The sequence below is a fragment of the Algoriphagus aestuariicola genome, assembly GCF_017254835.1.
Taxonomy (GTDB): Bacteria; Bacteroidota; Bacteroidia; order Cytophagales; family Cyclobacteriaceae; genus Algoriphagus; species Algoriphagus aestuariicola.
Map to the genome: position 1 here is coordinate 688,342 of NZ_JAFKCW010000003.1, position 57,671 is coordinate 746,012.

At 47.6% G+C, this 57,671-nt stretch carries 49 protein-coding genes and 3 tRNA genes (2 of these 52 only partly in view); 18 read left to right on the plus strand and 34 right to left on the minus strand.

Annotated features, from left to right (window positions below):
• The 9 genes from J0A67_RS15690 to J0A67_RS15730 all read right to left on the minus strand — a co-directional run.
• Window positions 1-483, minus strand: the beginning of a protein-coding gene (locus tag J0A67_RS15690) for a DUF4221 family protein (protein ID WP_206570311.1). 627 nt of this gene lie to the left of the window's left edge; only the first 483 of its 1,110 coding nucleotides appear in the window; the start codon lies at window positions 481-483; its stop codon lies off the left edge, out of view.
• A 16-nt stretch (window positions 484-499) separates the two neighbouring features.
• Entirely contained in the window at window positions 500-1,639 is a 1,140-nt protein-coding gene (locus J0A67_RS15695; RefSeq protein WP_206570312.1) for a DUF4221 family protein, read from the minus strand.
• Window positions 1,640-1,650: 11 nt separating this feature from the next.
• Entirely contained in the window at window positions 1,651-2,775 is a 1,125-nt protein-coding gene (locus J0A67_RS15700; RefSeq protein WP_206570313.1) for a DUF4221 family protein, read from the minus strand.
• A gap of 230 nt (window positions 2,776-3,005) precedes the next feature.
• Entirely contained in the window at window positions 3,006-4,376 is a 1,371-nt protein-coding gene (locus J0A67_RS15705) for an alkaline phosphatase family protein (RefSeq protein WP_206570314.1), read from the minus strand.
• A gap of 148 nt (window positions 4,377-4,524) precedes the next feature.
• Window positions 4,525-5,736, minus strand: coding sequence for a metabolite traffic protein EboE (eboE, locus tag J0A67_RS15710; protein WP_206570315.1), 1,212 nt, complete (start codon window positions 5,734-5,736; stop codon window positions 4,525-4,527).
• Window positions 5,737-5,753: 17 nt separating this feature from the next.
• Window positions 5,754-6,908 carry a 3-dehydroquinate synthase gene (locus tag J0A67_RS15715; protein ID WP_206570316.1) on the minus strand — a complete coding sequence of 385 codons (1,155 nt, stop codon included), beginning with the start codon at window positions 6,906-6,908 and terminating at the stop codon, window positions 5,754-5,756.
• Window positions 6,909-6,983: 75 nt separating this feature from the next.
• On the minus strand, window positions 6,984-7,898 hold the full coding sequence (eboC, locus tag J0A67_RS15720; protein WP_206570317.1) for a UbiA-like protein EboC: 915 nt from the start codon (window positions 7,896-7,898) through the stop codon (window positions 6,984-6,986).
• Between the two features lie 3 nt (window positions 7,899-7,901).
• Window positions 7,902-8,813, minus strand: a complete 912-nt coding sequence (locus J0A67_RS15725) for a TatD family hydrolase (protein WP_206570318.1) — start codon at window positions 8,811-8,813, stop codon at window positions 7,902-7,904.
• Window positions 8,814-8,893: 80 nt separating this feature from the next.
• Entirely contained in the window at window positions 8,894-9,781 is an 888-nt protein-coding gene (locus tag J0A67_RS15730) for an EboA domain-containing protein (RefSeq protein ID WP_206570319.1), read from the minus strand.
• Between the two features lie 180 nt (window positions 9,782-9,961).
• On the opposite strand from J0A67_RS15730, the gene J0A67_RS15735 reads away from it, so the two are divergent.
• A complete protein-coding gene (locus J0A67_RS15735) occupies window positions 9,962-10,540 on the plus strand; it encodes a sugar O-acetyltransferase (protein ID WP_206570320.1) in 579 nt (192 codons plus the stop codon).
• An 80-nt stretch (window positions 10,541-10,620) separates the two neighbouring features.
• A complete protein-coding gene (locus tag J0A67_RS15740) occupies window positions 10,621-12,162 on the plus strand; it encodes a M20/M25/M40 family metallo-hydrolase (RefSeq protein WP_206570321.1) in 1,542 nt (513 codons plus the stop codon).
• A gap of 124 nt (window positions 12,163-12,286) precedes the next feature.
• On the opposite strand, the gene J0A67_RS15745 is transcribed toward J0A67_RS15740, so the two are convergent.
• Genes J0A67_RS15745 through J0A67_RS15755 form a run of 3 tightly spaced genes read right to left on the minus strand, consistent with a single transcriptional unit; the run spans window position 12,287 to window position 16,278 of the window.
• Window positions 12,287-13,612 (minus strand): glucuronyl esterase domain-containing protein, encoded by a 1,326-nt coding sequence (locus J0A67_RS15745; protein ID WP_241265206.1) that lies wholly within the window; start codon window positions 13,610-13,612, stop codon window positions 12,287-12,289.
• A 53-nt stretch (window positions 13,613-13,665) separates the two neighbouring features.
• Window positions 13,666-15,195, minus strand: coding sequence for a glycoside hydrolase family 43 protein (locus J0A67_RS15750; protein ID WP_206570322.1), 1,530 nt, complete (start codon window positions 15,193-15,195; stop codon window positions 13,666-13,668).
• A gap of 36 nt (window positions 15,196-15,231) precedes the next feature.
• Window positions 15,232-16,278 carry a family 43 glycosylhydrolase gene (locus tag J0A67_RS15755; RefSeq protein WP_206570323.1) on the minus strand — a complete coding sequence of 349 codons (1,047 nt, stop codon included), beginning with the start codon at window positions 16,276-16,278 and terminating at the stop codon, window positions 15,232-15,234.
• 86 nt (window positions 16,279-16,364) lie between these two features.
• Between J0A67_RS15755 and J0A67_RS15760 the strand changes: the two genes are divergently transcribed.
• Entirely contained in the window at window positions 16,365-17,489 is a 1,125-nt protein-coding gene (locus J0A67_RS15760) for a serine hydrolase domain-containing protein (RefSeq protein WP_241265207.1), read from the plus strand.
• Window positions 17,490-17,572: 83 nt separating this feature from the next.
• On the opposite strand, the gene J0A67_RS15765 is transcribed toward J0A67_RS15760, so the two are convergent.
• The 5 genes from J0A67_RS15765 to J0A67_RS15785 form a co-directional block, all read right to left on the minus strand.
• Window positions 17,573-18,094 carry an AAA family ATPase gene (locus tag J0A67_RS15765; protein ID WP_206570324.1) on the minus strand — a complete coding sequence of 174 codons (522 nt, stop codon included), beginning with the start codon at window positions 18,092-18,094 and terminating at the stop codon, window positions 17,573-17,575.
• Complete coding sequence (gene pnuC / locus J0A67_RS15770) at window positions 18,081-18,698, minus strand: nicotinamide riboside transporter PnuC (RefSeq protein WP_206570325.1); 618 nt, start codon at window positions 18,696-18,698, stop codon at window positions 18,081-18,083. The genes J0A67_RS15765 and pnuC overlap by 14 nt, the downstream gene beginning before the upstream one ends.
• 86 nt (window positions 18,699-18,784) lie before the next feature.
• Complete coding sequence (locus J0A67_RS15775; protein ID WP_206570326.1) at window positions 18,785-20,344, minus strand: hypothetical protein; 1,560 nt, start codon at window positions 20,342-20,344, stop codon at window positions 18,785-18,787.
• Window positions 20,341-22,146, minus strand: coding sequence for a hypothetical protein (locus tag J0A67_RS15780; protein ID WP_206570327.1), 1,806 nt, complete (start codon window positions 22,144-22,146; stop codon window positions 20,341-20,343). Before J0A67_RS15780 ends, J0A67_RS15775 begins: the two co-directional genes overlap by 4 nt.
• Window positions 22,147-22,209: 63 nt before the next feature.
• On the minus strand, window positions 22,210-27,324 hold the full coding sequence (locus J0A67_RS15785; RefSeq protein WP_206570328.1) for an adenylate/guanylate cyclase domain-containing protein: 5,115 nt from the start codon (window positions 27,322-27,324) through the stop codon (window positions 22,210-22,212).
• 235 nt (window positions 27,325-27,559) lie between these two features.
• On the opposite strand from J0A67_RS15785, the gene uvrA reads away from it, so the two are divergent.
• Window positions 27,560-30,376 carry an excinuclease ABC subunit UvrA gene (uvrA, locus tag J0A67_RS15790; RefSeq protein WP_206570329.1) on the plus strand — a complete coding sequence of 939 codons (2,817 nt, stop codon included), beginning with the start codon at window positions 27,560-27,562 and terminating at the stop codon, window positions 30,374-30,376.
• A 61-nt stretch (window positions 30,377-30,437) separates the two neighbouring features.
• A tRNA-Val gene (locus J0A67_RS15795) sits at window positions 30,438-30,512 on the plus strand.
• A gap of 197 nt (window positions 30,513-30,709) precedes the next feature.
• Here J0A67_RS15795 and J0A67_RS15800 read toward each other — a convergent pair.
• On the minus strand, window positions 30,710-30,862 hold the full coding sequence (locus tag J0A67_RS15800) for a hypothetical protein (RefSeq protein ID WP_206570330.1): 153 nt from the start codon (window positions 30,860-30,862) through the stop codon (window positions 30,710-30,712).
• Window positions 30,863-30,934: 72 nt separating this feature from the next.
• Window positions 30,935-31,909, minus strand: coding sequence for an NADPH:quinone oxidoreductase family protein (locus J0A67_RS15805; RefSeq protein WP_206570331.1), 975 nt, complete (start codon window positions 31,907-31,909; stop codon window positions 30,935-30,937).
• 100 nt (window positions 31,910-32,009) lie between these two features.
• Here J0A67_RS15805 and J0A67_RS15810 point away from each other — a divergent pair, with 100 nt between their 5' ends.
• Both J0A67_RS15810 and J0A67_RS15815 read left to right on the plus strand, forming a co-directional pair.
• Window positions 32,010-33,398 (plus strand): dipeptidase, encoded by a 1,389-nt coding sequence (locus J0A67_RS15810; RefSeq protein ID WP_206570332.1) that lies wholly within the window; start codon window positions 32,010-32,012, stop codon window positions 33,396-33,398.
• Between the two features lie 77 nt (window positions 33,399-33,475).
• Window positions 33,476-35,575 (plus strand): protein-disulfide reductase DsbD family protein, encoded by a 2,100-nt coding sequence (locus J0A67_RS15815; protein WP_317195067.1) that lies wholly within the window; start codon window positions 33,476-33,478, stop codon window positions 35,573-35,575.
• Window positions 35,576-35,680: 105 nt separating this feature from the next.
• Here the strand turns inward: J0A67_RS15815 and J0A67_RS15820 are convergent, their stop codons facing one another.
• From J0A67_RS15820 to dapF, 5 genes are all read right to left on the minus strand, one after another.
• Complete coding sequence (locus J0A67_RS15820) at window positions 35,681-36,457, minus strand: S1/P1 nuclease (protein WP_206570334.1); 777 nt, start codon at window positions 36,455-36,457, stop codon at window positions 35,681-35,683.
• 58 nt (window positions 36,458-36,515) lie between these two features.
• The gene (locus J0A67_RS15825; protein WP_206570335.1) at window positions 36,516-37,706 is read right to left on the minus strand and encodes a M20 metallopeptidase family protein; all 1,191 of its coding nucleotides are present in this window, start codon (window positions 37,704-37,706) and stop codon (window positions 36,516-36,518) included.
• Complete coding sequence (locus J0A67_RS15830; protein WP_206570336.1) at window positions 37,687-38,229, minus strand: hypothetical protein; 543 nt, start codon at window positions 38,227-38,229, stop codon at window positions 37,687-37,689. Before J0A67_RS15830 ends, J0A67_RS15825 begins: the two co-directional genes overlap by 20 nt.
• A 6-nt stretch (window positions 38,230-38,235) precedes the next feature.
• Window positions 38,236-41,616, minus strand: a complete 3,381-nt coding sequence (gene secA, locus J0A67_RS15835) for a preprotein translocase subunit SecA (RefSeq protein WP_206570337.1) — start codon at window positions 41,614-41,616, stop codon at window positions 38,236-38,238.
• Window positions 41,617-41,716: 100 nt separating this feature from the next.
• On the minus strand, window positions 41,717-42,490 hold the full coding sequence (gene dapF, locus J0A67_RS15840; RefSeq protein WP_206570338.1) for a diaminopimelate epimerase: 774 nt from the start codon (window positions 42,488-42,490) through the stop codon (window positions 41,717-41,719).
• Between the two features lie 173 nt (window positions 42,491-42,663).
• Between dapF and J0A67_RS15845 the strand changes: the two genes are divergently transcribed.
• Both J0A67_RS15845 and J0A67_RS15850 read left to right on the plus strand, forming a co-directional pair.
• Window positions 42,664-43,422, plus strand: a complete 759-nt coding sequence (locus J0A67_RS15845; RefSeq protein WP_206570339.1) for a superoxide dismutase — start codon at window positions 42,664-42,666, stop codon at window positions 43,420-43,422.
• Window positions 43,423-43,502: 80 nt separating this feature from the next.
• Window positions 43,503-43,970, plus strand: coding sequence for a pyrophosphohydrolase domain-containing protein (locus tag J0A67_RS15850; protein ID WP_206570340.1), 468 nt, complete (start codon window positions 43,503-43,505; stop codon window positions 43,968-43,970).
• Between the two features lie 104 nt (window positions 43,971-44,074).
• On the opposite strand, the gene J0A67_RS15855 is transcribed toward J0A67_RS15850, so the two are convergent.
• From J0A67_RS15855 to mutS, 4 genes are all read right to left on the minus strand, one after another.
• Window positions 44,075-44,159 (minus strand) — tRNA-Leu (locus J0A67_RS15855).
• An 81-nt stretch (window positions 44,160-44,240) separates the two neighbouring features.
• Window positions 44,241-44,316, minus strand: a tRNA-Gly gene (locus J0A67_RS15860).
• A 140-nt stretch (window positions 44,317-44,456) separates the two neighbouring features.
• The gene (locus tag J0A67_RS15865; RefSeq protein WP_206570341.1) at window positions 44,457-45,254 is read right to left on the minus strand and encodes a LuxR C-terminal-related transcriptional regulator; all 798 of its coding nucleotides are present in this window, start codon (window positions 45,252-45,254) and stop codon (window positions 44,457-44,459) included.
• Window positions 45,255-45,311: 57 nt separating this feature from the next.
• Window positions 45,312-47,915 carry a DNA mismatch repair protein MutS gene (gene mutS, locus J0A67_RS15870; protein WP_206570342.1) on the minus strand — a complete coding sequence of 868 codons (2,604 nt, stop codon included), beginning with the start codon at window positions 47,913-47,915 and terminating at the stop codon, window positions 45,312-45,314.
• A gap of 82 nt (window positions 47,916-47,997) precedes the next feature.
• Here mutS and J0A67_RS15875 point away from each other — a divergent pair, with 82 nt between their 5' ends.
• Window positions 47,998-48,531 (plus strand): RNA methyltransferase, encoded by a 534-nt coding sequence (locus J0A67_RS15875; RefSeq protein ID WP_206570343.1) that lies wholly within the window; start codon window positions 47,998-48,000, stop codon window positions 48,529-48,531.
• Window positions 48,532-48,569: 38 nt separating this feature from the next.
• On the opposite strand, the gene J0A67_RS15880 is transcribed toward J0A67_RS15875, so the two are convergent.
• The 6 genes from J0A67_RS15880 to J0A67_RS15905 are packed head-to-tail and all read right to left on the minus strand — an operon-like array spanning window position 48,570 to window position 51,971.
• Window positions 48,570-48,983, minus strand: coding sequence for a hypothetical protein (locus J0A67_RS15880; protein WP_206570344.1), 414 nt, complete (start codon window positions 48,981-48,983; stop codon window positions 48,570-48,572).
• Window positions 48,984-49,006: 23 nt separating this feature from the next.
• On the minus strand, window positions 49,007-49,465 hold the full coding sequence (locus J0A67_RS15885; protein WP_206570345.1) for a PaaI family thioesterase: 459 nt from the start codon (window positions 49,463-49,465) through the stop codon (window positions 49,007-49,009).
• 1 nt (window position 49,466) lies between these two features.
• Window positions 49,467-50,051, minus strand: coding sequence for a hypothetical protein (locus tag J0A67_RS15890; RefSeq protein WP_206570346.1), 585 nt, complete (start codon window positions 50,049-50,051; stop codon window positions 49,467-49,469).
• Between the two features lie 38 nt (window positions 50,052-50,089).
• Window positions 50,090-50,848 (minus strand): SDR family NAD(P)-dependent oxidoreductase, encoded by a 759-nt coding sequence (locus J0A67_RS15895; RefSeq protein ID WP_206570347.1) that lies wholly within the window; start codon window positions 50,846-50,848, stop codon window positions 50,090-50,092.
• A gap of 19 nt (window positions 50,849-50,867) precedes the next feature.
• Complete coding sequence (locus J0A67_RS15900) at window positions 50,868-51,404, minus strand: YfiT family bacillithiol transferase (protein WP_206570348.1); 537 nt, start codon at window positions 51,402-51,404, stop codon at window positions 50,868-50,870.
• Window positions 51,405-51,413: 9 nt separating this feature from the next.
• Complete coding sequence (locus J0A67_RS15905) at window positions 51,414-51,971, minus strand: ComF family protein (RefSeq protein ID WP_317195066.1); 558 nt, start codon at window positions 51,969-51,971, stop codon at window positions 51,414-51,416.
• Between the two features lie 218 nt (window positions 51,972-52,189).
• Between J0A67_RS15905 and J0A67_RS15910 the strand changes: the two genes are divergently transcribed.
• From J0A67_RS15910 to J0A67_RS15945, 8 genes are all read left to right on the plus strand, one after another.
• Window positions 52,190-52,531 carry a carboxymuconolactone decarboxylase family protein gene (locus J0A67_RS15910; protein ID WP_206570350.1) on the plus strand — a complete coding sequence of 114 codons (342 nt, stop codon included), beginning with the start codon at window positions 52,190-52,192 and terminating at the stop codon, window positions 52,529-52,531.
• An 8-nt stretch (window positions 52,532-52,539) separates the two neighbouring features.
• Window positions 52,540-52,899: a hypothetical protein gene (locus tag J0A67_RS15915; RefSeq protein ID WP_206570351.1), complete on the plus strand. Its 360-nt coding sequence runs from the start codon at window positions 52,540-52,542 to the stop codon at window positions 52,897-52,899.
• The gene (locus tag J0A67_RS15920) at window positions 52,900-53,661 is read left to right on the plus strand and encodes an exodeoxyribonuclease III (protein ID WP_206570352.1); all 762 of its coding nucleotides are present in this window, start codon (window positions 52,900-52,902) and stop codon (window positions 53,659-53,661) included.
• A 40-nt stretch (window positions 53,662-53,701) separates the two neighbouring features.
• Window positions 53,702-54,103: an ATP-binding protein gene (locus J0A67_RS15925; protein WP_206570353.1), complete on the plus strand. Its 402-nt coding sequence runs from the start codon at window positions 53,702-53,704 to the stop codon at window positions 54,101-54,103.
• A gap of 2 nt (window positions 54,104-54,105) precedes the next feature.
• Complete coding sequence (gene ybeY / locus J0A67_RS15930; protein WP_206570354.1) at window positions 54,106-54,531, plus strand: rRNA maturation RNase YbeY; 426 nt, start codon at window positions 54,106-54,108, stop codon at window positions 54,529-54,531.
• A 75-nt stretch (window positions 54,532-54,606) separates the two neighbouring features.
• A complete protein-coding gene (gene mnmG / locus J0A67_RS15935; RefSeq protein ID WP_206570355.1) occupies window positions 54,607-56,472 on the plus strand; it encodes a tRNA uridine-5-carboxymethylaminomethyl(34) synthesis enzyme MnmG in 1,866 nt (621 codons plus the stop codon).
• A gap of 1 nt (window position 56,473) precedes the next feature.
• Entirely contained in the window at window positions 56,474-57,367 is an 894-nt protein-coding gene (locus tag J0A67_RS15940) for a class I SAM-dependent methyltransferase (RefSeq protein WP_206570356.1), read from the plus strand.
• On the plus strand, window positions 57,364-57,671 hold the start of the coding sequence (locus J0A67_RS15945; RefSeq protein WP_206570357.1) for an Ig-like domain-containing domain. 1,357 nt of this gene lie beyond the right edge of the window; the window shows 308 of its 1,665 coding nt (coding positions 1-308); the start codon lies at window positions 57,364-57,366; its stop codon lies off the right edge, out of view. The genes J0A67_RS15940 and J0A67_RS15945 overlap by 4 nt, the downstream gene beginning before the upstream one ends.

Genomic DNA, 57,671 nt, shown 5'->3' on the forward strand with positions numbered 1-57,671 from the left:
AAGAACACCTTGGTCAACGACCTTGGGATTAAACGGTGCCAACATCCCTGGCTTGATCCTTATCAAGTCCTCTTCCGTAATCGGATAGCGTTGCATGGAGTCCAAGTCTGGACTGAAAATCCTCACTTCATTGTATCCAAACAAAACCCATCTACCGTCTACATCAAACTGGAGAGCATAAGGTAGTCCAGTACCACGTGGCCCCTCTCTTACCGTAGTGATTTTACGAAGGAGGCTCAGTCTGTCCAGGTCAATCTCCTCCAGTTCATCTTTGGGGGTAAAGTTGTACAGCCTTGCCTGATCGTTGCTAAGAATGGAATGGCTTAAGTCTGATTGAAGAAAGAGCAGTTCCTCACCTGTCTCGATCAGAACAGTATCCACGGTGTAGCTCAGGTTTTCGAGCATGTTGGCGTCGGCATTTTTCTCCTTTACGGAGCAGGAAAAGAGGGCGGAGGCCGCTAGGGCCAAGATCAGTTTTTTCATACATTTTGTTTTGGGTTTAAAAATCAAAGTCAATCAGTGCGAAGCCCAGCTCATCGTCCACGTTGACATAGGACCAGAGCTTGCCGTCTTTGAAGAAGCCGTCCCAAATCGAAAGGTTCTCTCCTTCCAATTTCGTTTCTCCCACCACATTAAAGTCCCGATCATAGGCAAACAGAAAAAATTCTATGGCGGGCGGGCCGGGCTGTTCGGGCATTTTAGTTTTCATCCCGACGCGAAAATAAAGCTGCCGCGAATCATCCCACATCAGCTCCTGGTAGTTGATCTGCTTCCATATCTTTTTCTGGATTTCAAACATCTGTGACGCTTCGCTGGGGTTCTGGATGATCGCAATATCCATCGAGTTGGGATAATTTTTGTGCTGGATATCGATGAACTCCAGCTTTTCGGTTTGGATGTCCAATCGATAAAAACCGCTCATCGCAGGGGTGGACAGGATCACCTCGCCAAGCAAGAGGGTAATGTTACTCCCGACCGCGTAGAAAGAAGTGGTCGTCCCATTCTTGGTCTCAACCGATTCCGTTCTACTGAAGTCGTCCACGATCTTCATTTTGGGAACCGGCAGGGAGGTGGCAGATTGGGTCTCTGGATCTAAAATCAGCAGCACATATTCGCCCGCCTCGCTAAAACTGGGATGGGAGTAGATTTTTCCGCTGCCAAAGTCATAGACCGATTTGTCAAAAAGAGCATGTCTATTTTGCGCCAAGCTGGAGTCTATTCCTGAGGGCACAAACTTCAGATTTTGAAGCGTCTTGGCATTTTGGCCAAAAACCCCAACCGTCCGCTCGCTTTTCAAATAAAGCTCACCCTGTGGCCCTATTTCCAGATCCGTAATATAGCTTCCAACTCCATCTGGCCCTTCCTCTTCGAAAGCGGATTTTTTCAGAACCTTCGCCTGATCCAAGTCCACCTGAACCAATCTAGGAGCACTCTCAAAAAACCAGAGTTGCCTCTTGTCCTCAGTCAGGCCGTACGGCCGGATTCCGTTGGATAGGTTCAAAAAGTCCTCTACAGCATCCACCATCACCGTATCCACGGTGTAGCTCAAGTTTTCGAGCATGTTGGTGTCGGCATTTTCCTCCTTTGCGGAGCAGGAAAACAGGGCGAGAGCCAGAAAAATAAGCAAAAGGTTTTTCATACGTAAGTTTCTCAAAACTGGAATTCCGGTTTAATTCTCACGAAACACAGCTCATCGTTTAGATTGATGGGATGATGGAGGTAGCCTTGGTGGAAGAAAGCATTGGACCTGGCTCTTGGAAAATCCTTCTTCTCTAAAACCACTTGAAAATCAGGATCTGCTACGGTCACATAGACCTGAAACTCGGGCGGGTCAAAGCCCGATTGATACTGACTGATCCGAAAATAGTGCTGGCTGCTCTCGTCCCAAATCCACGGCCCGAAACTGACTTCTTTGGCTTTGGCCAAGAGAGACGCTTTCATTTGATCAAGAGAGGTGACCTTTTTCTCAAAGTTTCCGGGTTTTTTATCGGGTAAAAGTTCAGATGAAAAATCAATCTGGTAGAGAGAGTCTCTACAGATATCATAGACTGCCAATGAATTATGGGCCTCAGTACTGATCAAAATTTTTTCATTCTCGTGCTGAAGAAAAAAGCTTTCAAAGCCGATCGTTTTTACATCTCCGTCCAGTTCGATCTTATAGTCTGTCAGTGATTTGAGCAAGGGGATTTCCTTGGTTCGAATTGCCCGATTTGGGATATCCAAAATCCCCAAGCCATCTCCATTGCTGTTTCCTCCTCTTTCTCTCCCATAGACGCCATAGAATATGTTTCCTGTCGGGTCATACTCGCCGTCAAAACTCAGGATAGTTCCTTCGGGTATTTGGCCGGATTGGTAGTTTAGGCTTTCCCAATTGTAGCTTTCTATTTTGTTGCCCAATGAGTCCATTTTGCGGATGGCATCTAATGAGGCGATGATGATCTCGCCCCTCTCGGTGATTTCAAATCCGTAAGGGGAAATGCCCCCGATTCCTTGAGGTCCGTCTGCGCTGAAAAAAATCGACCGACTGATCTGATAAGAATTCAAGTCAATCAGATCCAGCCTTTTTTCGGAAGTATTGTAAAAGTAGAGTGTTTGGCCATCGGGTGAAATTGCCATCCTGTTGAGGCCATCTTGGACATTGAGAAACAGCTCGTGGTTTTCTACCTTGACCGTGTCTATCATATAGGAAAAATGTCTCTCTGAGACTGTGCTGTCTTGGTCTCCGCAGGAGAACAAAATGGGAAAGGCTAGAAATAGTAAGTGTATATGCCTCATGGGTTAAAAATCAAGAGTCATCACCGCAAAGCCCAGTTCGTAGGCAACCACCGCGAGGGGATGTGGAAAATGTTCTCCAGGATAGCTCGACCAGCTCTTTCATGGCTTGCCTGTTTCCCACAGGAAAAAATCAGTGGGATCAAAAGCACAGTTACCGCTTTCTTCATAAAAATTCATTTTTCTATGAAAAAAGCAGATTTTAACTAAACAACAAAGCTTGTTGACTTATTTTAACCTCGCACTGCCTTGACAATAAGGTCGAAAACGGCCGTTGGCTGGATCTTGTCAGCCGCGTTGATATCAGACTTTGACACAAAAAGTGGCTTGTCTAAGTCCGATTCGGGGATTCTTCCATGCGCTCCTTTGACTAGGGTCGCGTCCAAGGGAATCACATCCATGAGGTAGCGGAAGCCGAGTTTTTTCTTCAGGACTTTGGAGCCAACGGTGAGCAGGGGGATTCTGATCGCGGGATCGAGCAGCAGTTCCACCGGATCATAACCTGGCTTGCGATGGATATCCACGCAGCGGGCATAGTCCGGCGCCTTGGCATCGTCCAACCAGAAATAGTAAGTAAACCAAGAATCTGCATCGGCGATCACGACCAGATCCCCAGCCCGCTCGTGGGCAATGTGGTATTCCTTTTTGCCGGCTTCGTCCAGCACTTTCTCCACGCCGAGAGTCTTTTCCAAGAGGGCTTTGACTTCAGCGAGCTTCGATTTGTCGTTGACATGGACATGGGCGACTTGATGGTCGGCTACTGCAAAAGCAGCCGAAGTTCCGGCATCCAAGGTTTCCTTACCTAATTCATCCTTGACCTGAATCCAGCCATTTTCCCGGAAAATCCGGTTCAAATGAACCGGCCTGCTGACAGAGGTGATTCCATACTCGGAGAGAAGTAGTACTTGGGCTCCCTGGTTTTCGAAGTAGGTAATCAGATCCTCCGCAAGTGCGTCCACCTCGCGGAGATCCTTGCCAATCTTTTCAAAATCAATCCCGAACTTTTGCAAGCCATAGTCCAGATGCGGGATATAGATCAGGTTGAGTGTAGGATTGTACCATTCGTCCACCTTTTTAGAGGCATCTGCGATCCACTTGCTGGAAGCTATGCTGGTATTTGGTCCCCAAAAGGAAAACAGCGGAAACTGTCCAAGTTCCTTTTGCAGCCTGTCGCGGAGCTCCATGGGCTGAGAGTGGCAATCGGGCAATTTGCGGCCGTCCTGTAGATAGAGTGGTCTTGGCGTTACCGCGTAGTCGGCGCTGGAGTACATGTTGTACCACCAAAACATATTGGCGACGGTGAAGCCCGGATTGTCCCTGCGAAGAACCTCCCATACTTTCTCGGCCTGCACCAACTTGTTGGATTGTCTCCAAAGTTTGATTTCGCACTCGTCCTGAAAATACCAGCCATTTCCGACTATGCCGTGATCCGTGGGCCACTTTCCAGTCAAGTACACGGATTGGGCAGAACAGGTCACCGCCGGAAGGACCGGTTCGACGACAGCGGATTGCTGCTTTGCTATCCATTTTTTGAGAAAAGGAGTATGCTCACCGATCACCCGGGGAGAAAGCGCAACTATATTTAGAACTACTGTTTTTTTCATCTTTTTGAGTCTAATCAAAAATAAGTTCCTACTTCGTTTAGGCTGACTCGGAGCTTATTCTTGCTTGGCCTGATATCTCATAATTCCGACCTCTCACTGGCAAATCCCACCTTGCGCATACCCAAAACCTCAAGCTTCATATCTGAATTTATCCCATCCTTTCCCTCACCCAAGCGAGCTCCCTGGCTATAGATTCGCCAAGGCTTTGTCGGGTGCCCTGGGGCAGTACCTCCCAAGTGTAGGTCTCTACCTCCAAATGCTGCGTGATTTCCGGATTGGATAAAATTTCCTTGAGTACAATTGAAATGGTCTCTTGGGTGGAAGAAAAAGAACCATAGTCTTCGAGAAACACAGGAACGTGAAAATGGATTCTCCACTCTTTTTCCTTGGTATCGGGAAGAACGTCCAAAGCTTGTGGCAAGTCAGAATAGGAATTCAGTTTTCCGTCGTCCAATCGTGCGACGACTTGGTGAAGATAAGTCGACTCCGCAAAGGCTTGGAGCTTTTTGCCCAAGCTGAATTTACCGTTGGCAGATGGTGGAATCAGGACTTTCAATGCTGCCGAGATCTGGATTTTACCGACACGAATGCCCGCTGACTCAAACTTGGCAAAAGTCTCAGCGGGCTCTTCGTACACGATGGCGAAGTGGCAGACATCGTAGCATACTTGGATATGGGTTTTGATCAAGTCTTCGGCCTCCCTTTCGGATATGCCGAGCTTTTGGGAAAGCTGGTGTTTTCCCTTCGGCAATAGCCAATTTTTGAAGAGCCAAATCATCTCGTCGGAATTCTCCAAGATTCCATCTGGCTCTGGCTCAATATCAAGGTGCAGCAGTTTGCCAGTATTCTTATGGATTTTTGCTAGCTCCTCCACGATCTCCAAGAGATGGGCTGTGGCTGTCTCCATGCCTGCCTTTAGCGCCTCCTTGGTCTTAAACCAATGCCGGTAGGAAATCGGAGAGGTAGATATTCCTCCTTGCATGCCCGGAGGCAAAAGTTGGGAGAGAATCTGAAAGGAACGAAGGGTGTAGTCTTTTCGCTCGACAGTGGTCCAATCAGGAAAGTGTACTTTTTCCTTTACGATCTGCCGATGAAAATCGCCGTAGGGAAACCCGTTTAGCGTAAAAACATAAGCATTGGTCTGACGGAGCCAAACTTGGAATTCTTTTAGCCTTTCCGGTTTTTCGAGCTCCAAAGAGGCTTGGTGGGAAAGCCTTAGTCCTATTCCAAAAGGGCCTTCGGCCTTGAGCCTCTGCCGCACTTCCGGAATGTAGATCTTGAGGTTTTGGAAGGTCGCATCCCAGCTTTCACCGGGATGTATATTGCTGCAGTAGCTGAGATGAAAGCCCTTGACGTCCATAGTTCGGGTTTAAAAAGTCAGGAAGTGATGAGGTCGGATTTTTCCTGAAAAGTTCGAAGCAAATCTACGGATTGATGGATCAAATCCTCATCCATCTCATGTACTTCTACGCCTTTTCCTAATTTCTCCAAGAGCATGATGGTCAGCTGCCCGCCCAGATGCTCCTGAAATTCCCTGAGGCCTTCAATCAGGCTTCCACCCTGCAGCTCTGGGGCAAAAAGGTCAAAGCCCAGCTTCTTCATTACCTTGACAATACGCGCGAAATCCTCCTCTGTGATCCTTCCTTGCAAGAAAGAATAGGCTGAATCCAGCGCAATGCCTATTGCCACGGCTTCTCCGTGGCGGACGCGGAAATTGCTAAGTTTCTCGAGCTTGTGGGCAGCCCAGTGTCCAAAGTCAAGGGGTCGGGACGATCCAAACTCAAAGGGGTCCTTTCCAGCGATATGGTTCATATGCATTTGGGCACTGCGGATGATATGAGCCTTCATCGGCTCCATTTCCCGCTTGGCAAGCGCATCGGCGTTTTTTTCCAACCACTCAAAAAAGCTCAGATCCTGGATCAAAGCCACTTTGACAGCCTCGGAGATCCCAGCTCTCCAATCCCTGTCTTCCAGTGTTTTCAGGAAATTGAAGTCGTTTAATACCGCGTTGGGGGGGGTAAAGGTACCGAGGTAGTTCTTTTTGCCGTAGGCGTTGATACTGTTTTTCACCCCAACGGCGGAGTCGTTTTGGGACAAAACGGTAGTCGGAATCCGAATCAGCCGGATACCTCGGTGTGAAATCGCAGCTGCAAAACCTACCATATCTAGCACGGCCCCGCCACCGATCACAGCGATGTACGAGTGCCGATCAATGCCATACAGATGCGTAGCCTCGACAATACTTTGATAGAGATCGGGATCGTTTTTGCAGGCTTCGCCGCCAAGGACGATCACGGGCTCCGCGGCAAGAGTAAATACGCTTTGGTGCTGAAAGGAATAATTCCTCAGCTCATCGACCAGTCCCGGATGGGTGTCCGCCACGCCGCTGTCCACCACAAAGAGAACTTTAGGAATCCGCTCCCCCCGCAGGACATCCGCCAACATCGTGTTTTGGGGATCAAAAAGACCTTCGGTAAAGCACACCGGATATCGGAAGGGGACTGAAAAGGTCTGTTCAAGAATCGTATTCATGGGTATTCGTAAGGAATTATTTGGGCTATTGCCGTCTTGATAGACAATTTTGGATACAAATTGGTTTATTCCGCGTCAGGTTACGGCAAATTTTTTGGCTAACCAAAGAGAAACAGGAAGAAGCAGCAAAACGACCATTCCAATGGGCCAGCCCGAAAATGCCGACGCAATGGAGGCATTCACTATAATGAGCGAAATCACCGCCGCTTTGACTGACTTGCCAATGAACCTTGGCTCTTGGGTCTGGATTGCTTTTCCCAAAGGCGGTACTATCATATACGCAAGAAGGGCCAAAAAGGGCAGGACATGCAGATATCTAGGCCCTTGGATGTATGCCATCGCAAATATCGCAACAAAGATAAATCCATACATCAAGCCTCCAAAGTAGAGGGCTCTCCTGTTTTTGCCATGTACTTCCCCACGGCTGATCATCGTGATGGCGGCGACATAGATCAGAGGTATCAAGCCGATGATCCAAATCTTTTCCAAGACTTCAGGAGCTACGCTGACACCTAGCAGCAGATTTCCGCTGCGACAAAGCCCCATATTGATCGGACCGAGGATGCTTTGATGCTTACCCCAATAGTCATACAGTACCGCCAGAAGCGCCACAATCGAAGCCAAACCAGCCGAAATCCAATTGACTTGGGCAGCACATACTACCCCGAACACCAGCAAGGCCGTGGACATAATCGTGGCATTGGATTTGGATACCCGACCGCTTGGAATAGGCCGCTCTGGTCGCTCGATGGCGTCCAGTTCTGCGTCCGCTACGTCATTGAACGCAACACCGCCAGCATACAATCCGATTGTACTCAATGAAAGCCAAAGCAGGTTCCACCAAAAATTTGAGTTTCCGTATATAAGATCTGTTATCAAATAATCTATTCCTCCAGCAACGGCAAAACCCGCCCAGATATCTGCGATCGCAGTGATCACGTTGGCAGGGCGGGTCAGCTGGAGGTAGGCAAAAAGTCCTCTCTTTCCCATCGATTAGTTTTCTACACGGTCGGCAGGCCCTTCCACTCGGGGTACCTGTCCGCCACGCAACACGGAGTTTCCTCCCAATTTTTTGGTTTGGTCGATGGGAGCAGCATTGAGCCAGTCGCTTTCATCCATCTGTCCGCTGAGTCCAAAGACCGTCAGTGCATTTTGGTAGGTAGTCATGCGGATATCCTCTTCCGGGATTCCCAACTTTCGCATCAGGTTGGCCGTCTTTGGCACAGCTAAGGGATCTGAAATGCCCCAATCCGCCGCGGAATTTACAATAATGCGTTCGGGGCCGTATTGCTTTACAATCTCCACCATGCGCTCGGAGCCCATTTTGGTATGTGGATAAATGGTGAAAGCCGCCCAGTAGCCTCTGTCAAGCACTTCCTCGACGGTTTCCTCGTTGTTGTGATCCACAACCACCCATCCAGGATCCATGCCGTGCTCGTCAGCCACATCCATGGAGCGGGTAGTTCCTTTCTTCTTGTCACGGTGGGGAGTGTGGATAAGTACAGGCAAATCAACTTCCTTGGCCAACTCCAACTGTAATCTGTAAAAGCGGTCTTCCGCCTCAGTCTGATCGTCATAGCCAATCTCGCCTATAGCCACTACACCCTCTTTCCCTGCATACAGCGGCAAGAGCTCCATCACCTGCTCAGCCAAAGGCACATTGTTGGCTTCCTTGGAGTTCAAACCCATGGTGCAGTAGTGTACGATGCCAAACTGGCTGGCTCGAAAACGCTCCCAACCTACCAAGGTGCTGAAGTAGTCTTTGAATGAGCCCACCTCCGTACGGGGCTGACCTAGCCAAAAGGCCGGTTCAATGGTCGCTACGATTCCCGCCTTGCGCATCGCCTCATAGTCGTCAGTGGTGCGGGACACTAGGTGGATATGGGGATCTATGTACATTTCCATTTTATTAGAATTATGAACTTTCAAAGTTAAGGGATTTGCCAAGACAGCTATACTAGTCTGTCCTGTCATCAGGAAAAGGATTAGGCGCGCTTTTCCTGATAGTCGGCACCGATCTTTTCCCAGGTAATCTCTCCATATTCGATGGCCATTACTTCTTCGGATCGGGATTGGAGCAGTTGCTTTGCCTCCTCAGAGTTGCATTGGTACAAAGCTAACAGGCCAGCTTCCACTTCCATTTGGTCTTCGGATTTCAGGACTTTCTTCAAGTCCGCAAAAAAGCGTTCATTAAGATATGGCACGACGAGCCGCCAAAGTTCTGGCATAACTGATCTACCGGCTGCCCATCTTTCGTGGGCAAAATCCGATGCGATATCCGCCAAAGCTGCATTGCGGCGCTCATCCAGCTGCTGGATACGGTAAAGTGGCCGCTGCATAAAGATGGACTTCAGCACGAGTTGGTTCCAGTTAGCCTCGGGAAAATATTTCGGTGGAAAGGGATTGTTAAGCGCGATAGCGTCAAATATCAGAGTCATGTTGGTCCTGCATCCGTCAATTGCCCTTGGGAGCATCTCTTCCGGATAGGGCATGAGGGGCAAGGCAGCGTATAGGGACTGCTGCTCATACATGTCACCAGTCTCAAAGAGCTGGTTGATGACCGCCAGCCACTGTTTTTTTTCCTGTGGATAACTCAGCATCAAGACCGTACGGGCAGCCTGCAGTTCGTTCCAAAAAGCAGGTTCAAAGCCGCCCACAAGAGTTGTTGCCTTCTTTTTGTCGGCTTCGTTGAGCGTCAAAGTTTCTTTCTTGAAATATCTGGAGGCCTGCGAAAATGCCAAAAAAAACTTGGAGGGAGCCTTATCCAAACCAATTTTTTCCACTTGGATGCGCAGCCAATCCAGGGATTTTTGCGAAGCGCTTCTCCCCAAAATGTCCAGCAAAAATTCTTTCGGCTCCATTTGCAAACTCATTGTTTTACTACTTACTATACCAGCTTAAAGTAAATCCAAATCTCCCACAAAAGCCAAGCGTATTTAGACTGATTGGCATAAAACCAGCGTTTCCTGACCAAAATCAGGGTTGGATATCGCTAAAGGTTTGCTTTTTGGTTCACGGAGATTTTCGATAGTTTTAAAATGACCGATTTAAAGATGAAAACCAATCTCGAAAAAATGCTCGCCGGGGAGGTCTACGATACCCGCGACCCCGAACTTTTGATACTCTACCATCATGCCCGTAGGCTTACCCTAGAGTACAACAATTCAGACAGCACCGACAGGGAAAACCGGGACAGGATTTTGTCGGAATTGCTGGGCAGAAAGGGGGAAGGGGTTTGGGTAGAGTCGCCATTTTACTGCGATTTCGGCAAAAACATAGAAATAGGCGAAAATACCTTTGTCAACGTCAACTGCATGTTTTTGGATGATAACCTGATCCGGATTGGTCGAAACGGGCTCATCGCACCGTATGTGCAGATTTTCACCGCAACCCATCCTCTCAAAGCCTCCGAGCGAATCTACATGGATGGCGAGAGTACTCGCTACCACACGGCCACCAAACCAGTGATCATCGGTGACAACGTTTGGATCGGCGGCAATGCTGTCATCTGCCCCGGCGTGACGATTGGCAACAACGTCACCATCGGAGCGGGCTCGGTAGTCACCAAGGATATCCCCAACGACGTGCTCGCTTTTGGCAATCCCTGCAAAGTCATTAAGTCTCTGGAATAGGCATTTCCTCCAATACTCCACCAGCGGTTGGATTTTATACCCACAGGCTATTTAATTTGCTTCCCAAACTATCACTAGCTATGAAGAAAATCTACTTCTACGGCCTCGGATTGCTCCTGATGCTGGCGGGTACCGCCCAAGCACAGGATCCAGTAATCGAAGCTATTATCAAAGAAGCCAACGAAAACTCCCAGTTGGAGAATCTGGCTCACGAACTGCTCGACGGCATCGGCCCGAGATTGGTTGGCTCCCCGCAAATGCAGAAGGCGCACGACTGGGCAGTGCAGCAATATGGTACCTGGGGCATCGAAGCCCACAACGAAAAGTGGGGCGAGTGGAGAGGCTGGGAGAGAGGCATCACCCACATCGACATGGTCGCTCCTTGGACTCGCTCCCTTTCAGGAATGCAACTGGCTTGGAGTCCGGCCTCGCCAAAGGGCGGCGTGATAGGAGAAGTGGTTGTGTTGCCCGAGTTTGCCGACTCAGTCGCTTTCCAAAAATGGCTTCCTTCCGTCAAAGGCAAATATGTCATGATCTCGGCTCCCCAGCTCACCGGTCGCCCGGACTACAACTGGGAAAAATGGGCCACCGAGTCTTCTTTCGAAGCAATGAAAGAAGAACGCTCCGAGATCGAAAAAGAATGGATGGAAAGAACCCAAAAAACAGGCAAAAACAGGAGCACATTGCCTATTGCTTTGGAAGAAGCGGGTGCGGCGGGGATTATCACCTCCTACTGGTCTAGGGCCTTTGGCGCAAACAAAATTTTTTCCGCCTCCACCAAGAAAGTTCCTACCGTCGACTTGTCACTTGAAGATTACGGTATGCTTTTCCGACTGGCTGAAAGTGGCAAAAAGCCACAAATCCACCTGAACGCACAATCCAAGGAGACCGGCGTGCAGCCAACCCAAAACACCATCGCTCAGATCAAAGGCACCGAAAAGCCTGAGGAATACGTGATGCTATCCGCACACTTTGACTCTTGGGACGGCGGAACCGGCGCTACCGATAACGGGACCGGTACGATCCTGATGATGGAAGTGATGCGAATTCTAAAGAAGGTGTATCCAAATCCAAAAAGAACCATCCTCGTGGGGCATTGGGGTTCTGAAGAGCAGGGGTTGAACGGCTCAAGAGCTTTCGTGGAAGACCATCCGGAAATGATGGAGAAAATCCAAGTGCTCTTCAACCAGGACAACGGAACTGGCCGCGTGGCGAACCTTTCCGGTCAGGGCTTTGTGGACAGCTACGAGTATCTTGGTCGCTGGATGAACAAAGTGCCTCGGGAAATCACCAAAGACATCGAAACTTCCTTCCCTGGCAATCCTGGAGGCGGAGGTTCTGACTACGCATCATTTGTAGCAGCTGGCGTCCCTGCATTCAACCTGAGCTCTCTCAGCTGGGACTACGGTACCCAAACTTGGCATACTAACATGGATACCTATGACAAGGTGGTATTTGAGGATGTGAAAAGTAATGCTATCCTAGCCGCAATCATGGTATACATGGCATGCGAGGAGGAAAACATGGTATCCCGTGAAGTGCGTGTGCCGCTTGACTTCCGCAGCGGCGAGCCGACCTCTTGGCCAACACCCCGCTCTCCAAACAGAAAAGGAGGGTTATAATTACCGCCTTTTTAAAACAAAAGGCTAGAAAGCTAAACTGATGTGTCCCCAAAAGTCAGACACTTATTTGGGGGCTAGTTCAAACTCTTTCTGGCCTTTTTCTTTTAAAGGTATTTTCATCTAATTACTCCAAATACCGCTTCGCCCATTCGATGAAATGTGGCCAATTTGGGCCGACCGTATGCCCTCCTTCATGTTGCCGAAATGCCAAATCCCCGTCCACCAATGTCTGGATCGGCGGAAACTCGGTGATGGCCAGTGGCTTTTTCCCGACGAGTTCGTAAACGGGCCCAGCCAAAACCGCCGCATCAAACATGCCCTTGCCATCTATCCATTGGCCTTCCACAGTCGGCGAGCCCACGGAGATAAACATCGGTCGGGGCGCGCAAAGCGCGATCAGTTCATGCGCGTCCACCGGCAAATCGTCGTGGCTTAACGGCCCAGCATATTTGATAAAATTAGGTGTAAACCAGTGGTATTCTCCAGAAGATGCCAGATTCTCCACCTGCTCTCCGAATTCGCGATGCAACAGCTTGGCTCCACCGGCACCCGAAGAGCCGATCAGACCCAAAGCAAATCTGGAATCGTAGGCCAGCGTGACTAGGGCTGCTTTGCCATATCTAGAAAGGCCCTCGATCGTTACCTTTTTTGCATTTACCTTGGGATCCTTTTCAAGCAAATCAAGAGCCCGACCTGCTCCCCAAGCCCAAGCTTTTAGCGTTCCCCAATCATCCAGTTTCCTTGGCTCTCCCTTGTTTACCAAACCTATGATTCCGGAGCGCAAACCCGCTCCGTTGTCCGCCTGGTAGCTGGTGGGTATGATCACGCCAAATCCCCAACCCTCCGCCAATACCTGTTCCTGCCAAGTCGGGCCGGAAGGGGCTGGTGGACGCTGCATCCCTGCAGGCCAAATCCACCCAAACTCCATCACCAGAGGAACCGATTTATCCACATTTTTGGGTACTGCGTAGTCGAAGTCAATCGCAACGGAAATGTCCGGAAACACTGAGTTATCCACAATTCCTTTCATTTTTTTGTAGTTCGTCAAAATCCCCCCGATCAAAGAATCTTTTTCCCAAATCAGCTCCCATTTTACGGAGGGCAGGTTTTTAGGCGTTCTGCCGTACATTTCTCGATCAAAAAGCTCAAACAATTCAACTCGTCGCCTGCCCCAATCCTTTTTGTTTTTTACAGTTTTTCCATCTTCAAAAATCAGCGGGTCGGGCATGTTGACCAAATTCACTTTGCTCTCGTCGGAATTGGCGGCGTTGGGCGCCTGGGGATTGCCGGAGGGGCCGGCGCGGAGGGCATCGATGCCGAGCTTCTCCAACATAAGTTGGTGGTCTGCTTGGGTGAGGCGGTTCAGGCTATCTCGCTGAGCTTGATTGAGCTGGGCCTCGACATGCTGGGCAAGGAGAAAAAATAAGAGTATGGCGAAGTAAATTCTCATGATCCTTGGATTAAGTAATTAAAAGTTATCGAATTCCCGTAAAAAATAATGCCTCAATAACTGATCTTGACCGACCTAAAGTGTGCGGTGGACTCGGGACTTCCCTTGGCCACCAAACCCAGTCGAAAACCCATGCCCCATGGCACCAGGTGCCGTACGTCCTGTTCGCTACCGATTAACTCCATTTTTCCATCAATCAGCGTTTTGGCCTGTAGGCGATAGCCATCTTTGATTTCCAGGATCAAACCAATGGCTTCATCCTGAATTTCTTTACTGGAAATTTCCCTTCGCTTTCGATCAATACTTTCCCAGAGCACGAGGCGGTTTCCCTTCACCGAAACGCCAATTCCCGCCACTGGGGCGCCAAAACCATTATTTGCGCCGCCAATCAGCGCCAAGCCTGCTTCGGCCTGTGGGTCGGGTATGACCGTCACTTCGTATCGATAGTCCAGGGACTTGGTGCCTTGGACAAGCAAGGTCCCCAGTTCCTCATTCTCTTCTGATGCTTGGAGGTACAGGCCCTTTTCGTCGGTGCTATAGTTGATCTTCTGTGTCACCCTCCACTGCCAAATCGGGTCCAAGCCTTTGGAGAAATCATCTTCAAAGTCCAGGGAACTCAGCTTACGGTCATAGGCTGCCTCATCGGGTAGGATAGGCCAAAGATCCTCGGTCCAGTGCATTTTTTCCAAGACTCCCTGTCGTCCTACAAACACACTTCCCTCCGTATTGTACGCGTGATAGAGCAGGAAAAACTCTCCGTCCTCTTCGATCACCGTGCCGTGTCCGGGACATTTCCAGCTTGCATTGTCTACTTGGATGGGGTTTTGGCCAAACTTTTCCCAAGGACCGAGCAGCGCTTTGCTTCTCGCCACACCCGTGACGTAGTCGCAGTCAATTTCACAGCAACCTCGAGCGGAATAGGTCGCATAGAAGTAGCCGTTTTTGCGGAAAATGGCCACTCCTTCGACCAGTCCCCCTTCCCAAGGCTGATCGTTTTCAAAGAGCTTTGTCTTGTCACCGATGAGCTGGGTGCGGTCCTCATTGATCTCCTGTGCCCATATCGGCGTTTTCTGTCCACGCGAGTTGCCATCTTCTTTCCAGAGCAGGAAGAGCTTTCCGTGTTCATCCCTTGTCTCAAATGCATCGATAGAGCCGAGCTCTTGGGCTACCAAAGGCCCATGGTCACGAAACTTCCCAATCGGCGAATCCGCACTCGCCACGGCTACACTCAGGCGATTGGTGTTTTTGTCCCGGGCTGTGTAGTAGGCGTAGAGCTTTCCTTGCTTCTCATCGTAGGATAGTTCGGGTGCCCAAAAGTTGTTTTTTGCCCAAGCTGGAGCTCCTTCGGGAAAAACATAATTCACTACCTCCCAGTTGATCATATCTTTCGACTGGAAAATGGGGAAGAGCGGTGCCCATTCGTTGGAGGTGGCGGAAGCGTAGTAAAATTCGCCAACCTTGATCAACGTGGGATCGGGTCGGTCTCCCGCTAATACTGGATTTAGTAGGCCTGGCTGTTGAGCATACACCGACCTGAGAAAAAAGGAAAAACAAATAATCGCAGAGAGAAGAAATCGGGTCATTTTTTGGGTATTGTTTAGTATTCGATTTGATATAAACTATCGTCCAAAAACCGGGGCGGCTGTGCTACCTGATCCCGGTACTTGATCGGCGACCGAGGGCCAACCCTCAGTCCAGATCAGCGGATCCAAAAAAAGTGCTCTCCGGTTGGTTCCGTTGGCGAGTTTGGGCTTGGAGAGGTATATGCCGTGATACATTAGCCAATCCTGACCCTGGTTGTCCGTGATAACTTCAGCATTGTGGCCCGGCCCCGCTACGCCGTGTTTGCCAGGACTTCCTTTCAAAACCAGAGATCCGGATTTTCCATCCAAAAGCTCGGCTCCCGATTTATCCACATAGGGTCCTGCCAGCTTTTCAGCCCTTCCTACCAGGATGCGGTAGGTGGAGTTTGCGCCTTCGCAGCAGGTCCCAGCAGAGCCGAAGAGATAATAAAATCCGTTCCGCTTGTAGATATAAGCAGCTTCCAGGTGATTTCCTGCAATTTGGACTTTATCACCGACGGCCTTTTTCCCATCTGGAGAAAGCTCCGTCAAAAATAGCCCGTGAAAACTTCCCCAAGCCAAATACTTTTTCCCACTTTCTTCCAAATAGAAGGGATCGATTGAGTTTTTCACCCCGATCTCCTCCGAAAAAAACACCGCTCCCTGATCCACAAAAGGACCCTCGGGCGAGGCTGATTTCGCCAGCCCGATTCCCGGATTAGGATCGCCCCAAGTCGAAAAGGAATAGTACATCCAAAATTCCTCCTCGACCTGCGTCACGTCCGGCGCCCAAATACCCCCCTTCGGCTTCCAATCCGGCTTCTTGTCAAAAGCGTCCCGCCGATACTCCCAATGAACCAAATCTTTGGATTTCAAAACAGAAACCAGATGGTAGCCACCTTCCTCTCCCCAATTGTCCTCTGTGCCATAGGCGTAAAAGCTATCGTCCACACGGATCACGCTGGGATCTGCCAAGACCGGCTCAAAAACGGGATTCCGGTAAAAGGTCGTATCCGAGGAATTCGGGTCATCTGTTTGGGCAAAAGGCTCTCTTCCAAAAGAGAGGACAAAGATGCAATAGGCAAACCAAGCAAAAAGGTGCATTTGAAAGGGTTTATGTCAAAAGTCGAGCGAAGCTTTCGCGGTAATTTAAAAAACCGAGGGGACTTTTTCGGATTACCAATCCAACAATGGTATCTTTTATTCGCAAACTCTCCCTTCATGCCATGTACATCCACCGGCCTATACTACTGTTGATCTTTTTTCTCATTTCTGTTTCCCCAACATTTTCGCAGGAAAAAATCCTTCAGAATGCCCTGAGCCAAGCCGAGTCAAACGGATTTTCGGGGGTGGTTTTGGTAGCTGAGAACGGGGAAATCCTTCTGGAAAAAGCCATTGGCTACCGCTCTTTTGAAGAAAAGGTTCCGCTGCAAAACCGCGATATCTTCGAGCTTGCCTCCGTATCCAAGCAGTTCACCGCCATGTTGATAATGATCTGTAAGGAAAAAGGACTGCTGGACTTCGACGATCCGGTGGAAAAGTATCTCGAAATCCCCTACGCAGGCATCACTATCCGCCATCTGCTCACCCACACCAGCGGCCTGCCCGACTATCAGGACATCATGGACGAGCATTGGGACAAAAGCAAGGTCGCCGGTAATCCCGAAATCCTGGAATACCTCAACCGTTATGCGCCACCAAAGCTATTTGAGCCCGGTGAAATGTACCAATACAGCAATACTGGCTACGTTTTATTGGGAAGCATCGTGGAAAAAGCAAGCGGCAAGGACTTCGTAGAACTAGCTAGAGCATGGATTTTCAGGCCGCTGAAAATGGAGTCGACCGATATCCGAAGCTTGGAGGAGAAAGTGTCCGTTGTCAACTTCGCCGCAGGACATCTCAAAGACAGTCTGGGGAATTATGTCAACGCAAACAAGTTCCATGACTCGGACTACACCGTCTGGCTGGGAAACCGAAAAGGCCCCGGCCGAGTCAGTAGCAATGCCGAAGACCTGCTGAAATGGGATCAGGCGCTCTATTCTCAAAAGTTGGTGAAAAAGGCTACGCTGGATGAGGCGATGGCGCCTTTTATCCTAAATGATAACCGGCGCAGCTACTATGGGTTTGGCTGGGAGATAGACCCCAAAAGCCCTTTCGGCAAGATGGTGCTTCATACCGGTGACAATCCTGGGTACAAAACCATCATCGTGCGCTTCATCGAAGACAAAAAAACCGTTATCGTGCTGAACAACAACTACCATCCCGATCAGATGCGGATCGTCGAGGCGGCGACATTGGCATTGGGAAAGTGGTGAGAAGTAGGGAAGCCCGAAAAGGAAAAGACACCGCACTTGACGAATACTAGCCGAAACAAAATAGCTCTTGCGGTAGGAGTGTGTCAAAGCGACTGAAGAACCGCTATGGCTTTTTCCCGTCGCGCATTGCGGTCGCCTGAAACGACTGCATAGAGAAAGCCGCTCACTTTTGCCAGATTCAGGTATTTTTCGAAGAAATACTGGCGCATCTCCAGCTCCGGATATTCCCTCATTGGGTCGGGTGTCCAGGGCAAATCGGTGTCCGTCAGCAAAATCAAATCATACTTCCGCTCCGCCATTTGATCCAAAACCCAAGGATCCGTCTTTCCAAACCTATGCTCCGACCAAATGTGGATCACCCTTAGATCGGTGTCGACAAAAAGAAATCTCTCGGCCTTTTCGGCAAGCAAATCCTCAGAGGCCACTTGTCCTCTTCCAATCTCCGAAAGATCCTCGTATCGGTAAGGCCGCTCGATTTTTTCCAGATATTCCCTGGCAAACTCCGGCACCCAAGGTTCACCAAAATGCTTGGCCAAGTCCTCTGCCAGTGTACTCTTGCCGGTCGATTCCGGCCCCAGGATAAGGATGCGTTTAGGATTGGACATGGGTTTTGGCAGATTTGATCCACGCGATCAGTCCGAGAGTGGCGAGGATGGTAAAAACAAGATACTGGAAGGATGTGAGCAACAAGCCCTTGTAAAAATAAAGGGGTATCGCCACTAGGTCAGTCAGCAGCCAAAAGTACCAGTTTTCGACTTTCTTTTTGGCCATCAGCCACATGCCCACAAAGGCTGAAGCTGTGGTGAAGGAATCCCAGTAGGGCACATCACTATCGGTGAAACGAGCCAAAACCTGGGAAAGCACGGCATAGGAAGCCACAAAGAGAAGCGCTGAATAGCCCCAACCCTTGCCGGATAGCCAGGTCACGGGAAGTTTGGCTTGATCTTCTTTGGGATGAGTCCAGACATACCACCCGTAGATTGACATACCAAAATAGTAGGCATTGATGCCCATGTCGGCGTAGAGCTTATATTCAAAGCATATCCAAACGTAGATCGAAGTAGAAATCAAGCCTGTCGGATAGACCCAAATATGCTCGCGCATGGAGTAGAAAACCGAGGCAATCCCAAAAAAAGCGGCGATTCCCTCCAGCCAAGTCATATTGCGCAGCCCTTCGGCCAGTCCGTCCAGAAGAAATTGGAAATCCATGGCCCGAATTAGCGAAATTTTGGGTCAACTCAAGAAAGGTTCGTAATAAAGATCCGCTGGGGGAAATTCTCTTTTCCCCCCAAAAATCAACGGGGTAGTTGAGTCAAAGGGGAACCATCTCGAGCCTTTGTCGCAAAACTAGCTGGTATTGCAGCTGCTGGTGTTCTGGTCACATAGACTGCAAAAAGAGAATTTGATACAAATGTCCCATGATTTGGCTGCAGAGGTAAGGGAAATTCCGCTTCGATACCTCCGTAGATATACCCCACCAAAACTCTACTTCCTTCCGGGAAATTATTGAGCTGCAATACTCCATTGTCAAAAGCCTGTCCATTTGCACTCAAGGCCGGATTTTTGATAAATGGAATGCTGGTGCCCAAGAGTCGGTTGTTTTGTATAGGTTCCGGTAGAATGAATTCCTGATAAGTCCCATTGGAAGATCTCTGGAAGGTGCTGACATCCGACACAAAGGGAAATCCGTCATTTCTCCCCTGAACCGTCACAGTATCAAAAGCTGCCTTTTGGGCGGGAGTTTGGTGATAATAATAGGCGCTGATTCCCCCAAATAAGGTATGATAGACGGATGTATCCTCTTCCGAAGCGTAGTAGATCGGAATTACCGGACATTCGTACTGGCTAAATCTCTGATGAACAGTAGAGTCCATGCTCACCGATCCGGGTCCTGAAATATAGATGGGGTAATCATACGCGCCAATTATCCCTGGCTTGAACACACCTCCCAAAGCCATAATGATTGGCAAACTTGTTTTGGGGTCCACACTTTCAAAAATGTTTCCATCTCGCCGGTGAAATGGTTGGTCTGCTCCTGAATTGGTCCCTGCTCCGTAAACAGATATTTTTAGAGTTTGGGGATCAAGCCGAAATGTCCTGAATTGATTGGAATATTCTTGGGTAAAATCCGATCCTCCAAAGGCCCGGTATTGTCCGTCAAATCGCTGTCCAAAGACCAGGTAAAAACTCCCGTTGAGCATCAATAATTCGCCCCCTGTAATGGCCAACCGATCATCGTTGCCGATACTCATCAGGGACTGAATTGTCTGAGCATTTGCTCCGCTTTTAATGGCGTTTGCCAAGTCCTCCAAATGAAAACGGATGACTGTTCCAAAGGTCTTCATGTTACTTCCATCTGATTTCCAACCATAGCCGCCCACCACATACATTTGACGGGTACTTTCATCCAGATAGGATTGAAGGTTAGTGGACTGAAGGGGAGCGGAATAATCCCCGCTCAACTGATTGACATCAAATGACCATTGGTCGCCTGAGTTGGGGTCGATGACAAACAAAAAATTATTTGCGCTGTCTTTTACAAAGTTTATTCCCGGAGCGCCATTAAAGGTGTGAAGCCCCTGTCTCCTCCCCCCGGCGACTAATAACTGTCCATCCTGGGTGACCGCACTGACGTAAGACTGCAGCCTAGGCAAATCCGGTTTTCCGGTAAAGGTTTTCTCTTCAAATTCAATAGTGAAAGGAAGAGCCCCTGCAACGGCGTTTGAATCCAATAGCACTGCAAGATTCTCACTTTGAATTTCTTTTTCAGAATCGGAATTTTCTCTTGGTGAGCAGCTGGAAAATAGAGCCATTCCCAATCCAAGCGATAGAATAAAGGCTAGAAAATTTTTCATGAGGTAGGAGGGACAATGGGTGTTTGGATCAAATTTTTGATATAATGAAAAAGGGTCATCTGCTTGGCAGGAGAAAGATCTCTGGTGACCGGCATGTATCTGGGATCGGTAATATCCCGGGACAAATAAAACCCAATAGCACCTCGTTCAATCCCCAAGGGTCCATTTGGAGGGGGAACTTGATAAGCCTGCCAGGGTGGATTGAGCGCAAAAGTCTGAAAGGTGGGGAAATCGCTAAAATTGATCTTTTTGTTCATCCCCGGAAACAGTTTGACATACCCAGCCAAAATCTCCTGAACGTCCTCCCAGGTTGGGTTTTCATTTACCTGGTAGTCCGACCAAGCCAAACAGGAGATTATAGAACTTTGGGAAGGGGAAATGGGTACAGGCTCAGCTGGATCATATAGATTGATGAAGTAGAGTTGTCCATCCAAGAGTGGAGTTCTAAAACCAGGATCTTTGAGAATTTCGATGGTCACTGTCGCATACCCATTGCTATCCGTGGGAGAAATACTGGCAGAAATAGCACCAATAGCTTGCGGGGTATTTCCGGGATTGCTTGGTGGCACTGTGGCTCCGGGTGTATCCCCGTGGACACTGATGATGTCCAGTTTCAGCTGTTTTCCAAGCAATGGTTTGCACATTTTACTGACAAAAACCTTGGTGGTGGCGGTTGTCCCGGGAGTACCTGAGATCCGAATAGGCCTAACCTCTACCTCAACATTTGTTTGGTCGACATTTTCACTGAAAACCAAAGAGGGACCAATGTCCGTCCTTGACATGGTCAGCTGAATTTGTGAATTCTTAGCCAAAGCCAATTGCTCATCTGTCAAGGGGATCTCCACGATATGAGAATATAGGTTGTAACAGAATTCCGAATAATCCACATTCCCCAGAGATACTTTATCTCCTTGTTCGGGTACAATCCAGGCAGTCAAATTTCCCAAATCCACAGGTGCTCCTCCGGCATTTTGTCTGCAAATGCCATTGGCCAAATCCAGAATCAGAAGTTTTCTGGAAAAATCGACGACAAACTGGACGTTGTTAAACATGGGCCAGTTCCAGGGATTGGATTTGTCCTGAGCTCTTCCCCACATCCATCTTGCTCCGGCATTGTATCTGGGTTCATTTCCGAGGACAGGTCCCAGGGAACCTGTTATTCTCCCTGTTTGGTAATTTTTGTCCTCGGGAACATTTCGATAGCCATCTACCACAAACCTCATAGAGATCAGGTAGTTCCCGTCCTCTAAAGCAGTCCTTTCCCTAAGCTGCTGGAGAATCGGTGAAGTCGAATCTTCCGGCCAAGAACCTTGAGGGATTCTGATGACCGACTGAAAAATCCCGCAAGCATTCATATCTCCGCCGAAACTATCCATCAGGTAATCTGAGTCCTGCCAGCTGCGGGTAGCCAATACAGACACCCACCAGAGCTGGTTGAGCACGGCAGGATCCACTACTCCGGTCAGACTAACAGTAGACGAAATCGGAATACTGACCTGCATGCCGTAAATGGTCGGAACCCCTTGTTGATAGACATCCAGATCAGCGATTTTGGCAGGAGAGGGAGTATTTGTAGTCATGAATGGCATATTGACTATCGGGTCAGCCACCTCTCCGTTTTGCCCAATGGTAGAAACTACGGTACAATTCTCCAATTTAAACTGGTGCAATCCGTCCGGATTTTGCCAGGGTGATGGAGGGTCGTCACTCACAATGTAATGGGTGGGGTCGTTGTTAACAGTGGAAGGATCCGTGAAAAACCTCCCGTAAAAATTGATTCTGGGATAACTGAGATAGCTCATTATTTATGGGTTTTTGGTTTACAAAACTTCAATCTTTCTACCCAAGCATTTCTGAGCTTGGGGTCATTTCAATGGCTCCACAAAGTACATTTCCACTTGCCCCTTGTTTTTTACTTCTATCTTTCCCCTGGGAATAAATCTGAACCGATCCTCAATCAGCCGATAGGTATCGCCACTGATGTTTATTTTCCCGGCTTGGCCGCTGGTTTCCATTCTGGAGGCGATATTGACGGTATCACCCCAGATATCGTAGGCAAACTTTTTGATCCCAACAATCCCCGCGATCACCGGCCCAGAGTGGATTCCTATCCTCATGGAGATATCGGGGGCGCCTGAACTTCGTTTTTCGGTTTGATTTTTTCGGATGAATTCGTTGATCTCAAAAGCGGCCAAAATGATGTTTGACACGTCAAACTCCTGATTTTGATTCAATCCTCCAGCACACATGTAACTATCCCCGATCGTCTTGATTTTTTCCAAGCCGTACTTATCCATTATCCGGTCAAACTCGCAGTAGAAATAGTTCAATTCAGCCACCAAATCCTCCGCGGAAAGTTGCTCTCCGATTTGTGAAAAATTGACAATATCCGTGAACATCACGCTGACATTGGTGAAATGTCGCGCTTTAAACTGTCCCTGATCAATCAACTCTCTGGCTACGTCAGGGGGAAGAATATTCAAGAGGAGCTTATCTGCCTTTTCCTTTTCCTCATGGAGCTGCTTGGTTCGAAGTCTGACTTTATCCTCCATGTTCTGGTAGAGCAGGGCATTTTCCAGAGAGATGGCCATTTGACTGGATAAAATATTTATCAGATCGAGCCTTTCTTTGGTAAATGCTCCCTCGATCAGGTTGTTTTCCAGATAGATGATTCCTGTGACTTCTCCTTTTTTGACCAGAGGAACGCACAAGATGGATTTCAATGCTTCTTTTTGGATGTAAGGATCCCGAGAAAATCTGGCGTCTTTGCTGGCATTGTCCAAAATGATGTTTTCTTTGGTTTTGGCCACAAAATGAATTACCTCTTTAGACAGTTCGGTGAAATACATCAGCGGGAGATTGTTAAACAGCTTCGGCTCCGGATCTTTGGTACAGGATTCTGATTGTACGAGTAGGTCTTGCCCATTTTTGAATAGAAACACCATCCGTTGAGCACCGGCATTTTCTATGATGATCTTCATCAGCGTTCTGAGAAGATCTTTTAGCCGGATTTCTTGGGAAATGGCCTGCGTCGACTTCATTACCGATCTCAGATCCAGTTCTTGGGTAGAAAGATCCCGTTTGGATTTGTCTCCGGCATGCATACTCGTTCCGAATTTGAGCTCTTTCGGAGAAAAATCACCGAACGATCTTTTAGATCCCATCAGATCGACTATTCCATCGGCTCCCAATAAATCATATTGGTATTCTGCATCATTGAGGTGAATGGCCGCCATTTTCTTTTGCCCCGATTCCAGAAACAACTCAAAAAGCCTTCGGTTTGCCAGAGCCTGAATCTGCAGATAATGATACTGTTCTGCAGCCTCCAAGGCTTTGTAATAATGTGATTGGGCCAGATCGGTCCTACCCTTTGTTTTGTTCAGTTCAGCCTCGAGCAGGTGATATTTATGTTCGAAATTATCCGGACAGTGCAGAGAGTAGGTTGTGAATTTCCGGACTATCCCCTGGAGTTTTCTGCTGGCCTTCAACTTTTCCAAACCAGTCAAATCCGGAATTCTGGCAGCCAAAATCAGCCCCTGATAAAAATAATGCTCGGCTGTATGAAGCATCCCCGGGGAATCTTTGAGATAAGTCTCGGAAACCAAAGCTATCTCCTGTGCTTTTTCATATTGCTCCCAGAGATACAGCGTCTGCATCTTGTTGATAAAATAGAAATGCGCAAAGTGCCTGGAATTGAAATGAGCTAATTTGTCCACGTACTCGTCTTCCTTGAATTTCCCGTCCGTGAAGCTCGATATATCTTCTGTCTGCCCTTTTAGATTATTGATCGCTTGAACTACAGCGTTCTGGGTAAGGATTCCTTCCTCGGACTGGATTCTCCGTAAATAATCCAGGAAAGACTTGCTGGTTTCCATGACCGTCTCAAACGGAACTCCTCGCATAAATTGACTCTGAAGAGTGGCGCAAATCGCACAGCTGGCGTGAAACTGATCTCCAGCTTCCAGTCCCGCCTCATAGGCTGTCTGCCAATTTTGCTCCATTTCCAAGGCGGGTCGTCGCCATGGGATGGAAAAGTAACCCGTTACAAAATAGGCTTCCGCTCTTCCGCCGTAATCATGGTATTTTTCAATCAGTTCCAAGATCAGCTTTCCAAACTTGTAACCGGTGGTCCTGAATCCCAAAATCCCACTGTGAAAGACCGAACCGAATCCAAGATATCCCACAAATGCCCCGGAGGTATTGCCATGCTTCAGACAAAGATTCACAATGACCGCACAAAGCAAAACGCAGAGTTCGGGCCGTATCTGAAAAGCTGACTGTCCCGCAGCAGCCATGACCAAAATGGCTGTTTTGAGTTTTTCGTCCCGCATTTCTGGCAAGTCAATCAATTGATTTACCTCCCTTCGCCCCTTGAAAACCTTGTACTTTGCGAACTCAATCAACAACGCCGGAGCTGAAAACCTTTCCGGAATTGCCACTCCCAAATCCGCGGAGGCTTCCCGACACGCCTGATAGGCTGCCTCGAAGTTTCGGATATTGTTGTAATACTGGATTTTGCGGATCATTACCCTAGCTTTTTCCAGGACGTTGTTGGAAAACTGGAGAGCTTTGTCAAAGTATTCCTCGACAGATTGATTGTTCCCTGTCAAATGTTCCGCTTCCGCCCGATAGAGGTAGAGGTCTTTTAAAATACTCCCGTCCATCTCCAGGTGGCCTTCTTCGATCAAATCCATCCCAGATTTGATGTAATTCAGAAAGGATTCGTAGGCATTGGCATTTTTTGAGCGGATTCCAGCCGCAAGATTGAGACGTACCAGCCGCTTAAGTGTCTCTTGGTTTTGGATCAGGCTTTGGGCAAAATTGAAATGATCTGTGACGGTGTAGATAAAGTCTGTATGCCCTATCTCTCCCAATTTGGAAGAAATGCTTTCTGCGATGGCCAGGCGAATTTGCTTTTTTTCCCGATCGGGAAGCATTCCCAAGGCGGCTTGTTGAATTTTGTCATGTTGAAAAATAAAATCTCCCTCACCGAATCGTTCGCGGCTCTTGAGATTTTCGATGATACAAAGCTTTTCGGCCAGTTTGAGCTGCATTTCCAGCTCTGCTTCCGGTATTTCCAACAAAACACTCAGGATTTCGATCGAAAAAACTGTTCCGACACAGGAGGCAAATTTTAGAGTAGTCTGAACTTCCGCTGGCAGCCGGTGAAACAATTCGGCCATCAGCTCCACGACATTGTCGCTGATTTTCACTTCTAGAGCCTTTTTGGCATGATAGGTCCAGTGATGGGTCGCGGGAGATAGGTAAATGGCCCCGTTTTCAAATAGAGTCAACAGGCATTGTCGTATAAAAAAGGGATTGCCCAAAGTCTTTCGAAAAACTATCTCCGCCAATTCTGCGCTCTGAGATAGGGAAATCCCCAAAGAATCCCCGATAATCTGCTCGACCGAAGTCAGCGGAAGTGGCTGAAGGTCTATCTCCGTAATCCTGAGATCATGGTTTTTCAACCTATCCTTCATCAGCATCATCGGATGGGAAGGGGAGACTTCATTTTCCCGGTAGGCACAAATCACCAGAAGATGACTCAACCCTGGATCTTCTAGCGTGGTCTCCAGCCATCTTCTGGTGGTGGTGTCCAACCACTGCAAATCATCCAAGAAAATGCAAAGAGGATGATCTTTTCTCGCAAATGCCCTGACAAAACTGTTGAAAACCTGATCGAATCGATTCTTTGATTCTGCTATTGGCAATGGGGGTATCTTTGGCTGGGGGCCGATTAGCCGCTCTAATTCGGGCATGATTTCCAAAATCAGTTGCCCGGAACTCCCAATAGCCTTCATCACCAAGGTTCTCCAATAATCCTGCTGCTCTTCGCTGAGCATCAACACCTGACTCACCAGATCATTCAGCGCCAACAAGAGCGAACTAAGGGGTGGGTTCTTGCGGTATTGCTCGAATTTTCCCGACACAAAAAATCCTCCAGTCGAATCTAGATGTTTTTGAAACTCCCGTACAAAGCTCGACTTGCCCACACCGGAATATCCGCTCACCAAGACCAATTCTGCTTTGCCTTCGCGTGTCCGCTGAAAGACCTCCCCCATTTTTTCGAGCTCTTCCTCACGCCCGTACAGCTTTGAAGAAATCTGAAACTGATCCAAATGATCTTGACTTGCCAGTGGAAACGGCGTTATCCTCTGATGGGAATGATACTCTTGTTGGCAAATTTGGAGATCATGGAGCAGTCCCGAGCAGCTTTGGTATCGGTCTTCGGTGTTTTTCTGAAGCAGTTTGAGAATGATTCGGTCGAAGATTTCCGGTATATCTGGCCGGAGTCTTTTTGGAGATTCGGGCAATATTGCCAGATGCGCGTGCATCAATTCCAAAGGGTCCTGAAGCTGGAAAACCGGCCTTCCAAGGAGCATTTCAAAACATATTGCCCCTAGGGAATACAGATCCGACCGATGGTCGATAGGCCTGTTCATTCTGCCGGTTTGCTCTGGAGAAAGGTAATGAAGCTCCAATTCCAAGGCTTCGCTCACATTGGAAAAATTTAGATCCCGCCCTCGCTCTATCGCATATTCAAACCCCCATACCTTGACCTCCCCATTTCCTTGGATCAGAATATTGGCCGGATTTAGATTCTTATGGATGATATTTTTGCTGTGCAGATATAATACCGCCTGCGTGATGCCAATCGCAATGGCCAAAAACTCACCAATCGGCAGGGGGCCTTTTTTCAGATGGATTTTTAAGGAAACACCGCTAACTCCCTCATTGACCAACACGGGAAGATTTTCATGACTTTCCAGGCTCAGCGGTTGGATAATATTGGGATGAGAGAGCTTCGACAAAATCGAAAACTCGTGCTTCATATGATTTAAATCCCTAAAACTGGGATAAGGAGAGCGGAAGGTTTGAATGGTGACGGGTTGAGAATCCTCCAGTCTGTTTGCCTGATAGACAATATACCTGGAGCTCTCCCGCACCTTGGAAATCATACGGTAAGTCGAAATGGGCATTTAAAAATGACTAAGTGATAACCTTCTAAAAATTTTCAGATTCTAATAGAATTTTGAAAATCAGCTCTTTAAAATACAAATTTTATTCGTTTAGTATAACATTTCTGCGACTTATAAATCTTTCTTTTGTTAAGCTGGCTAAAACTCAACCAAGAGAAGTAAAAATCCCAGCAAGCATGTAGAGCGGCTGGCACTTTCCTGCTTTTTCACCACTCACTTTGTATCTTTGTCCCCTATGACTTTGAGCAAATCGAAAGCCTCCCAAGACTTGGACTCCCTGGATCCCAAAGAATTCATCATCATCAAAAACGCCCGTGTCAACAACCTCAAGAGCTTGAGCGTGGCAATTCCCAGAAATCAGTTTGTGGTGGTCACGGGGCTCTCGGGCTCGGGTAAGTCTTCCTTGGCGTTTGATACGCTCTTTGCAGAAGGGCAGCGGATGTACGTGGAAAGCTTGAGTTCCTATGCACGGCAGTTTCTCGGCAGGATGGAAAAGCCCGACGTCGAATACATCAAAGGCGTCGCCCCCGCCATCGCCATCCAGCAAAAAGTCAGCACCAAAAATCCCCGCTCCACCGTAGGCACCACAACTGAAATCTATGACTACCTGAAGCTACTCTTTGCGCGGGTGGGCAAGACCTTTTCGCCCATCTCTGGCAAGGAAGTGAAGCACCACACGGTCACAGACATCGTGGATTACATTCTTTCATTTGACGACGGCGCCAAGGTCATGATCTCCTGCCCCCTCCAAGTGGCAAGAGGACGCAAGATAGAGCAGGAGCTGGAGCTTTTGCTGCAAAAAGGTTTTACACGGATTCTGATTGACGGGGAGGTGTTCTTTGTCGAGGACCTTTTGAGAGAAAAGAAGGTAAAAAAAGGGGAATATGAAATCCTGATCGACCGGGCTTCGGTCATCAAAGACGACGAAGACAACCAGTTTAGGATTGCCGATTCGGTGCAAACGGCACTTTTCGAAGGCCATGGAGACTGTAAGATTACTGTTCCAGACATAGAGACTCGTACTTTTTCAGACCGCTTCGAACTGGACGGGATGAGCTTCGAACTGCCTTCGGTCAACTTTTTCTCTTTCAACAATCCCTACGGAGCCTGCAAGCGCTGCGAAGGTTTTGGCAATGTCCTGGGCATCGACCGAGACTTGGTCATTCCAGACAAAGACCTTTCGGTCTACGAAGGAGCAATTGCCCCTTGGCGGGGTGAAAGCGGCAAGAACTGGTTAGAACCGCTACTGAAAAAAGGAATCGAGTTTGATTTTCCCATCCACAGATCCTACCACGAACTCACCGAGAAACAGCAGGAATTGCTCTGGACAGGAAATAAATACTTCAGAGGCTTGGATGCTTTTTTCGAAGACTTGGAAAGCAAAACCTACAAGATCCAGTACCGCGTCATGCTTTCGCGATTCCGTGGCCGTACCGTCTGTCCGGATTGCCGGGGAACGCGCCTCAGAAAGGATGCTTCATATGTGAAAATCGCAGGAAAATCCATCACCGACTTGGTGTTGATGCCGATTGACGAAGCCTTGGCTTTTTTTCAAAAGCTCGATCTTCCAGAGCATGACGCCAAAGTCGCTAACCGACTGCTCAAGGAAATCATTAGCCGCCTGGAATTCATGGATCAGGTGGGGCTGGGCTACCTGACCTTAAATCGCCTGAGCTCGACGCTCTCCGGCGGAGAATACCAGCGGATCCGACTGGCGACCTCGCTGGGTTCAGCGCTGGTAGGATCCATGTACATTCTCGACGAACCCAGCATCGGTCTGCATCCCAGAGATACGGACCGCTTGGTGGGTGTTTTGAAATCCCTCAAAAACCTAGGCAATACGGTCATTGTGGTGGAGCATGAAGACAAAGTGATGAAAGCCTCGGACCAGATCATCGACATTGGGCCTGATGCGGGAGTTCATGGGGGAGAGCTTCTTTTTCAGGGAAAAATCGAAGACCTGATCACCTCCGGAAATACCTATACCGCCAAATACCTGCGCGGGGAGGAGAAGATCTTCGAGAAATCCGGCAACCGCAAGTGGAAGGATTCCATCACGGTGAAGGGCGCCCGGGAAAACAACCTCAAGAACCTCACCGTCCAGTTTCCGCTCAATACGCTTACCTGCGTGACAGGGGTTTCCGGCTCCGGAAAGTCCACTTTGATCAAAAAAGTGCTTTATCCGGCTCTGGGCAAAATGCTCGGGACGGTGATCGACGAAGGCGGAAAATACGATCGAATCGAAGGCGACTACAAGCGTATCACACAAGTGGAATTTGTCGACCAAGACCCAATCGGCAAGTCTTCCCGGTCAAATCCAGTGACTTATGTGAAAGCGTATGACGCTATCCGTACGCTCTTTTCCGAGCAGCCGCTCAGCAAGCAGCGTGGCTACAAGCCTGCCTTTTTCTCCTTCAATGTAGACGGAGGGCGCTGCGAAGCCTGCCAAGGCGAGGGCACCACGACAGTGGAGATGCAGTTCATGGCGGACATCCATCTAACCTGCGAGTCTTGCAAGGGCAAGCGCTTCAAGAATGAGATCCTGGAGGTCAAATACAAGGACAAGGATATCTCCGAAGTCTTGGACATGACGATCGATGAAGCCTTGGAATTTTTCAAGGGAAAAACCCAGATCATCAACCGACTCCAGCCTTTACAGGAAGTAGGCTTGGGCTATATCGGCATGGGCCAAAGTTCCAATACTCTCTCGGGCGGTGAAGCCCAGCGGGTGAAGCTGGCGTCTTTTCTGGGAAAAGGGGGCACGAAATCGGGTGACCACATTCTCTTTATTTTCGACGAACCGACGACCGGTCTGCACTTCCATGACATCAGCAAACTCCTCCATAGCATCAATGCGCTGATCGACCAGGGCCATTCTGTCATTATCATCGAGCATAATACCGAAGTGATCAAGTCGGCCGACTGGGTGATCGATTTGGGGCCGGAAGGCGGAAACAAGGGAGGACACCTGACTTTTGCCGGCACACCGGAGGATATGGCCCAGGAGGAGGAAAACTATACGGCGAAGTACCTGCGGGAAAGTTTTCTTTAGCCAAAAGGGCTTTGGGGTTTTTGAAACCTGCACCATTTGGATATATTCGCATCCACAAACCGGGATCTTAGCTCAGCTGGTTTAGAGCGCTGCTTTGACAGAGCAGAGGTCATGGGTTCGAATCCCTTAGATCCCACACAGTTTGCTGAAAAAGGCGCAATTTCCCATCGGATCTTGCGCCTTTTTGGTAAACAGGTACATTTGATACAAACGCCGGTGTAGCTCAGTTGGTAGTCCGCCTCGACGGATCCAAGCTGAAGGCCGTGAGTTCGAGACTCATTACCCGTTACAAGTACTTCAAAGGCGCAAAATCCCCAAGGACTTTGTGCCTTTTTACTTTCTATCCAAAAATTCCCGCAAGCTCACCACCTTTACTTTTTCCGACAGAGGAAAACCCTGATCAACCCTACAAACCACCAAACCTTCCTCAGCTCCGGTGTCCTCCATGCTGATCTGCATGCCTTTGCTCAGATGAGACGACAGCATGAATCAGGGGAAACATGGGCGAGTATTTTACCATGAAAATCGAAAGTTACATATTCGATTTTCATGGTAAAATCAGATCAAGACCACGCCTTTTCCGACTGCTTTCTGATCCAAAATGGCCTGCAAGGCCTCAGGAGCCTCTTCAAGCGAATAAGTCTTTCCGATGGCGGGATTAAGTTTTCCTTCTCCGATCCAATCCATGAGTTGCTGGAGATTGGCTTGGTTGGTGGTTTCTTCCACACGGGAAAAATTCCCCCAAAAAACGCCCATAATCGAGCAGCCCTTCAGAAGAGGCAGGTTCATCGGGATCTGCGGCACGGTCCCGCTGGCAAAACCGACGATCAAATAGCGCCCTTTCCAGCCCATCCCTCGAATTGCGGCTTCCGTGTAATCGCCTCCGACAGGATCAAAAACCACATCTACTCCTTTTCCGCCTGTCAGCTCTTTGATCCGAGATTTGAGGTCTTCTTCAGTATAATTGATGAACAGGTCCGCTCCTTTTTGCCTACACAATTCCAGCTTTTCCTGTGAAGATGCAGCCGCGATGACAGTCGATCCCATGATTTTTCCCAGCTCTACCGCCGCCAAGCCCACACCTCCCGATGCACCTAGAACCAAAAAAGTCTCCCCCGGTTGGAGATTGGCTCGATCTTTCAGGGCGTGGTAAGAAGTGCTGTAAGTATATAGGCCAGCTGCTGCAAGCTTAGCCGGAACGTCGTTGGGTAAAGGGAAAACCCGATCCGAGTCCACTGCGACCTTTTCGGCAAAACCTCCCCAACCGCAAAGGGCAATAACCGGCTTTCCAATTTGAAAATTGTCGACCTCCGAACCCGCAGCGATGATCTTCCCCGCCACCTCTCCTCCAGGAGAAAAGGGCAACCCCGGCTTGATCTGATACTTGTTTTGGATCATCAGAAGATCAGGGAAATTCACGCCACAAGCCTCCACAGAGATCAAAACTTGGGCGGGAAGAAGGCTTGGATCGGGAATCTCTTTGATCTGTAGCGTGCCGGGAAGTCCAAACTCTTTACATATAACAGCTCTCATTTTTTTGCCTAGTCTAACTGGAATAAAACAGTGTCCAAACTAGGCAAATCCTTCTGAAAGGGATAATTTTGAGGCCTTTAGAATCCTAAAACACCCAAATATGTCTGCAGCTGCATTTATCGAAAAAAACAAAGACCGCTTTCTCAACGAACTTCTGGACTTGCTTCGCATTCCTTCCGTGAGTGCCGATCCCAAGTTTAAAAATGACGTCTTTGCCGCAGCCAATTTTGTAAAAGAATCCCTTGAAAAAGCTGGAGCAGATGTGGCTGAAATCTGCGAAACCGCAGGTTATCCGATCGTCTATGGAGAAAAAATCATTGACCCCAGCTTGCCAACGGTCTTGGTGTATGGACACTACGACGTGCAGCCAGCCGATCCCTATGAACTTTGGGATTCGCCTCCTTTCGAGCCGGTGATCAAAAAGACCACGATCCACCCAGAGGGGGCAATTTTTGCCAGAGGTTCGGCGGATGACAAAGGCCAGTTTTACATGCACGTGAAAGCTTTCGAAGCCATGATGGCGACAGGGGAATTGTCCTGCAATGTCAAATTCATGATCGAAGGCGAAGAAGAGGTAGGTTCAGACAACCTCGATGCGTTCGTAATGGCCAAAAAGGATCGTCTGAAGGCTGACGTGATTTTGATCTCCGATACGCACATGATCAGCATGAAAGATCCATCCATCACCGTTGGTCTTCGAGGCATGGCCTATATGGAAGTGGAAGTCACCGGTGCCAATCGTGACTTGCACTCCGGCACTTACGGAGGTGCGGTCGCAAACCCGATTAATGTGCTGTGCAAAATGATTGCTTCACTCAAGGACGAGAACGAGCAGATTACCATCCCCGGCTTTTACGATAAAGTCCAGCAGCTAGCTGATGAGCAGAGAAAGCGCCTAAACGAAGCGCCTTTTGACCTCAAAGAATACCAAGACAAACTGGACATCGAGGAAGTTCATGGAGAGAAGAGCTACACCACTATCGAGCGGGTAGGAATCCGACCCACACTAGATGTGAATGGCATTTGGGGTGGCTATACAGGAGAGGGAGCAAAGACGGTATTGCCTTCAAAGGCCTTCGCAAAAATTTCCATGCGGCTCATCCCAGACCAAGACTGGCACGAAATCGCCACGCTTTTTGAAGATCATTTCAAAGCAATCGCTCCAAAATCCGTCAAAGTCAAAGTGAAAAAACATCATGGAGGTGCACCGGCAGTAGTGTCAGACTCTTCCATCGGCTATCAAGCCGCTGAGGCCGCGATGCAAGAGACTTTCGGAAAAAGACCTATCCCTACTCGTGAAGGAGGCTCCATTCCTATCGTGGCATTGTTTCAAAAGGAACTCGGATCAGATCCAATCTTGTTTGGGTTTGGATTGGATACGGACGCATTGCATTCGCCAAACGAGCACTATGGGGTAAAAAACTACTTCATAGGCATTGAGACGATTGCTGCGTTCTTCAAACATTTCCGCCAACTCAATCAAAAGTAAGCTTTACCGCAAAGGAACTGACCCGCAAATTGACCAAAAACGCTTTGACCCGATTCACCCAGTCATCTTCATTGAATATCAAAACCGGAAGCCTTATACTTCTGGTTTTTCTGCTGAACTCCTTTCTTGCCCAAGCCCAGCTTGTCAAACCGCCAAAATGGACCTTTAGGCTGGAGCCTAGCGAGCTTCATGTTGGAGAAAAGGCAACCTTAGTCATGGAAGCAGAAATCCCCATGGGATGGTATGTGTATTCCAACGATTTTGACAAGGATTTGGGACCGCTTTTGACACAGTTCGTTGCTCAGAATTCTTCCGACTATGAGGTAGCAGGACCGCTTAAGGCAATCAATCCCAAAAAGAAGTACGATGAGACTTGGGAAGGGGATGTGACCTACTTTATGGGAAAAGGCCGATTCGAGCAGCCTGTCGTCTTAAAATCGACTTCTGGATCTCTTATTGGCTCGCTTCAATACCAGATGTGCTCTGACATACTTATGAAGTGTGTTGATTTTGATGAAGATGTCGAGATTTCTTTTAAGGCAAATCCAGCGAAAGCTTCTCCCCAAGAGTCCAAAAGTGTAGCACCTGAAGAAGCTGAAACCTCTCCTTTCACTTTGGCCGAAACAGAAGAAGCTGAAAACAACGCAGAATCTCTCTTGGACTCAAATGTGAGAGAAGTAGCTGAACAGGCAAATGAGGAGTCAAAAATAGAAGACGTCTTAGTCAATGATTTTACTGCTGAGGGAGAAACCGAATCGCTTTGGGGCTTTATGGTTTTGGCGTTTCTGGCAGGATTGGCGGCATTGATCACTCCCTGCGTATTCCCCATGATTCCTATGACCGTGAGTTTCTTTACCGGAAGATCCAAATCACGGGCGCAAGGAATTCGCCAGGCTTTTGTCTATGGCATCTCGATTATTGCAATTTATACGGTTGCTGGCACTGCTGTCGCAGCGATCCAAGGACCAGAGTTTGCCAACTGGCTGGCGACACATTGGATTCCCAATGTCTTTTTCTTTTTGATTTTCATTGTATTTGCCTTGGCATTCCTCGGAATGTTTGAGCTGACGCTGCCATCCAGACTCGTAAACAAAATAGACGCAAAAGCTGAAAAAGGAGGGCTTGGAGGCGTGTTCTTCATGGCCTTTACTTTGGTTTTGGTTTCATTCTCCTGCACTGGTCCGATCGTAGGTTCGATCCTGATTTCATCTGCTGGCGGCGAGCTTGTCAAGCCGGTGCTGGGAATGTTTGCGTTCGGTTTGGCTTTCGCTATTCCCTTTACGCTTTTCGCGATTTTTCCTGAATGGATGCAGAGACTACCCAAATCCGGAGGCTGGCTGAACTCTGTTAAGGTCGTGCTCGGATTTTTGGAGCTCGCTCTGGCCTTCAAATTCCTATCCATCGCCGACTTAGTCTATCACTGGGGCATTTTGGATCGTGATATCTTCTTGGCAATCTGGATTGTGATATTCTCAGCCTTAGGCTTTTACCTGTTGGGCAAAATACGACTGCCGCACGATTCCAAGCTCGAGAATATCGGAGTACCTAGACTGCTTCTTGCCTTGCTCACATTTACTTTCGTAGTGCACATGATCCCAGGGCTATGGGGAGCTCCTTTGAAAATCCTCAGCGGCTATCTTCCTCCAATCACTACCCAGCAATTTACGATTGAGGGGGCAGTTTCTTCTGAACAAAGAAGCTCAAGCGAATCGGTCAAGTATGGGGATATCCTCAAAATTCCCCATGGCATTCCAGGTTATTTTGACTACGAACAAGCTCTGGCCGCGGCAAAGAAAGAAGGAAAGCCGCTTTTGATTGACTTTACCGGACACGGCTGCGTGAACTGCAGAAAGATGGAAGAGAATGTCTGGGTAGATCCTCAGGTATTGAAAAGGCTGAAGGAGGATTTTGTGATGGTCGCCTTATATATTGACGAGCGCCTGGAACTTCCCGAAAATGAATGGTACACCTCCTCCTATGACGGAAAAGTGAAAAAGACCCTCGGGAAGCAAAACGCCGATTTCCAGATTACGAGGTTTAACAACAATGCGCAGCCTTACTACATCATCCTAGATCATCAGGAGCAATTGCTCGCCAAACCCAGAGGCTACAACACCGATGTCGCGGAATTCATCGATTTTTTAGACGGCGCTAAGAAAAAATTTAAAGAGAAATAGGCCTCTCGCCAAACAATAAAAACAACTCATTTGTCTTCAAATGAGTTGTTTTTTATTCAGAAGTGGTGGTGCTTGGATGCGAAGGTCATTCCGCGATCAACTTGCTTAATTGTAGATCTCTTCCAAAATCTGAGCAAGTCTGACACTTGCTGCCAAAAGTCTCTCTTCCACAGCATCTCGGGTTTCGTAGCCGTAGTTGTAGGAAAGTTTTTTGTTTTCGGGGAGCTTATACACCAGAGGTCTTAGCGCCACTGCCTCACCCAACCAATCTTCTAGGCTGGAAGATCGGTAGGCCGCAATCTGCTCCGAAGTCAATCTGCGAAACAATTCTTCTCCAATCTCGGTGTAGCTCATATTCCATCCTTCGATCAACTCCGTATCCCAGACGGAATGGAGATTGGTGTTTTTCCCAAAATATTCAACCTTTTGGTCATTCCCACCGCGATCTTTGCCCGTACCAACATGGAGTGGCTGGTGAATGTCCTCCACGATATGGATCAGCATTTTTAACTTTTGTGACTCTTGCTCCGGGCTGAGATTTCCTGCCTTGAGCTCTGCTTTCAGCTGTTTGATCGCTTCATAGGCATTGCCTCCTTTTTCCTGAATCGTATCATTGAACTCGCCATGCTCACTGGTCAGGTAATGCCAAGAGTAGAGGTGATCATAGGCTTTGTCCGATTTGATCTCGTCCATCCAAGTGCCGCTGCGCCCGATAGACATCGGCCCGAGTATCTCATTCACTTTTTTCAAAGTGGATTTCTTCAGTTGTTTTTGCGCCATATACCCGACCACATAGTGGCCGAGTTGACCCCATGCAAAGGCCGATTGAGTGAGGATCAAACTAACCAGAAGTGAGAGCGATAATGAAATGAGTCTTTTCATAGTGGAAAATAAAAAAGCGAAGATAAATCTCCGCCGGCATTTTCGGGTTAAGGGATGGTTATGCTTTCGATAGCTCAGAAACGGCCAGCCAAGCCATCAGGCCACAGCCAACCTCCAATGCATCCTCGTCGATATCGAAGGTCGGGGTATGGACTCCCGAGACAATGCCTCGTGCTTCGTTTCTCGTTCCTAGCCGGTAAAAACACCCGTCGATCTCCTGAGAGTAAAATGCAAAATCCTCCGCAGCCATCCAGATGTCCAGATCGAGAACATTCTCTTCTCCGAGGTATTCTCTCGCCGCATCCATGGATCGAGCAGTCAATTCTGGATCATTTTTCAGAAAAGGATACCCTTTTCGAATCTCGAAGTCCAATTCTCCGCCCATCCCCTCTACGATACCGTGGGCGATTTGGAGCATTTTTTCATGGGCTTTTCCTCTCCAAGCTTCATCGAGCGTCCTGAAGGTTCCTTGAATTTTTACCTCATTTGGGATCACGTTCGTCGCTCCAAGTGCTTCCACTCGGCCGAAAGAAAGAACAGAAGGGATCTTTGGATTGGCGACACGGCTCACGATCTGCTGCAAGGCCACAATCATATGGGAGCTGATCAAAACCGGATCGATAAATGTCTCCGGCATCGCCCCGTGACCACCTTTTCCTTTTACGGTAATATAAATCTCATCTGTGCTGGCCATATAGATACCAGGGCGGAATCCAACTTTTCCCGCCGGGATGAAAGGCATGACGTGCTGACCGATAATGCTTGAGGGCCGGGGATTTTCCAAGACTTTGTCTTTGATCATCAGGGATGCTCCGCCAGGCACCAATTCCTCTCCAGGCTGGAAAATGAGCTTTATGGTTCCTTCGAAGTGCTCTTTCAACCCATGTAGGATTTTGGCAGCTCCGAGCAAGGAGGCTGTATGGGCATCGTGCCCACAGGCATGCATTACCCCTGGATTCTGGGATTTGTAAGGAACTTCATTGGCCTCGATGATCGGCAAAGCATCCATATCGGCACGCAACGCAACGACTTTTTTATCGGGATTATTGCCCTTGATTAAGGCTGCCCATCCGGTATTGGCCTTTTTTTCAATTTCAGAAATACCTATTTCCCTGAGTTTGGATTCGACAAATTCCGCTGTTTTGAATTCTTGGAAAGAGAGCTCTGGATTGGCGTGTATATGCCGACGGTTTGCAATGACTTCCTCTTTATATGCGCTGGCTAGCGACTTAATTTTGGATAGGAGCATTTGAATCTGGGGTAGGAGCGACGTATTCTTTTCGCTGAAATCTGTCTTGGATGATCCGGGCAGAAGGGAATTGACCCTTGATCTGGGAGAAGGCTTTTTGGGCTTCAATCTTATAGGTGTATTGCCCGACTTTGACCAAGTACCTAGGTTGTTGGTATTGCATCTCCGGATTGAGATCGGGAAAATACATTTTCAGCTCATCCTGGGTTTTGAAAGCTTGGTTACGGTCTATTCCTGAAAAAACCAAAACCGTGAAGCCGCTGAAATAAGGATCTGCTTTGTTCTTTTCAACCAGCCGACGCTGTACTTCGTCCAGCTGTCCATCCACAGACTGGGCGGAGCTACTGGAAGTATTGGCGGTGCTTTCTACAGTTTGTGCTTTATAATCAGGGTACTCGGGCAAAGAACTACTTAAGTCCTCTTGGTAAGTGGAAAATGCACTACTACCACTGTCTGAAGTGGAACGCATGCTTTTACAGCCCAGCAAAATAGTCAAAAGACCAAGTACCCAGATATTTTTCATTGTTCTTTAGTTATCAATCACGACGCACTTCCCTTCGGCAAGATCCTGCTCCACACTTTTGAACTTGACATCGCTTTTGGTAGTACCGTCGGCATATTTCACCGACACCTTGTCATTTCTGCCAAAGGTCTTTTCGACTTTCCTCGGAGCGATGGGTTGTGGAGACTGTCTGCCTGCATTTACGGCGGCGGCAGCTGCCCGGTTCGCTCCTGGATTCAAAGAGCTTGCCACCTCCTCTTTCGAAGTCTGAACTTTTGGCTCTGCAGAACGCTGCATCTGAGCCTGCTGTACTTGGGCGGGGTCTTGTCTCGGCAGATCTGCTCTGGAAAGGAACGAAATCATGTCTTCGTTCAGCTTACCGATAAACCTCTTGAACATCTCAAAGGCCTCAAACTTGTAGATCAACAGGGGATCCTTTTGCTCATAAACGGCATTTTGTACAGACTGCTTCAAGTCGTCCATATCTCGAAGATGCTCTTTCCAGTTTTGGTCAATGATCGCTAGAGAAACGTTCTTTTCTATCGACCTGATCAATTCTCTCCCTTCGGTGTTGATGGTAGCTTCCAAATTGGTGACGACTCCAATCTGCTTGACTCCGTCGGAGATCGGTACCATGATATCTTTCACGGTAGCGCCGCGCTCTTCCTGCACCCGCTTGAAAATCGGAAGCGCAGTAGAGGCTATTGTATCGTTCTTTTTGACATAGGTTTCAAAAGCGACCGCATAGAGTTCTTGAGTCAGTTTTGCCGCGTCTTTTGACTTAAGATCACCGTCAGAAATGTGGTAATCCACACCCAAAGTGGTGAAAATGTTCATCCTCAGATCCTCGGCGTTGTCCGTTGACTTGCCCATGTCGATCAGACTTTCGCAGACATCAAAAAGGATGTTCAAAATATCCAGTTCAAGTCTGTCGCCCTTCAGCGCATTTCGACGGCGCTTGTAGACTACCTCACGTTGTGAGTTCATCACGTCGTCGTACTCAAGCAGTCGCTTACGAGTTCCAAAGTTGTTTTCTTCGACCTTGCGCTGTGCTCTTTCGATGGATTTGGTGATCATGCTGTGCTGGATCACTTCGCCTTCTTCCAGACCCATTCGGTCCATCAGTTTCGCAATACGGTCCGATCCGAAGAGACGCATCAAGCTGTCTTCCAGAGAAACGAAGAACTGGGAAGATCCCACATCCCCCTGACGTCCGGATCGACCACGAAGCTGACGGTCGACTCGGCGCGATTCGTGACGCTCGGTACCTATGATGGCCAGACCGCCTGCTTTTCTGGACTCAGCGGTCAATTTGATGTCCGTACCTCGACCAGCCATGTTGGTGGCGATCGTGACGGTACCCGGCTTACCAGCCTCGGCCACGATTTCCGCTTCACGGGCGTGCTGCTTTGCATTGAGAACCTGATGCGGGATTTTCTTCAATGTCAGCATTCGGCTGAGTACTTCGGAAATCTCTACGGAAGTGGTACCCACCAGTACAGGTCTGCCCGCAGCTACCAATTCGTTGATTTCATCTGTAACCGCGTTGAATTTTTCTCGGACGGTCTTGTAAACTTTGTCCTCGCGGTCAGCTCGGATGATTGGCTTATTGGTAGGAATGACAACTACGTCAAGCTTGTAGATTTCCCAAAATTCACCCGCTTCAGTCTCCGCCGTACCGGTCATACCGGCCAGCTTGTGGTACATTCTGAAATAATTTTGCAGGGTGATCGTCGCGTAGGTCTGGGTGGCGTCCTCCACTTTTACGTTTTCCTTCGCTTCGATTGCTTGGTGCAATCCGTCGGAATAGCGTCGGCCTTCCATCACACGACCGGTCTGCTCGTCTACGATTTTGACTTTACCATCTACGATGATGTATTCGGTATCCCGCTCAAACATGCAATAGGCTTTCAGGAGCTGGTTTACGGTGTGAATACGCTGAGCCTTCACTCCGTAGTCCTTAATCACTTCTTCCTTTCTGATAAGTTTTTCCTTGTCATCGAGCTCGGTGCTTTTTTCCAGCTCTGCGATTTCGACCCCTATGTCAGGGAGGATAAAAAAGCTTGGATCCTCGTTTTTGGTGGTCATCGTCTCAATACCGCGGTCTGTCAAGTCCACCACATTGGTCTTTTCGTCGATGGTAAACAAAAGCGGCTCATCCGCCTCCGGCATATTCTTTTTGTTGTCCTGGAGGTAGTAGTTTTCTGTTTTTTGAAGGATGACGCGGATACCCGGTTCAGAGAGGTATTTGATCAGGGGTTTATACTTTGGAATACCTCTATATGCCCTGAAGAGCGCCAAACCGCCTTCTTTGTCGTTTCCGTCTGCGATTTGCTTTTTCGCAGTGGACAAAAAGCCCTGAACCAGTTTACGCTGCTCGTCCACCAAGGTGGCTACCCGCGGCTTCATCTGGTCAAACTCATGCACATCGCCTCTAGGCACTGGGCCGGAAATAATCAATGGAGTTCTGGCATCATCAATCAATACCGAGTCAACCTCATCGACCATCGCAAAATGGTGCTTGCCTTGGACTAGATCGCCTGCTTCCCGGGCCATGTTGTCCCTTAGGTAATCAAAGCCAAATTCGTTATTGGTACCGTAAACGATGTCAGAGGCGTAGGCTCGTTTCCTTCCGAGCGAATTTGGCTGGTATTTATCGATGCAGTCTACTGTGAGACCGTGGAATTCAAAAAGTGGAGCATTCCATTCGGAGTCACGCTTGGCCAGATAGTCGTTCACGGTAACAATGTGAACACCTCTTCCTGCTAGTGCATTCAAGAAAGCCGGCAGGGTGGAAACAAGCGTTTTACCTTCACCAGTTGCCATTTCGGCGATTTTCCCCTTGTGAAGGACCATCCCACCGATGAGCTGCACATCATAGTGGACCATGTCCCACACCACTTCTGTGCCGGCAGCCATCCACTTATTGTGCCAAATCGCCCTCTCGCCTTCGATTTCTACATTGGGCTTGGAAGCGGCCAACTCACGATCGCGCATAGTGGCGCTCACGACCAGTTTACCATTTTCTTTGAACCGTCTTGCAGTCTCCTTCACAACGGCAAAAGCCTGCGGCATTACTTCCTCCAAGACCTTCTCCAACTCGGTATCACGGCCTTTTTCCTGTTTGTCGATTTCGTTAAAGAGTTGGTCCTTTTCGTGAATGGCCTGTGCGGGAAGGGCTTCGATCTGCCCTCTTAGATCGGCGATTTTATCGTCGATTGGTTTCAGACGGGTGTTGATCACCTCTTTGATTTCGTAGGTTTTGAGTCTCAATCCATCATCATCCAGACTTTGCAGGTTTTGGAAAACCTGGTTGATTTCAGTCACTTTTGGAAGGAGTTCTTTGATATCTCGGTCGGATTTGGTGCCAAAAACCTTGGCCAATCCCTTTGCAATAAAATCTAGCATGTCTTTGTATGGATTCCCGATTAGGGGGCTTAAAAGTAAGCCGTTTTTGTTAGAATTGGTAATCGATACCCTTCTGGGCGTAGGGCCCAAAAAAGGATTTTTAAATGTTTATTTTTCCAGAGAAAACCTGCTCAGCAGGGCCTATGAGCCAAATTTTACTGAAGGATCCATCAGGATTGGAATGAAACTTCACGGACAATTTCCCACCAAGAGTGTTGATTTTCACGCTGTTTTGTAAGCGCTGTGAACCATAGACTAGAGCGGCAGCCGTGACGCCTGTCCCACAGGAGAGGGTCTCATTTTCGACCCCCCGCTCATAGGTACGGACAAAGACCTCGTCTTCGGCCAGCGGCTGTACAAAGTTGACATTGGTGCCTGCTGGAGCATATCCTGCATCAAAGCGAATCGCTTTTCCTTCTTCAAAGACGGGATAATTCTCGGCTTGCTCCACAAATCGAATATGGTGTGGAGATCCTGTGTTCAAAAAGAAGTCACCTGATTTGTCTTCGATTTCCTTGACGTCACCCATCAAGAGTTCCACATTTCCCCCGGCCAAAACTGCCTCATGCGGTCCATCGATAGCGAGGAAATATGTTTTTGCGCCAATTGTTCCCAAGAAAGATGCAAAGGCTACCGCACACCTTGCGCCGTTTCCGCACATGCTCTGGCTTCCGTCTGCGTTGAAATAGACCATCTCAAAGTCGTAGTCCGGATGGTTTTGGATGGCGATCAATCCATCAGATCCTATCCCGAATTTGCGGTCGCAAAGCCTTCTGACTAGCTCCAAATTGCCCAGATCAAAGACTTCGTCACGATTGTCTATCATGACAAAATCGTTGCCGGTACCCTGATATTTATAGAATGTCACTTCCATTCCCGATTATTTTCACTACTCCCGTCAAAAACTTTTCCAAGAGTCCATTCAACTGCAAACATAACCAAGTTGTCAGGAATTCGGACGGATTGTCTGATTATCAATTTTTAATCCCGCCCAGTTTGGCTAATTTCAGCTGTTTAAATGGAAACGTAAACCAAATTAATAACACCATGAATAGTCTTGAAAATGGATTGTCGCGTAGAGCTTTTTTGTCCAATACCTCCAAGGCGAGCCTGGCAGTAGGCCTAGTAGGGACGGGCATATTGAGTGCCTGCTCCGGGGAAGTCAAAGGAGACGACACAGCGGTATTGGCAACCAGCTTTACCCAGACCCCGCTCGCCTATGACTTTGCAGCTCTTCAGCCGCATATTGATGCGCAAACCATGGAGATCCACTATACCAAACACGCCGCCAGCTATGCAAAAAGTCTTGGCGAGGCCATTGGTGAGGAAGCCGTGGACACCAACAAACCCCTTGAAGACGTGCTTGCTGGGATCTCGAAATATTCCGTCAAAATGAGAAACAATGGGGGCGGCCATTATAACCATGAACTTTTTTGGAAAGTGATGGCACCGAACGCCGGAGGGAAACCTGATGGAGAACTGGCCGCTGCAATTGACGCATCTTTTGGAAGCTTTGATGAATTTGTCTCACAGTTTGATGCAGCTGCGAAAAGCCGCTTTGGATCGGGCTGGGCATGGCTTGTTGTAGGCGCAGACAAGAAACTGGCCGTTGGCTCAACTCCCAATCAGGACAACCCTCTGATGGATGTCTCCGATTTTAAGGGTACTCCCCTCCTGGGATTGGACGTTTGGGAGCATGCCTACTATCTCAATTATCAAAACAGACGTCCAGAGTATGTGACTGCATTCTGGAACGTGATCAACTGGAATACCGTCGCGGAGCGATTTGCAGCCGCTTCCATGTAATTTGATTGGACAAATCAACGTTTGAAAGACCGGAAAACCGGTCTTTTTTCATTTATTTCGGGCAATCATTTATTACAATCATGCAAGACCCCAAGTCCCTCACCTCTGTAGCTTTATTCCACGAGACCTTTAAACATCCTGTCCTTCCAGAACCGACCATTCCCTCCGAAACTCGTTGTAATCTTCGAGTGTCCCTGTTGGCGGAAGAATTGAAAGAGCTGGAAGAAGGGATCAAAAACAAGGATATCGTCGAGATTGCTGATGCGCTTTGCGACCTACAATATGTGTTGTCGGGGGCTATTCTGGAATTTGGCTTGGGAGAGAAATTCAAGACGCTCTTTGACGAAGTGCAGCGCTCGAACATGAGCAAGGCCTGTAAAACTGAAGTAGAAGCTAAAGCAACCGTCGCCCACTACGAAGCCAAAGGCACATCTTGTTTTTATGAAAAAGAAGGAGACTTATTCCTCGTGTTCAGAGAAGGCGATCGAAAGACGTTAAAATCCGTGGCTTATTCTCCGGCGGATCTGAAGGGGATTTTGGAGAAATAATTGAGAACAACCTCTCGCAGACCTACCCGCTGGACCCAGCGGGTTTTTTGTGAAAATTCTAAAGCAAAAAGCCCCGCCCCGAAACTATCGGGGCGAGGCTTATGTACCAGGAGCGGGAATCGAACCCGCACGGCCGATATGGCCACAAGATTTTAAGTCTTGCGTGTCTACCTATTCCACCATCCCGGCTTTCTCTACCTTGGAGTAGAGCTTCAGACATCCAAAATTAGAAACGTCCTGAAATAAAAAAGCCCTTTTGCAAGGGCTTTCTGGAGCGAGAGACGAGATTCGAACTCGCGACCCCGACCTTGGCAAGGTCGTGCTCTACCAACTGAGCTACTCTCGCTTATTTTAATTCCCCAGACGTGTTCTGGTCGAATTGTGGATGCAAAGGTAAGCCTCAAATGTAATTTTACAAGTCAGCACTAAATAATTTTTTTCCAAAATTGAGGAGATTTAGCAAGATGGACTGATTTACAGTCCTTTTCAAAAATCGTAGGATGCCAGGATCTTGACCATCTCTCCCACATTTCTCGCGCCGAGTTTCCTCAGGATATTCTTTCGATGTGTAGCTACAGTATTGATGGAGATCGCCAATATTTCGCCTATTTCTTTGGACTCCTTTCCTTCTAGAATAAAGCCCACAATCTGACGTTCCTTGAAAGTCAAATTAATAGCCCGATCTACTGGAGAGTTTTTGCTTACAAAAATCTTTGAACCCCCGTCACTGGTATAAGTGTAGTTCCAATCGTAACCCTTCGATTTGGGAGGAACGGAAAGCTGTACGATGATATGGAGATCCATGATAAAATTGCCCGCCTCATCGATGACGTAAGGTCTGACCTTTGAGGTCATCCAAATTACCTCATGGGTGCTTCTGTGAACCCACCTCGTCGTGTAGGAAAATTCGAAAGTATGCCGCTCCGTGAGCGAGAGCGTATGAAAGGCCTCAAATACAATCTGCTGAAATCGAAAAAGCTCAGGTCGGTCATCGGGATGGATCATTGCCATGGCGGTCTCCATCCCCTGGTTCCGAAACATGGCTGCCGGATAGCCAGTCAATTCTTCCACGTTTCCGGTGAAAAAAGCCAGAGTGAGATTCCGATAGTCAAAGCAGGCCAAGACAAGACCTTCCTTCATTCCTATGGACTTGCCAAGAGCCTCCAGTTCCATCTTGAGCTTTTGCTCATCGATTTCTCCCTGGAACTCCTGCTCCTTCCACTGCTTAAAAAACTTGGTATACTTATCCTGCTTTTTCAGGTCCCTGAGTAATACCCTATCCATGCAAAAACAACGCTCTAGTTTTAACTAAATCGTTGATAAGATAGTTGAAAGCTCGTATCATTCCAATTTCTTTTTGATTTCATGCAGCTTTAAAAGCGCTTCAATCGGAGAAATGGCATTAATATCGATCTGGTCCAATAGTTCTTTTGCGGCGGTAAATTTCGGATCCATCTCAAACAGACTGAGTTGAAAGTTGTTTTTGGGGATGGATTTGAAATGCTCTTTTTTTTCCTTCAGTGATTTGTCCTTCTCCAAGTGGACCATGATCTCAGCCGCCCTTAGCACAACCGGGTTTGGCATCCCGGCCATTTGGGCTACGTGGATACCGAAACTGTGTTCGCTTCCGCCCTCTTTCAGCTTTCGCATAAAAATCACCTTGTTGCCCACCTCTTTGACGGACACATTGAAGTTTTTGATGCGAGGGAAATCCTCCGAAAGCTGATTAAGCTCATGGTAGTGGGTAGCAAAGAGAGTCTTCGCCTTGTAAGTCGGATGACTGTGCAAAAACTCGACAATCGACCAAGCGATCGATATGCCGTCATAAGTGGAAGTACCTCTGCCGATTTCATCCATCAACACCAAGCTTCGGTCAGACAGGTTGTTTAGAATACTCGCCGTTTCGGTCATCTCGACCATGAAGGTCGATTCTCCTTTGGACAGGTTGTCTGAGGCGCCTACCCGGGTAAAGACCTTGTCGATAATACCAACTCTGGCAAATGATGCCGGGACGAAACTTCCCATCTGGGCCATCAAGACTATCAGCGCCGTCTGGCGCAGCAAGGCGGATTTCCCGGCCATGTTGGGTCCGGTGATGATGATGATCTGCTGGCTGTCGTGATCCAGATAGATATCGTTGGGCACGTAATGCTCCCCGGGAGGAAGCTGCTTTTCGATCACGGGATGGCGGCCGTCTTTGATCTCCAAAGTCTCGGTATCGGAGACCTTGGGACGGGAGTATCCGTTGCTCAGCGCCACTTGCGCAAAGGAAATCAAGGCATCCAACGTCCCGAGTACCCGGGCATTTAGCTGGATTTGCGTGACATATTTCGCCGCCTCCTGAACGAGGTCGAGGAAATATTTTTGCTCCAAGGCAATCATCCTATCTTCTGCATGAAGGATCTTCTCCTCGTATTCTTTCAGCTCAGGGGTAATGTACCGCTCAGCATTTACGAGTGTTTGCTTGCGAATCCACTCCTGCGGCACTTTGTCTTTGTGCGCATGAGTCACCTCTAGGTAGTAGCCGAAAACTTTGTTGTAGGAAATTTTCAGAGAAGAAATCCCGGTATTCTGTACCTCACGTTGCTGGATCTGCACCAGAAAATCCTTGCCTTTGTTGGCAAGTCCGCGGTATTCGTCCAACTCCCGATCCACTCCGTCCCTGATTACACCTCCCTGATGTACCAGCATAGGCGCGTCCTCCTGCAGTTCCCTTTCTATTTTTTCCAGTAAAAACTCACACGGATTGATCTGGTCAGAAAGGCGCTTGAGTGTCGGGTTTTTCTGCTCTTTCAGCAGCTCTTTTATTGGCAAAGTTGACTTGAGCGCGCGCTTGATTTGGTTTATCTCGCGGGGATTGGCCCGACCTACCACGACTTTGGAAATGAGTCGCTCCAAATCGCCGATATGGCGAAGCTGTGGAAGAATCTGGTCAAGCAGAGCCGAATTTTGGAAGAAAAACTCGACCACATTTTGACGCTCCTCAATGGGTTGCTTTTCCTTTAAAGGAAGCACCATCCATTTTTTCATCATCCGCGAACCCATGGGAGTCACGGTCTGATCCAAAATTTGGATTAGCGGGACTCCGCCTTCATGTTGCGGAAAAACGAGCTCCAGATTTCGGATGGTAAACTTGTCCAACCAGACATATTTTTCTTCGGCAATCCTCGAGATCGCTGCAATGTGCTGCACCTCCCTATGCTCAGTCTCTTCCAGATAATACAAGATCGCTCCCGCCGCCACGATACCGGTAGGGAGCTCTTCTATGCCAAAGCCTTTTAGGTTTGCCGTTCCAAAGTGGCTCTTGAGCTTTTCGTAGGTAAAATCATACTGGAAGACCCAATCTTCACAGTGGAAGGTGATGAAGTCATTCTTTATCAGTTCGGCGGCTGCACTTTTTGCTGCCTTGGAGAAAATAATCTCGGAAGGAGCGAAGCTTTGTAGGAGCTTGTCCAAATAAGCGGAATTACCCTCAGAGCACATAAATTCCCCCGTGGAGACGTCCAAAAAAGCGATTCCGTGCTTTTCTTTTCCAAAATGGATAGAAGCCAAGTAGTTGTTTTTCCGCGTGTCCAGCACCTGGTCGTTGTAGGAAAGACCTGGTGTGACCAGTTCCGTGACCCCACGCTTTACGATGCCCTTAACCGACTTAGGATCTTCCAATTGGTCACAAATAGCGACCCGATTTCCTGCACGGACTAACTTGGGCAGATAGTTGTCAAGCGAGTGGTGTGGAAATCCAGCCAGCTCGATATGCGAAGCAGCACCGTTTGCTCGCTTGGTCAATACGATATCCAGAACTTTACTGGCGACCACTGCATCCTCGCCAAAAGTCTCATAAAAATCCCCAACCCTAAATAGCAGAAGTGCTCCTGGATGTTTGGCTTTGATGGCATTGTATTGCTTCATCAGGGGTGTTTCCTGACCATCTTTGGATTTACTCATGGGGTAAAAATGGGATTTGTATTACTTTTGAACTTGGAATCAGGCCTGAAAATAGGCGATTAGGGTAGGAGATCAAAAAGCGATGAAGAAATTAAGCATGGAGGAATTGGACCGGATTTCGGTCGGAGAATTTAAGCAAAAGGAAAAATCTCCCATCGTCCTGGTCCTGGACAATGTCCGAAGCCTGAATAATGTGGGATCCGCATTCCGCACAGCGGATGCTTTTCGGATCGAGAAGATCTTCCTCTGCGGCATCACCGGCACGCCTCCCCATCGCGACATACAAAAAACCGCCCTCGGCGCCACGGAATCGGTAGACTGGGAGTATTGCCTCAACACAGGCTTAGCAGTAGAAAAACTCAAGTCATCCGGTTACCAGCTTTGTGCATTGGAGCAAGTGGAAAACTCCACCATGCTCAATGAATTTTCTCCAGAAAAAGGAAAAAAATATGCTCTGATCTTCGGAAACGAGGTTTTTGGAGTCGAAGAGGAAGTCCTAAAAGCCTGTGACCGTGTCTTGGAAATCCCGCAGCTGGGAACCAAGCATTCGCTCAATATCTCCGTATCGCTTGGAATAGCCGTGTGGGATTTGATGGTGAAGTTGGAGGAATTTTAAACTTAAGAAGAGAGAATTTGACAATTCTCCCTTTTTAATTAATCCTTCAGGAATCGATAGCGGATCCCGAATGAGCCCCGAAATAAAGCGCCTTCATCGAAGCTTATTATCGGTGCTGCTTCAATGTGAAAACCAAAATCCTTCCTATTGAAAGGAAAATAATTAATCCCAGAGGTAATCACAGCTCCATCAAGCAAATTTGCTCTAATTCCTGCCCCAATGTAGATCTGTGTCGATTCTTCTGATTTGAGCATGTAGTTTCCAATTAACTCAAAGCCCAAATCTTCTACATAGTTATCTGTTCCAATTCGAAGCTCAGGAATCCATTTCTCTCCAAATTGGTGATTGACTCCGATAAAAGGCAGATTGCTTTGGTGAAAAGCGACTGTGGTCTGCGAAAAGGCGGCCGCAGAAAGTAGCATAAAACACGCTATTAATAAGGATTTTTTCATCCTGCAAAAATATCGCTTGCAAATTAAAAACCTAATTCATTAAGCTTAATATGTGTCTTTATCATGTTGGAGCTGGCCTTGGCGACTATTTTTCCGGATTGTTTTCTGATGACGGCTTCCCAATGATTCAAATTTGAGCCTGATCGGACGAGTTTTGCCGTTACTTCGAGCTTTTCATCGATTTGTGCAGCGGACAAAAAATCCACATGCAAGTTGATGCTCGTCATCAGATACTCTGATCCAGCTACAAAATTTCCCATCCCAATCACATCATCCAGCATCAGCGAAGCGACACCACCGTGCAGGATTTTTCCAGGGTTACACATTTCCGAACGCACAGTGTAGGCAACCCGAATGTGGTGTGAATCGATATCCAAAAGCGTTCCTTCAAGCCAATTACCGGCCAGAGAGGGCGTATTATCCAGTTTGCTTCCTATTTGCGACTTGAATAGTTCCAAGCGCTGATTTGAGTGGTTTTCCATTCTAGTCGGTTTTTGCCAAAAGTCGAAGATAGTCTTCCATGACGGTTTTCAGCGCCTGCTTTTCTTTTTCTCCAGCCCAAAGCTGATAGCTTTCTCCTTCTACCGTCAGCTCAAAATCCAGGTCTTTTTCAATTGCGAACAATAGATTTTTAAAAAGGGAGAAATGATCCTGATTGTTTCCGTTGGCAAAATCGTAGGTTTTCATCTCACCTAGACTGTCTAACTGAATTTGTATAGGCCATTCGGCGTTTTTTAGCTCGAAATAGATATATGCTTCGTCTTTTGTAGGATTCATCAGAATCACCAAGTCCAGTGTAGGTCTCGATTCTGATTGCAGCCGTTGGCGGTGTCGGAAAAGCACCATTCCAGCGTCATTTCTATTTTCCCGCTCATAATTGATGGATCGGACATTTTGGAAATAAATACGGTCGGAATCTGCGACTCGGAAGGTGCGATCTTCGCCAGTATTATCGGCTCGATAGCTGTTAAAAAATGAAAGAAGGAGAACCACCCCCAACGCCGAAAAAATGAAAATTTTCAAAATCTTTATCAACTCCGGAGTGAATATGGGATCTCGTTGTTTCATTTTTTCTAAGATAAGAAAGCGGGTCTCCCTTATTGCAATTACCTCACATAGGAACCGGCATTCATGTCTATAGACGTCCCTGTGGCATGGTCTGCAAGTCCGGAACAGAGAAGCGTGACCATAGGAGCAATGTCTTCCGGAAGTGTCAGCTCCTTCAAAGCGATATCTTTCAGCGCGAAATCCTCTCCATATTCCTCTAAAATCTCGTTGGCCATATCGGTTCGCGTAAATCCTGGAGCAATGAGAAATGCTTTAATTCCCTGCTTTCCGTAGTGCCTGGCAATCGATCGAGTCAAGCTCACCATCGCTCCCTTGGATGCCGCATAGGCCAAATAATCTTGGGTATCCCCCCTGAAGGCAGCCCGGGAAGAGATCATGACAATTCTTCCGTCTTCGAGAGGCTTCGCCTGATCTATAAATTCCTTTGACAGGACCCCAACCGCCGTAGCATTAACGGCCATTACCTTTTCCCAAATTTGAGTCCATTCCATGGTATCCAAGGAATCGGGAGCGGAAAGGGCAATACCTGCATTATTGATCAAAGCCGTCAAAGGCCCATATTTTTCTACAAGTTTTGGGATAAAGCCAATTACCTGGCTTGGCTGTGATAAATCGCAGGCCTCCATATAGCCCGGATTTTTAAGTTGGGCAAGAAGGCTCTGCGCTTCGTCTTTATTCGAATTATAATGAATGATGACTTCGGCCCCCGATTCGGAAAGTTGCCGAGCGATGGCCCGCCCGATTCCACGTGACGCGCCAGTTACCAAAATTCGCTGATTTTTGAGGGAGATGTTCATCAGGAAATCGATTCGTTTTTTACCAGTTTTCTCTCAACACCAAATGTTGGATGTGAGAGAGATGATGGGTGGAGTGCCAGGCGTACATTAGGGTTATTTCGCCCAACTCCTGACTGCGCTGCTTTTCGGGATGGAAGTAGGACCTGATATAATCTTCTTTACTCATAGCATCCAAAACGACCCCCCATTTGAAGTGAATGGCTTTAATGATGGCAAGCGAGGGCTCTATGGGGAGCTTAGAGTCCGACAAGTTTGCCCATGCCGCCTCATCATAGGGCTTGATGGTAGGGTTTTGTTCAGTCAGCGCTAGTTTGAATCTAACGAAAGCATTCATATGACTATCAGCACAATGATGCACAAGTTGCCTGACAGTCCATCCTCCCGGTCGATAAGGCGTGTCCAGCTGGGCTGGGGAAAGAGGGCTGACGGCGGTAAAAAGATGAGCTGGAAAAGATTTGATCGTGGCAATTGCCTCGCTGATCAAACCTGGCTCGGTCGTTTCGGGTTTTTGAAACTTACCGATCGGATATTTAAGAAACTCGATATCTATGTCCATGCTAAAAGACTATTGGCCACCTGCGGCGATGGTGGCCAAATCTACATGTTTTGCCCCACAGTCCAAAAGCACGTTGGCGCACGCACAAAGCGTCGCGCCAGTGGTAATCACGTCATCCACTAGTAAAATCCTCAAACCTTGGACATTTCCGCCATTTCTCAAATCAAATACCTCTTCCACGTTTTCGAGGCGCTGGAGCCTTGTCTTTTTTGTCTGCGTCTCGGTAAATTTTCGCCTCTCCAGCAAGTTTTCAAGCCTGATATTCATCGATTTCGACAGCCCTTTGCCAAACTCCTCACTTTGGTTATAGCCGCGCCTTTTCTGCTTCATGGGATGCAGCGGCACAGGTACGATCACATCCCACTCCGATTGTAGTCTTTCATTAACCAGCGAAAGGCCGAACAGGCGCCCCATTTCGACTCCGATCTCAGGCATGTTTCGATACTTGAGCTGATGGAGCAATTTTTGGCTTTTTCCTTTTTTGGAGAACCTTAGAAAAGCCATGACCCGACTTACAGGCATCAGTCCCCTGATCTTCGAAGTAAGTTCATTGTCAAACGCTCTCATATGAAAGTTGGCCAAAGGAAGAGAGCCTTGGCAGACAGTGCACAGACAGGGTTCAAAATCAAAAAGTGCCCGCCCACATTGGAGGCAATTTCGGGGGAAAATGAGATCCAAAAAATCTTGCAGAAAAAGTAAACGCATCAGTAAAAACTTCTGTTGTTAGCCTCTAGGGTCGAATATGCAGTATATTTGCATCTTACAAAGTATTAATCCTTAAGTTAATGAATCTGATAGAAGAATTCAACGCCTACAGAGCCAAGATGAACGAAAAAATCATGGCTGAGGACAACAAAGTCATCAAACGGTTTTTCAACTTGGATACAAACACTTACGCTGAGGGCGAGTTGGACATCAAGACCAAGGAAATGATAGGTTTGGCGTGCTCCATGGTGCTACGGTGCGACGACTGCATCAAATACCATTTAGGAAAGAGTCATGAAGCAGGATTAAAAAAGGAAGAGATCTTCGAGGTGTTTTCGATCGCTTTGGTGATCGGCGGTTCAATTGTAATCCCACACCTTCGCAGGGCCGTAGAATACTGGGAACAACTTGATAGTCAATAGGTTATACGATGTTTAAGCGCGATTTAGACTTGGAAAAACGCTGGTCCAAACTATTGGAAGGACTGAAGGAAACCATTGGCAAAAAACCAAACGACTTGAATGGCGTACTCTTTTTGATAGGCGTTCAGGAACTTGGCAAAGGGACCCGCGCATTTTCCAAGGAGCAAAAGCAGGATTTGATGCACATTGCCATATGTAAGGTGCTCAGCTATTCCGGATTTTATGAATTGGATTTCGTTGACCAAGAAGGCTGGCCCCACTGGAATCTGGTAAAAGAACTACCACATTTCGACCTGCTCGCACAGGAAAAACTGCTTAAACTCCATGTCTTGGAGTATTTTGAAAAAGAATACCAAATTGAAATCTGAATGAAACTGATCTCCTACAATGTCAACGGGATACGGGCAGCCATAAACAAAGGATTTGTACAATGGTTGACTAGCGAAAATCCCGATGTCATCGGCCTGCAGGAAATCAAGGCGCAGGAGAAGGATGTCAATACTGCCATCTTCGAGGATTTGGGATATTACCATTATTGGTTTCCCGCACTGAAAAAAGGGTACAGTGGTGTGGCTATTTTAAGCAAGACAAAACCAAAATCCATAAAGCATGGAATGGGCCTAAACCGTTATGATGATGAGGGCAGACTAATTCAGGCAGACTTTGAAAATTTTTCCTTCATCTCATCCTATTTTCCATCAGGTACGACTGGGGATATTCGCCAAAGATTCAAATACGACTTCCTTGACGATATCTTTGGGTACATGCAGGATTTGAAAGAAAACAATCCCAACTTGATTCTCAGTGGAGACTATAATATTTGCCACAAGGCAATCGACATCCATAATCCGATAGCAAACAAAAACACATCGGGGTTCTTACCCGAAGAACGTGCTTGGATGGATAGGTTCACGGAATCAGGCTTTATTGATAGCTTCCGACATTTCAACCCACTCCCCCATCACTATAGCTGGTGGAGTTATAGAGCCAACTCACGAGCTAAAAACTTGGGATGGAGAATAGATTACCATATGGCTACCAATGAATTGCAAAATAGACTGAAAAGTGCCGTAATTTTGCCGGATATCATCCATTCGGATCATTGTCCGGTGATGCTAGAAATCGCGTAAGAATAACTCAACGAGAACTGAATCATAGAAAAATTCCCAGATGAAGTCCATTAAAATTTCAATTCCATCTCTAATCGAGAATATAAAGGTCATCGAAAGCTTTATCGATAATGCGAAAGACAAATTTGAGATAAATGATGACATCTATGGGAACATCATGATATCCGTGACAGAATGCATCAGCAATGCAATCATTCACGGAAACAAAAGTGACAAAAACAAACTAGTTCACTTAGAATTGAAGATGGAGGACGATCAGCTCAAATTCATCATCCAAGACGAAGGAGAAGGCTTTGATCTGCAAGAGCTACAAGACCCAACAGCTCCAGAAAATATAGAAAAGCCAGGCGGCAGAGGGATTTTCCTTATTCGCCACCTAAGCGATGATGTTAAATTTGAAGAAGGAGGAAAGAAAACAGTTCTTTCATTTTACATGGAATAGGCATGGCTATAAATTTCTTTTCAGAAGATGTAAAATTCAATCTGCCCGAAAAAAACCGAAGGAAAAATTGGCTAAAATCTCTCGCTAAATCTGAAAACTTCAGGATAGGAGAACTCAATTACATATTTTGTTCGGATGAGTATCTATATCAAATCAATACCGAATACCTAAATCACCGCACCTATACTGATATCATAACATTCGACAACTCCGAGGAAAGCCAGGTGATCGAAGGGGATATATTTATCAGCATTGACAGAGTGAGAGAAAACGCCTCAAAACACCAACAAGAGGAGACTTCAGAATTAAGCAGAGTAATCAGCCATGGGCTTTTTCACTTGATGGGGTACAAAGACAAGTCCGAAGAACAATCCGCGATCATGAGGTCTCAAGAAGAATTGGCCATCAAACTATACGAAAACACTTAACTGTTTCACGTGAAACAGCTGGCTGGCTGGTGTATACTAGCAAGAGGTTCCACGTGAAACACAACAAAAAATATCATGTTTCCAATATACGATGTGATTGTAGTCGGTGCAGGCCACGCAGGCTGTGAGGCAGCTCATGCAGCGGCGTCAATGGGATCAAAAATCCTGCTATGTACCATGAACATGAACACTATCGCCCAAATGTCCTGCAATCCAGCAATGGGAGGCGTCGCAAAAGGGCAAATCGTGCGAGAAATAGATGCGCTTGGTGGAATGTCGGGCATCATATCCGACAAATCCATGATTCAATTCAGGATGCTCAACCGATCAAAAGGCCCGGCAATGTGGTCACCCAGATCTCAAAACGATCGTATGAGGTTTGCGGAAGAATGGAGACTTGCACTCGAAAAAAACCCAAACGTCGACTTTTGGCAAGAGATGATATCAGGATTACTCGTTAAAGACGGTAAAGTTTGTGGAGTAAAGACAGGGATAGGCGTAGAAATAAGCTCCAAATCAGTCGTACTTACCAACGGGACGTTTCTAAATGGAGTGATCCACATCGGGGAAAAACAATTTGGAGGGGGAAGAACAGGGGAATCCGCAGCGAAAGGAATTACCGAACAGCTCGTGCAACTAGGGTTCGAAGCTGGACGGATGAAAACAGGCACGCCGCCGAGAGTGGACGGAAGAAGTCTAGACTACGGAAAAATGGAAGAACAATTCGGTGATGAAAACCCGGAGAAATTCTCCTATTTAGATTCTACACAACCGCTAAAAGAACAAAGGAGTTGCTGGATCACCTATACCAATAAAGAAGTGCATCAAACCTTGGAAACGGGTTTCGATCGATCCCCAATGTTCAACGGAAGGATTCAAGGTCTTGGCCCAAGATATTGTCCTAGCATTGAAGACAAAATAAACCGATTTGCTGAAAGGGATAGACATCAAATTTTTGTAGAGCCAGAAGGATGGAATACCGTAGAAATCTATGTCAACGGCTTCTCTACATCACTGCCCGAAGACGTCCAATACAAAGCGCTACGAATGATCCCTGGGTTCGAAAACGCCAAAATGTTTCGTCCCGGCTATGCCATAGAGTATGATTTCTTCCCTCCAACGCAGCTTAAGCTATCCCTAGAAACCCATCTTATCGAAAACCTGTACTTTGCTGGCCAAATCAACGGAACTACCGGCTACGAGGAAGCCGCATCACAGGGATTGATCGCTGGAATAAATGCCAGCTTAAAAGTGCAAGAAAAAGATCCGTTTATCCTCAAGAGATCTGATGCATACATAGGAGTTTTGGTCGATGACTTGATAAATAAAGGCACCGAGGAGCCTTACAGAATGTTTACCTCTAGGGCAGAATTTCGACTTCTATTGCGGCAAGACAATGCAGATTTACGTCTTACCAAACTCGGCTACGATATCGGCCTTGCCTCTGAGGATCGATTCAAAAAGATGCTCGACAAGAAATCAGCCACAGCAAGCTTGATCAACGAGCTAAAACAGAAAAAAATGGGTCCAGAAGGTGTAAATTCCATATTGGAATCAATGGGAACCGCTACCATTCAGGAAAAAACAAGCGCTGAAAAACTTTTGAAACGCCCTCAGATAGGTGTTCGTGAACTCATGTCCTTAGATGAAGACCTGCGGGAAAGTCTAAAGAAATATACCAAAGAAGTCCAAGAACAAGCGGAAATCCAGATCAAGTACGATAGCTATATCGATAAGGAACAGCAAATGGTGGCCAAACTTTCCAATATGGAAAATTTCCGAATACCTCATCGTTTCGACTATCTCTCTATCACAGCCTTGTCCAACGAAGGAAAACAAAAACTAAACAAAATCCGACCGGAAACCCTCGGACAAGCCTCACGGATCAGCGGAGTTTCGCCTGCCGATTTGTCTATATTAACAGTCTATTTGGGACGATAAAATGCTAGAACGACTCAGTAAGTGCCCACTCTGTAAAAGTGGGCTTTTTCTTAACTACACTGAAATAATTGACCACGCAGTGACCAAGGAAATCTTCGTACTCTGCAAATGCTCAAACTGCCAACTGCTTTTTACCAATCCGAGACCTGTTCAGGAAAAAATAGGTCCATATTACGACTTTCCAGAATACTACTCACACGAGGATAAGGCAAAAAATATAACGCAATGGATCTATCAAAAGGTCAGAAACTATAGCATAACCAAAAAAATAACTTCGATTGAAAAGATGATTCCAACAGGAAGCCTCTTGGACTACGGTTGTGGAACCGGGGAATTGTTAGTTGCCGCAAAGCAGCGGGGGTGGAAGATTGCAGGAGTTGAACCTAACGACAAAGCTAGAAAGCAAGCAAGCCAAAAATTGAACAAAAAGGTCAAAGCGTCCATCGATGAGTTAAAGAAAAATTCCTCCTTTGACGTGATCACTCTTTACCACGTATTAGAGCACATTCACCAGCTCAGGAAAACCGTGAAAAAAATCGTATCACACTTAAAATCAGATGGTTACCTACTAATAGCCGTCCCAAATCATCAAAGTTGGGACGGAAAAAAATACGGGCAATATTGGGCCGGTTGGGATGTCCCAAGACACCTATACCACTTTGGGCAGGACTCTATGAAAAAGTTCGAGGAAGAGTTCGGAGTCGAATTGAAGGAAACGCAGCCGATGAAATTCGACAGCTTCTATGTCTCCCTACTTTCCGAAGGCTATATGGTTAAGTCATCCACACTAATCTCAAAATATTCCAAAGCAATTCGGGCGGGACTTAATTCAAACAGAGCCGCAAAAACTCCAGGCCAATTTTCCAGCAACATTTTCGTTTTCCAAAAGAAGTGAAAAAACTAAGATTACTGCTATTCGGATTTATCCTATTGCTAGCCTATTCCTGTGCAAAACAAAGCACACCTACAGGTGGACCCAGAGACGAAGACGCTCCGATTCTCATTTCATCCGATCCGGTCACAGAAAGCCTAAATACTAAGCCTGAAACGATCACACTGACTTTTGATGAATACATCAAACTGGAAAACCCATCTAAAGGAATAGTGATCACACCTAGAATCGCCAAAGACGAAGTCGAATTTACTACGCTGAAAAATGTAGTCACAATCAAGCTCAACCAGGAGCTCGAGGACAGCAC

Excerpts from the sequence above, each read along its gene's own strand:
- J0A67_RS15695 (WP_206570312.1), bottom strand. The coding sequence starts at position 1,639 with ATGAAAAACCTTTTGCTTATTTTTCTGGCTCTCGCCCTGTTTTCCTGC.
- J0A67_RS15700 (WP_206570313.1), bottom strand. The coding sequence starts at position 2,775 with ATGAGGCATATACACTTACTATTTCTAGCCTTTCCCATTTTGTTCTCC.
- J0A67_RS15705 (WP_206570314.1), bottom strand. The coding sequence starts at position 4,376 with ATGAAAAAAACAGTAGTTCTAAATATAGTTGCGCTTTCTCCCCGGGTG.
- eboE (WP_206570315.1), bottom strand. The coding sequence starts at position 5,736 with ATGGACGTCAAGGGCTTTCATCTCAGCTACTGCAGCAATATACATCCC.
- J0A67_RS15715 (WP_206570316.1), bottom strand. The coding sequence starts at position 6,908 with ATGAATACGATTCTTGAACAGACCTTTTCAGTCCCCTTCCGATATCCG.
- eboC (WP_206570317.1), bottom strand. The coding sequence starts at position 7,898 with ATGGGAAAGAGAGGACTTTTTGCCTACCTCCAGCTGACCCGCCCTGCC.
- J0A67_RS15725 (WP_206570318.1), bottom strand. The coding sequence starts at position 8,813 with ATGGAAATGTACATAGATCCCCATATCCACCTAGTGTCCCGCACCACT.
- J0A67_RS15730 (WP_206570319.1), bottom strand. The coding sequence starts at position 9,781 with ATGAGTTTGCAAATGGAGCCGAAAGAATTTTTGCTGGACATTTTGGGG.
- J0A67_RS15735 (WP_206570320.1), top strand. The coding sequence starts at position 9,962 with ATGAAAACCAATCTCGAAAAAATGCTCGCCGGGGAGGTCTACGATACC.
- J0A67_RS15740 (WP_206570321.1), top strand. The coding sequence starts at position 10,621 with ATGAAGAAAATCTACTTCTACGGCCTCGGATTGCTCCTGATGCTGGCG.
- J0A67_RS15745 (WP_241265206.1), bottom strand. The coding sequence starts at position 13,612 with ATGAGAATTTACTTCGCCATACTCTTATTTTTTCTCCTTGCCCAGCAT.
- J0A67_RS15750 (WP_206570322.1), bottom strand. The coding sequence starts at position 15,195 with ATGACCCGATTTCTTCTCTCTGCGATTATTTGTTTTTCCTTTTTTCTC.
- J0A67_RS15755 (WP_206570323.1), bottom strand. The coding sequence starts at position 16,278 with ATGCACCTTTTTGCTTGGTTTGCCTATTGCATCTTTGTCCTCTCTTTT.
- J0A67_RS15760 (WP_241265207.1), top strand. The coding sequence starts at position 16,365 with ATGGTATCTTTTATTCGCAAACTCTCCCTTCATGCCATGTACATCCAC.
- J0A67_RS15765 (WP_206570324.1), bottom strand. The coding sequence starts at position 18,094 with ATGTCCAATCCTAAACGCATCCTTATCCTGGGGCCGGAATCGACCGGC.
- pnuC (WP_206570325.1), bottom strand. The coding sequence starts at position 18,698 with ATGGATTTCCAATTTCTTCTGGACGGACTGGCCGAAGGGCTGCGCAAT.
- J0A67_RS15775 (WP_206570326.1), bottom strand. The coding sequence starts at position 20,344 with ATGAAAAATTTTCTAGCCTTTATTCTATCGCTTGGATTGGGAATGGCT.
- J0A67_RS15780 (WP_206570327.1), bottom strand. The coding sequence starts at position 22,146 with ATGAGCTATCTCAGTTATCCCAGAATCAATTTTTACGGGAGGTTTTTC.
- J0A67_RS15785 (WP_206570328.1), bottom strand. The coding sequence starts at position 27,324 with ATGCCCATTTCGACTTACCGTATGATTTCCAAGGTGCGGGAGAGCTCC.
- uvrA (WP_206570329.1), top strand. The coding sequence starts at position 27,560 with ATGACTTTGAGCAAATCGAAAGCCTCCCAAGACTTGGACTCCCTGGAT.
- J0A67_RS15800 (WP_206570330.1), bottom strand. The coding sequence starts at position 30,862 with ATGCTGTCGTCTCATCTGAGCAAAGGCATGCAGATCAGCATGGAGGAC.
- J0A67_RS15805 (WP_206570331.1), bottom strand. The coding sequence starts at position 31,909 with ATGAGAGCTGTTATATGTAAAGAGTTTGGACTTCCCGGCACGCTACAG.
- J0A67_RS15810 (WP_206570332.1), top strand. The coding sequence starts at position 32,010 with ATGTCTGCAGCTGCATTTATCGAAAAAAACAAAGACCGCTTTCTCAAC.
- J0A67_RS15820 (WP_206570334.1), bottom strand. The coding sequence starts at position 36,457 with ATGAAAAGACTCATTTCATTATCGCTCTCACTTCTGGTTAGTTTGATC.
- J0A67_RS15825 (WP_206570335.1), bottom strand. The coding sequence starts at position 37,706 with ATGCTCCTATCCAAAATTAAGTCGCTAGCCAGCGCATATAAAGAGGAA.
- J0A67_RS15830 (WP_206570336.1), bottom strand. The coding sequence starts at position 38,229 with ATGAAAAATATCTGGGTACTTGGTCTTTTGACTATTTTGCTGGGCTGT.
- secA (WP_206570337.1), bottom strand. The coding sequence starts at position 41,616 with ATGCTAGATTTTATTGCAAAGGGATTGGCCAAGGTTTTTGGCACCAAA.
- dapF (WP_206570338.1), bottom strand. The coding sequence starts at position 42,490 with ATGGAAGTGACATTCTATAAATATCAGGGTACCGGCAACGATTTTGTC.
- J0A67_RS15845 (WP_206570339.1), top strand. The coding sequence starts at position 42,664 with ATGAATAGTCTTGAAAATGGATTGTCGCGTAGAGCTTTTTTGTCCAAT.
- J0A67_RS15850 (WP_206570340.1), top strand. The coding sequence starts at position 43,503 with ATGCAAGACCCCAAGTCCCTCACCTCTGTAGCTTTATTCCACGAGACC.
- J0A67_RS15865 (WP_206570341.1), bottom strand. The coding sequence starts at position 45,254 with ATGGATAGGGTATTACTCAGGGACCTGAAAAAGCAGGATAAGTATACC.
- mutS (WP_206570342.1), bottom strand. The coding sequence starts at position 47,915 with ATGAGTAAATCCAAAGATGGTCAGGAAACACCCCTGATGAAGCAATAC.
- J0A67_RS15875 (WP_206570343.1), top strand. The coding sequence starts at position 47,998 with ATGAAGAAATTAAGCATGGAGGAATTGGACCGGATTTCGGTCGGAGAA.
- J0A67_RS15880 (WP_206570344.1), bottom strand. The coding sequence starts at position 48,983 with ATGAAAAAATCCTTATTAATAGCGTGTTTTATGCTACTTTCTGCGGCC.
- J0A67_RS15885 (WP_206570345.1), bottom strand. The coding sequence starts at position 49,465 with ATGGAAAACCACTCAAATCAGCGCTTGGAACTATTCAAGTCGCAAATA.
- J0A67_RS15890 (WP_206570346.1), bottom strand. The coding sequence starts at position 50,051 with ATGAAACAACGAGATCCCATATTCACTCCGGAGTTGATAAAGATTTTG.
- J0A67_RS15895 (WP_206570347.1), bottom strand. The coding sequence starts at position 50,848 with ATGAACATCTCCCTCAAAAATCAGCGAATTTTGGTAACTGGCGCGTCA.
- J0A67_RS15900 (WP_206570348.1), bottom strand. The coding sequence starts at position 51,404 with ATGGACATAGATATCGAGTTTCTTAAATATCCGATCGGTAAGTTTCAA.
- J0A67_RS15905 (WP_317195066.1), bottom strand. The coding sequence starts at position 51,971 with ATGAGAGCGTTTGACAATGAACTTACTTCGAAGATCAGGGGACTGATG.
- J0A67_RS15910 (WP_206570350.1), top strand. The coding sequence starts at position 52,190 with ATGAATCTGATAGAAGAATTCAACGCCTACAGAGCCAAGATGAACGAA.
- J0A67_RS15915 (WP_206570351.1), top strand. The coding sequence starts at position 52,540 with ATGTTTAAGCGCGATTTAGACTTGGAAAAACGCTGGTCCAAACTATTG.
- J0A67_RS15920 (WP_206570352.1), top strand. The coding sequence starts at position 52,900 with ATGAAACTGATCTCCTACAATGTCAACGGGATACGGGCAGCCATAAAC.
- J0A67_RS15925 (WP_206570353.1), top strand. The coding sequence starts at position 53,702 with ATGAAGTCCATTAAAATTTCAATTCCATCTCTAATCGAGAATATAAAG.
- ybeY (WP_206570354.1), top strand. The coding sequence starts at position 54,106 with ATGGCTATAAATTTCTTTTCAGAAGATGTAAAATTCAATCTGCCCGAA.
- mnmG (WP_206570355.1), top strand. The coding sequence starts at position 54,607 with ATGTTTCCAATATACGATGTGATTGTAGTCGGTGCAGGCCACGCAGGC.
- J0A67_RS15940 (WP_206570356.1), top strand. The coding sequence starts at position 56,474 with ATGCTAGAACGACTCAGTAAGTGCCCACTCTGTAAAAGTGGGCTTTTT.